The organism is Streptomyces sp. NPDC058326, assembly GCF_042879855.1.
Classification (GTDB): Bacteria; Actinomycetota; Actinomycetes; order Streptomycetales; family Streptomycetaceae; genus Streptomyces.
Map to the genome: position 1 here is coordinate 151,537 of NZ_JBHVZO010000012.1, position 57,671 is coordinate 209,207.

Below are 57,671 nucleotides of genomic sequence, written 5' to 3' on the forward strand. Positions count from 1 at the left end.
AGCGCACAGCTTCGTGCCGGTGCCGGGTCCCGCTCGCCCGGGCGGGCCGGACCGGGCACAGCTTCGTGCCGGTGCCGGGCACCGCGTACCCTCACCTCGGAACGGCCACCGGCGCCGGGCTCCGACGGCGATCGGCTTGTCGATGCCGAGGGGCGGGGCGGGGCCGGGGAGCGGCGTCGGGTCCGGTGGGACGCGGGTCGTGGGAAGCGGATCGAGGGACGCCGGACGTACGGCGAGCGGGGAACGGCAGATGACTCAGACACGCGGCCGGGGAACGAAGCCCGAAGGGGACGACGGCGACCGTGCCTCGACCGTGCGCCTCTTCATCGCCCTCGCCCCGCCCGACGAGGCGAAGGACGAGCTCGCGCGGGCACTGGACACCGCGTACGCCACCTACCCGCGGATGCGGTGGAACCGCATCGAGGACTGGCACATCACGCTGGCGTTCCTCGGCGAGCTCCCCGTCGGGACCGTTCCGCTGCTGCGTCCGCCGCTCGCGGACCTCGCGGCGGCACACCGGCCGGTCGACCTGGCGCTGCGCGGCGGCGGGCACTTCGACGAGCGGGTGCTGTGGAGCGGGATCGACGGAGACCTGGAAGGGCTTCACGCGCTCGCGGCCGACGTCCGGGCCGTGGTCGGGGAGTGCGGTGTCGCCCTGGAGGACCGGCCGCTGCGCCCCCATCTGACGCTGGCCCGCGCCCGCCGCGACGATCCGTCCAGCGTCCTCGACGTCGCCGCGGGCCTGGCCGGCTTCACCGGACGCCGTTGGCCGGCCGAACGCCTCCACCTCGTCGGCAGCGATTTCGGCCGGGGCCCGGGGCCCATCCGGTACCGGGACATCGAGGCCTGGCCCTTCGAAGGACGCCGGACGGGCGAGTGAGCGGGTGGACGGGGACGGGTGAGCGGTGAGCGGGTCAGCCGTAACGGTGAGCGGTGAGCCCGTGAGCAGGTGAGCGGTGTCGCAACCGCCCGGGATCCCGGGGCGTGTTTCCCTGTGCAGTGATCACTCCGGAAAGGGAAACACGTTGTCCGTCTCTGGTCTCACCCCGTCCCGCCGCACCGCACTCGCCCTCGGCGCCGGTGCCGCACTCGCGTCCGCGTTGCCGCTCGGAGGGACCGCGTACGCCTCCTCGCCCGGTGGGGAGAGCATCGTCGCGCGGCTGAGGGAGCTGGAGCAGCGGCACTCCGCCCGGCTGGGCGTGTTCGCCCACGACGTGCGGTCCGGGGCCTCGGTGGCGTACCGAGCCGACGAACGCTTCCCGATGTGCTCGCTCTTCAAGACCCTCGCCGTCGCTGCCGTCCTGCGCGACCTCGATCACGACGGCACGTTCCTGGCCCGTCGCCTCCACTACACCCAGGCGTACGTCGATCGGTCGGGCTACTCCCCCAAGACCGGGCTGCCCGAGAACGTCGCCCACGGGATGACCGTCGCCGAGCTCTGTGACGCCACCCTGCGCCACAGCGACAACACCGCCGCGAACCTGCTGCTCCGCGAGCTGGGCGGCCCGACGGCGGTCACGCGGTTCGCCCGGTCGATCGGCGACGGCAGGACGCGGCTCGACCGCTGGGAGCCCGAGCTGAACTCCGGGGAGCCCTGGCGGAAGACCGACACCAGCACGCCCCGAGCCATCGGCCGGACCTACGGGCGGCTCGTGCTCGGCGACGCGCTGCCGCACCAGGACCGGGAACGGCTCACCGACTGGATGCTCGCCAACACCACCAGCGGCGAGCGGTTCCGCAAGGGCCTGCCGGCCGACTGGATCCTCGCCGACAAGACGGGCGGCGGCCGGTACGGCGGCAACAACGACGCCGGTGTCGCGTGGCCGCCGGGCGGCGGCCCGATCCTGCTGGCCGTGATGACGACGCGCTTCGAGGAGGACGCGGCACCCGTCGACGCGCTGGTGGCCGACGCGGCCGCCCTGGTGGCGGCGGAACTCGGCTGACGCCCCGGAGAAACAGCCCGAATAAATGGGTTGAGCGCCGTCCCCGGCTTTCCTAGGCTGTGGGCACACGCTGAAAGGAGGTGATCCGAGAAATGGTTTCTTTTCGGATTCGTGAGGTGACTGCGGGCTAACGGCCTGCCGTCGCACTCTGTGCACCTCGGCAGGCCACCTGCCGAAAACCACGCAGTCACCCGACCCGTGGGCCGCCGGTTATCCGGCCGGCTCCCGTCCGAACTCGAGCGGACGGGACCAGGCCCACGGGTCGTCCGCGTTCCCGGGCCGAGGAAGGTCCGCACCCCCCCTCTCGTCTTGCGTTGACCTCCCCGGCATGGTCGGATGACCTGTCTTTCTCAAGATCATTACGTTGGGGGCAGAGTTGACCAGAGGTATGGACCGCCGTTCCGTCATCAGAGGCCTGGCCACCGCCGGAGCCGGCGCCACGGCGGGGGCCCTGGTGACGGGGAGCGGGCCGGCGTACGCGGCGGGTTCCGGGGACGACCCGTACAGCGTCGACGTCATCAGCAAGGGTGCCGACCCGACCGGTGCCACCGCCAGCGACGCCGCGTTCCGGGCGGCCGCCGCCGAGGTGCTCGCCTCGTTCCAGCCCGGCCCGATCTCCGGCGCGATTCCCAGGAAGGTCCTGGTCATCCCGCCCGGCACCTACCTCCTGACCCAGCCGGACTCACTGCTGCCGAACATCGACGGCGAGGGCAACGGCGGCATCGTCGACGGCGTGTCCATCACCGGCTACGGCAAGCGGCTGTCCCGGATCGTGTACGCGCCGACGGCGGACGACACCACGCTCTGGACCAACTACCAGCGCTACAAGAACATCCGGATCTCCGGGCTCACCTTCACCAGCACCAACGCCACGTCGAGCTTCAACTACGCGTACTCCTCGGCCGAGTACGGCGTCCAGGACACCTGGTACACCGACGTCGAGTGGCGCGGCAGCTGGAAGCGGGGCATCGGCCTGGACGGCCCGGCCACCACGTCCAACCTGAACAGCGAGATGGGCTGGGACCACTGCCAGGTCGGCGGCTCCTACTCCGACGCCTTCCTCGTCATGGGAATGACCCCGGCGGCGACGCAGCAGGACCAGTTCCTCAACTACTGGTTCCGCGACTGCAAGGTGGAGTACCAGTCCGGGGTGTTCGTGAAGAACAACCGGGGCGGCTCCATGAACTTCACCGGCGGCTCCTACATCCTCACCGACCCCGCGTCGACCGGCACGTTCTTCCAGCTCACCGCCGACGCGACCACCCGTGCCGACTCCGTCACGCGTCTGTACGCGCAGGGCATCCGGTTCGAGCTGCGCGGCGTCGGCCACAAGGTGATCGACTCCCGCTGGTACAAGGGAAGCATCACCTTCGTGTCGTGCGACGACACCGCCCTGAGCTTCAAGTCCTGGGCTCCGAACGCCGTCACGCACGTGTACGACTTCCAGGCGAACGGTTCCCGGGGCCCGATGGTCCGTTACGAGGACTGCGGCCTGATGGGCTCGCACCAGGTGACGACCGGGGCCACCGCGACCACGGCCGGCAAGGTGCTGTACGACGGGTGCCGGTTCATCGACATGCCGGCCGCGACCGGATCGACCGGGTTCCTGCGCTGGACCGGGGCCGTCGCGCCCCGCTACGAGATGCGCGACTGCCTCGGGGGCGCCACCTACCTGGCGGACGTGAAGAACCCCGCCTGACCGCCGACGGGCACACTGTGCGGTCCGCGACACGCGACGCGGACCGCACGGTGGTTCATCACACCTCCCGCGACACGCGACCCGGACCGCGCCGTAGTTCCTCACACCCCGCGACATGCGACGCGGACCGCACGGTGGTTCATCACACGTACACCTGGGCCCGGGGTTGCCGGCCGTCCGGCGGCCGCCGGACGGACACCGAGGGGGACCACGCTCACGCAGGACCAACCACCCCCTGCAGAGGAGAGTCGTGTGAATCGCTCCACCACCGCCCGGCCGCTCGTACTGGCCGTGGCCACGGCGCTCGCGGCAGCGGCCCTCGCCGTTCCGGCCCGGGCCGACCACCGTGCCTCCGGCACCTCGCTGCCGGCCGTGACGCCCCGCGCGGAGACACCCGTGCTCCACGACGACGACGCGGGCGGCAACGCCGACGCGGACGACCCCGCCATCTGGCGCAACGCCGCCGCCCCCGGCCGCAGCCTCGTCATCGCGACCGCCAAGGAGGGCGGTCTGCGCGTCTACGACCTGGACGCGCGGCCGGTGCAGTCGATAGCCGCGCCCCCCGCCGCGGGCGAGGACGACGCCCCTGGCCGCTTCAACAACGTGGACCTCGTGCAGGGGCTGCGGCTCTCCTCCGGCCGGGCCGACCTGGCCGTCACCAGCGACCGCGGCCACGACCGGCTGCGGTTCTACCGCATCGACCGCGACCGCCCCGGCGGCCCGCTGACCGACGTCACCGACCCGGCCGCGCCGCCCGTGTTCTCCCGGGACCAGGCCGAGATCAACGACCAGCGCACCGCCTACGGCCTCGCGACCTGGACGGACCGGGCAACCGGCAAGAGCTTCGCCCTGGTCAGCCGCCGTGAGCGGACCAGTATCGCGCTGCTCGAACTGCTCCCGGCCGCCGGTGGCAAGGTCACCTACCGCACGGTCCGCACCCTGGACCTGCCCTCCACGTTCCGGCTGCCCGACGGCACGTCGTGGTCGCCCTGCGGCGAGCCCGGCGAGCTGCCCCAGGTCGAGGGCATGGTCGTCGACCCCGCCGACGGCACCCTCTACGCCGGCCAGGAGGACATCGGCATCTGGCGTCTGCGCGCCGACCTCACCGGCACCCCGAAGCTGGTCGACACCGTCCGTGAGTACGGCGTTCCCGGGGTCTACGACGAGGAGACCGAGGAGTGCACGCCGGGCGCCGACCCCGGCTACGGCGGCACGAAGCTCTCCGCCGACGTCGAGGGCCTGACGCTGGTCACCGAGCCCGACGGCGACGGGTACCTCCTCGCCTCCAGCCAGGGCGACAACACCTTCGCCGGCTACGACCGGGAGCTCGCGGACGACAACGAGTACGAGGGCGGCTTCCGGGTCGCGCCCGCGAGCGGCGCCCTCGACGGCTCCGAGGAGTGCGACGGCGCCGCCGCGCTGAACGCCCCGCTCGGCTCCGCCTACCCGAACGGCCTCCTCGTCGTGCAGGACGGCCACGACGCCCCGGGCGACGGCGACCGGCCCGCGACCAACTTCAAGTTCGTCGACCTCGGGACCGTCCTGGACGCCCTGGACGACTGATCCTCGTCCCGGCCCCCTGCCCACACCGGCCGCCGACGTCTTCACGACGCGGCGGCCGGTGCGCGTCACGGGCTCGTGAGGAGCGCCGCGACCGCGTGGGCGGTGGCGGGGTGGCGGGCCGTCAGGCCCGGGGAGCCGGCTGCCGACGCGGCCGGCTCCCATGGATCGCCGATCCCCAGGAGGTCCGCCGCCGCGTCACAGGCCGCCGGGTGGGTGAAGAGCAGCGCCGCACCCGTCGGATCGGTGTCCCGCCCGTCCGACGGGTCCCAAGGGTCCGTGACGCCCAGGAGTCCGGCCAGCGCGTCGCACGTCTCCGGGTGCGCCGGGAGCAGGGCCGCACCGCGCGGTGCGGCGGCCCGCGGGAGCAGCTCGTCCTCGGGGGGTACGCGCCACGGCGGGATCCAGGCGTCCAGGGCCGCGAGGCGCGCAGGGAAGACGCGGCCCGCTTCCCGGATGAGCAGGGGGGCCAGCTCCGCCGCGTTCGACCGGAGGGTGGTGATGAGCGTCGGCAGCCACGGCAGCAGCACGTCGTCCGGCAGCCGCCCGAAGGCGTTCGACACGGCTTCCACCACGACGTCCGCGAGGCCCGGCACGGGCTCGAGCGCGTGCACGAACCCGCTGAGGTAACGCGGGTAGGACGGCACCACGAGGGGGTGGGCGAGGAGTTCGTCGCAGCGGGCGCGCAGCTCGCCGCGGGAGAGGGTGCCGAGCTGGACCTGCGCGGCCCAGAGCAGTGCCGTCTTCGCCTGGTCCCCCGGGTGCGACTGCGCCACCGCGAGCTCCAGCTGCGTCCTGTCGCAGCCCAGGGACAGGGCCAGGCTCTCCATGCTGAACAGGAAGCCCAGCATCGCCGCCACCTGCCCCACGGTCGCGTCCTCGTCGCGGAACGCCGTCGGGAGCAGCGTGCAGTAGTGGGCGTACCCGGTCCTGACGAAGGACTCGATCCACGGCGGCAGCACCGGTTCGCCGGTGCGGTAGTACGCCAGCAGGCCGCGCACCCGGCGCAGTACCTCGGGAGCCCCGTCCACGGTGCGCTCGGACGCCAGGACCTCGAGGGCGCGGGTGCCGAGCTCGTCGGCGAGGCGTCTGCCGCCGAGGTGGAGGGTCGCGTCCTCGACGGCCGCGAGGACCTCCGCCGTCGTGGCCCGGGGCCCGTAGGCGGTGCGGCGCAGGCGCTGCTCGAGGACCTGCTCCAGGCTGACGCCCTCGTAGCCGAGTTCGATGAGCGCCCGCTGGTGGGTGCCGAGCGACAGGTCCCACGACTCCTGGATCGACCGCTCGCCGAGCCGGCGCTCTCCCATCACCGTGCGTGCCGCGCCCGGTGGAAGGAGGCGGCGCAGCATCCACAGGACGTCGGAGCAGGCCCGCAGCTCCGGGCGTGAGGCCATGTCGAGCAGGGCTCGGCGTACGCCGCGCTGCTGGAGGTTCAGTGCCAGCGGCGCCAGCCGGTCGTGGACGTCACGGGCGAGCGGCGGCAGGGCGTCGTAGCCGACCTGGCCGATCCGGTCGCCGCCCATCATGATCTCGACGAGCCGGCGCACGTCCCGCCGGCCGGGGACGGTGTCCTTCTCGATGCAGGTGACCGCCGCGTCCTGGAAGTCGTACGGCGTGGGCTTGGCCCGGTCACGCATGGCTGCGAGCAGGATCGACGTCTCGAAGACGGCGATCGCGTCGGCGGTGGAGGCGAGATAGCCGCTGCGGCGGGCGGCGCGGACGATGTCCACGGACCAGCCGAGCAGTTCGGCCTCGTCCAGGGTGTGCAGGGCAGGGGGCTGCCGGAGGAAGCCGGAGAGCCGGTCCTCCGTGAGCGCGGGGCCGGGTGTGGACGTGGGGCCGGGCGCGGACGTGGGCGCGGCGGTCTTCGCCGCCTTCTTCGCCGGGCGTGTCTTCCTGGCGCCGGCCTGCCCCTCCAGTCGGTACGGCTCGACCCTGGTGCGCGTGAGGTTCTTGGCCCACTCCGTGGCGGCGATCGACACGGAGCCGGGGGCCAGGCCGAACTGCGCCTCGATCGCCGCGTGGCTGGACGGGATCAGCCCGTACTGCCAGGTCGTCGCGGTACGCGGGGAGATGACGAAGTCTCCGGCGCCGTGCACGCCGAACTCCTCGACGCGACTGGCCGCGTGGAAGGCGCCGCACACGTAGAGGCAGTCCGCGGGGTCGGTGCCGGTCTCGGCGAGGTGCTCGCGCATCCGGGTCCACATGTGGCGCTCGCGGTCCTCGTCGACCCGGACGCGCTCCCCCCTGCCGGGGGCGAGGCGCCGGAACAGGCTGCCGATGAGGAACATGACCTGGCGGTAGGTGTCGTGGTCGCTGTCGCCGAGCGGGACCTCGACGTACTGGTGCCACCACTCCGACCAGTGCCGCACCTTGCCGTGGCGCAGCAGGTGCTCCTCCAGTTCGGCGAAGCGTGGCCGCAGGTCGCCGATCTCGACGCCGACGGCCTCGCCGTGCAGGGCGGCCTCGGGTTCGGTGGACGGGTCCACGGGCTCGGCGGACGGGTCCGCCGGTTCGGTGGACGGCTCCTCCGGCTGTTCGTGCCGGACGTCCCACTGGAAGACGTGGTCGGAGGAGCGGTCGACGAGGACCAGTTCCACGCCGGGCGTGTCGAGGGCGTAGGCGATGGCCTGGTACTCGGCGGACGCCTCGGTGACGGGGGCGACGACGGACAGCGGGGCCCAGTCGGGCGGGAAGCCGTCGATCTCGCTCGCGAAGGCCTGCACCGCGACCGGCAGGCGGCAGTTGCGCAGTTCGGTGAGGAGCGGCGCCATGTCCTCGCACAGTTCGAGGTACACGACCTTGGGCCGCTTCTCGCGCAGCCGTCGGGCCATGGCGAGGGCGGAGGCGGGCGAGTGGTGACAGACGGGGAAGATCTCCAGCGGTTCGCCGGCGGCGCGGTCGACGTCGTCGACCATGCCCAGGAGGATTTCCTCCAGGGCGTCCTGGCCACCGGCGAACTGGGCTGCCGCGTCATGGAGTTGCCCGCGCAGCGCGGCGAACCCGGCCCCCGCCGCGCGGGATCCAGCCTCGGGGGCGGTCTCGGTCCTGGGGTTGGTCTCGGTCCCGGGGTTGGTCTCGGTCTCGGGGGTTCCGGTCATGACAGCTTGGCGATCGCGTCGCGGCCGCCCTCCAGGAACTCGGGCCAGGAGCCGCCCTCCTGCTTGCCGCGCGGTTCGACGACTCCGTGCAGGTACTTGTTGAGGATGGCGAGGTCCTCGGGCTCGCGCCGGGCGAGCGTCCCGACGAGCGAGGCAGCGAGGGCGCGGGCCGTCAGGGTGCGTTCGCCGAAGAAGTCGCTGTGCAGGACCGCGTCCTCCAGGACGCCGATCTGCTCGGCTGTGGAGAGGGCGGACTCCAGCTTCTCGTCGTCGCTGCCCGCCGCGGCGGCGGAGGCACGCAGATCGGCGAAGCTCTGGAGGAGGACGTCGAGGAGGGTCGGCGGCACGTCCAGCTCGATCGCGTGCCGGCGCAGCAGTTCCTCGGTGCGGAAGCGGACGATCTCCGCCTCGCTCTTCTTGTTCGTGACGACGGGGATGCGGACGAAGTTGAACCGGCGCTTGAGCGCGGAGGACAGGTCGTTGACGCCGCGGTCGCGGCTGTTGGCGGTGGCGATGACCGAGAAGCCGGGCTTCGCGAAGACGATGTTCTCACCGCCGGCGCTGTCGAGTTCGGGGACCGAGATGTACTTCTCGGAGAGGATCGAGATGAGCGCGTCCTGGACGTCGCTGGTGGAGCGGGTGAGCTCCTCGAAGCGACCGATGGTGCCGGTCTCCATGGCGGTCATGATCGGCGAGGGGATCATCGACTCCCGGGACTGGCCCTTGGCGATGACCATGGACACGTTCCAGGAGTACTTGATGTGGTCCTCGGTGGTGCCCGCGGTTCCCTGGACGACCTGCGTGGAGTTGCGGCTGATCGCGGCCGAGAGGAGCTCGGCGAGCCAGCTCTTGCCGGTGCCGGGGTCGCCGATGAGGAGCAGACCGCGGTCGGAGGCGAGGGTGACGATGGAGCGCTCGACGAAGCTGCGGTCGCCGAACCACTTCTGCGTCACCTGCCGGTCCAGGCCGTCGGCGCGCTCGGAGCCGAGGATGAACAGGCGGACCATCTTCGGGGAGAGGCGCCAGGAGAACGGCTTGGGGTTGTCGTCGATCGACTCGAGCCAGTCGAGTTCCTCGGCGTACTTGATCTCGGCGGGGGCGCGGAGCAGGTCGGACATGGGGAGGGCCTTTCTGGGCTTCTCAGGTGAGGAAGGTCTTGAGTTCGTGCACGAGCTTGTTGATGTGGCCGGAGACCACCGGGGTGCCGAGGGCCTTGAACCGCTCCCGGAACCAGGGGTTGACCTCCTGCCGTCCCGAGCTGGTCACCGAGCCGACGGGGATGAACCGCACGCCGGAGCGGTGGACCGCCTCGATGCCCTCGAACAGCGGCTGGGAGCGGTCGAACTCGTAGAAGTCGGAGATCCACACCATGACGGTGTTCCTGGGTTCGGTGATCTTCGGCCGGGCCATCGCCATGGCCACCGGTCCGTCGTTGCCGCCGCCGAGGTTGGTGCGCAGGAGGACGTCGAACGGGTCGTGCACCCAGGGGGTGAGGTCGATGGCCCTCGTGTCGTATGCGATGAGGTGGACGTCGACCTTCGGCAGTCCGGCGAAGATCGAGGCGAGGATGGTGCAGTTGACCATGGAGTCGACCATGGAGCCCGACTGGTCCACGACGACGATCAGCCGCTGGGGCGTGGTGCGGCGGACGGTCTGCCGGTAGTAGAGGCGGTCGACGTAGAGCCGCTCCTCCTCCGGGCTCCAGTTGGTGAGGTTCTTCCAGATGGTGCGGTCGAGGTCCAGGTTGCGGAAGACGCGCTTGGGCGGGACCGAGCGGTCGAGCTCTCCGACGGTGGCCTTCTCGACCTGGGTGCGGAGCACCTGGGCGACCTCGTCGACGTAACGCCGGATGAGCGACTTCGCGTTGGCGAGGGCGATGCCGGACAGGTTGCCCTTGTCGCGGAGCAGTTGTTCGATCAGCGACATGCTGGGGGTGAGCCTGGCGGCGAGCGCGGGGTCGGCCAGTACCTCGCGCAGGTGCATACGGCGGACGAGGTCGGCCTCGACGGTGCCGAGTTCGGAGCCGAGGCCGCCGGCCTCGACGGCCGCTCCGGCGCCCTGGCCACCGCGCAGGCCGCCGGGCGGGCAGCCGAACGCCCGCTCGAGCCAGCCGGCGTCCGACTGCCAGCGGGCCAGCTGACCGGCGGAGACCGTTCCCGATCCGGTGGAGAAGACGTTGAGCAGCAGTTTCGACGCGAGCGCGGCGCGCCGTACCTCCGCAGCCCGGTCGCGCGCGCCCTCGGGCCCGGGCTCCGGTGTCATCAGGCCGTCGAACTCGTCGGCCAGCTCCGGATGGCGCTGCACGACGGACTCGACGGAGGCGCCGGGGTCGAGCAGGGCCGACGGGAGACCGATGTCCTCGACGACGGCGAGGCTCGCCGACTCCAGGGCGGCCTGCTCCTCGGGGTCGAAGAGGCGGGCGAGAAGCCGCCAGTAGAGGACCTGGCGCCGGTTGTCGTCGGCGTCCGGGCCGCTCGTGGCCGGGGCGGTCGGGCCGCTGACGGCCGGGGCCGTCGGCGCGCCTGCGGGCAGGGCTGTCGGGGCCGGGCCGTTCGTGGCCGGGGCCGTCGGGGCACCTGCGGGCAGGCCGGTCGGGCCGCCTGTGGCCGGGGCGGTCGGGCCGGGAGGCGGCACGGGAGCGGCTGACAGGGCCCGGTCGGCCGGGGGCGTCGTGTCGGTCATGCGCGCAGCAGCTTTCCGGCACGTTCCCGCAGGACGGTGACGGCGTCCGTGGCGGCCTTCTCCGCCCGTACGCCGAGCTTGTCGGTGGTGCCTCCGGCCCACTCGCCCGCGTGGACGGCGACGGTCTTCTTCCGGACGGTCGTCTCGACGGCGAGCGGCTGCAGGACGAACTCCCCCGCGTCCCAGCGGAGCAGTCCCAGGCAGGCGCTGGAGGCGGCGACCGCCTCGGGGGTGAGCGGGCTCGCGGCCGGGACGCGGTCCGTGTCGACGGCGAGCCGGTGCCCGGCCACGGTGAACGTCAGCGTCCCGTCGTCCTGCCGGTCCGCCGCGTAGCCCTCGACGAGCACGGGGACGGCGATCCCGGCGGGATGGCGGTCCAGCGGTGCGGTCACCGGGTCGGTGGCCGTGGACAGGATCACCCGGGCGGTGGCGAAGGGGTCGGCCGGCTGCCCGGTGCGGGCCCGCTCGTCGTCCCAGTCGAGGTCGCCTTCGGCGGTGACGGGCATGGCGTCGAGCTCCACGGCGCGGCCCTCCCCCGCCGCGCCGAGCAGGGACATCCGGGGCCGGAGGAGCTGCCACAGGCCCGCGCCGACGACGGTGTCGGGCTTGGGTGCGGACACCGCCGCCCGGACCAGGCGCGGCGCCGTCCCGTCGGCGGGTTCGAGCACCGCGTGGACCTGCGCCTGCACGGCGGTGGCGTGCTCCTGTACGTCCACGCCCAGGGGGAGCAGGCGGCCGGTCGCGGTGGACAGTGCGGGGGCGGGGGCGGCACCCGGCAGGGTCAGGAGCAGCGCGCGCGTCCAGAGGTCGGCCCAGCGGCGCACCGGGACCCGGTCCAGGGCAGCCCCCGGGCAGGAGGCCGCGAGTTCGGCCGCGAAGCCGTCGAGGAGGGTCGCCTGGCGGCGCAGCCGGGGGTCCGGCAGCATCGCTGAGATCACGGGTGCGGCGCCGGCGATCAGGTCGTGGTCGATGCCCTGCCAGCCCGTGCGGGCGAGGTCGCACAGCCAGGCGCGGGCGGCGGCCAGCACGTTCGCTCCGGGGGCGTCCGCGTCGCCGCCGTCGCGGTCGGGGGTGGTCCGCTCGGCGCGCGGCCTGCCGGTGACGTCCGCGACGCGGTCCGTCAGCGCGTCGTGCGCGGCGCCCATGAGCGCGGTGCGGGCGGCCGCGAGGGCGATGAGGTGCTCCTCGCCGGCGGCGCCCGCCGCGGCCTTGTCGGCGGCCTCGGCGACCCGCGAGGCGAGCGGTGTCCCGGCGACGGAGTGCGCGAGCGCCGTGAGGCCGGCGGCCTGGGCGGGCTGCGGCCGGAGCAGTCCGGTGACGAGCGTCTGGTCGAAGGCGTCGACGGCGGACAGCGCCTCGTCGAGCCCGTCGACGGGGTCGGTGAGCAGGTCGGTGCGCATCAGGCGGCCGTCCTCGTGGGCGGGAACCACTGCATCTCGGGCAGGGGCGCGGTGGTCGGTTCCAGTTCGAGGTAGGCGAGGTGCCGGAGGAACCTGCTGAACACCGGGGCGGCCGCCGAGGTGTCTCCCTGCTCGGGGCGCGTGGCGGTCATCGCCGTGACCAGCCGGGGGGCGTCCGGGGCCCCGTCCGGGGTGTCGGCCTTCAGGTAGCGGGCGACGCGCTCGGCCCCGTACTGCAGGACCGCTTCCCCGACGAGGGCGCGGATGTGGTTGCAGAACGTGCCGCGCGCTCCGCCGCAGGGGCGGTTGTTGTTGGTGCTGCACGCGAACGCGTACGTACCCGTCGCGATCGAGGACACGTACACGCGTCCTGCGTCGGACCCACTGGACACGACGCCCTGCAGCCGTCCGTCGGCCAGCTCGACGAAGGGCACCTTGGCGAGTTTCCGCGGTCGCGCGGGTGGGACCACCCGCGCCGTACTCGACCTCTCCCAGACCGGCAACGTACCTCTCCCATGCACGTCGAAGGGATGCTCTCGCCGTCGCGGCGGAACAAGATCGAACCTATCCCCGCCCACTGACAACGGCTCCGGCCACCGGGCCAGGGCCGGCGTGACGGCGAGGCCGGCCCCGGCCGGGCGGTGGGGGAAGGCTCGGGCCGGTCCCGCCGGCGGCCGCCTCCGGCGTGCCTCGTCGCGGGGTCCGGCGCATGCTGGCAGAAGAGCGGGAATCCACCTGGCGACAAGGGGACCGCGTGGGACCGAGCGACGACAGGGAGCAGCGCCCCGACGCCCCTCCTCGGGTCTTGTCCGCCCTGGAGAGCGTCGCGACCGCGATGCTCGACGAGCACGGCCGCGTCACGTGGTGGTCGCGGACCGCGCAGCGGCTGCTCGGATGGACCGGCGAGGAGATGGCGGGGCAGCAGGCGTCGCGGCTTCTGGTGGAGCCCGGGAATTCGGGGTACCGCAGTGCCAGTACCGTCCCGCGCCGCGCGCGGCTTCTGCACCGTTCGGGGCGGCCTGTGGAGGCGGACCTGCTGGTCGCGGAAGCGGACGGCGCGGCGGAACGGCTGGTCCTGGTGCTGCCGCCCGGCGGGCCCGGCAGGGCGGACCAGGACGCGGACGTGGCGCGGGCGCTCCTGGCCCAGGACGGCATCGGTGTCGCCCAGTTCGACATGGATCTGCGGCTCGTGCGGACGAACACGACCCTGGAGGCGCTCCGCCCGGAAGGCGTCGGGGACGACTGGCTGTGCGGGCTCAGGGCCCGCGACGGCAGCGGTGACGCCCGGGCGGCATTCGAGCTGGTCGCGGCCACGGGAACGTCCGTCGCCTCACGCGTGTACGACCTGGACCGGTCCGGCGGTGGGGCGGCTCTGGCGCTGTCGTGCTTCCGTATCGACGACGCCCTCGGCATGCCGGTGGGCGTCATGGTGGAGGCGGCCAGGGTCGCGGACGCGGGATCGCCGCGCCGCCACGCCGACGCGTACCGCCAGGCCTTCGAGGTCGGGGAGTCGCTCGACGTGGTCCAGGTGGCCGAGGACCTCACGTCGATCCTGGTGCCGGCCCTCGGTGACCACGCGATGGTCGACTATCCCGACGCCGTCCTGCAGGGCCGCGATCCGTCGCCCGGACAGCCCGGACAGTCCGTACAGGAGGCCTCCGCCACACGCCGGGTGGCGGTGAGGTCGGCGGACGGCGACTGGCCGGCGCCCCTGATCCAGGTGGGCGAGCCCGTCCCGCCCGTCGCGGAGACGCCGGAGATCGCCGCCAGGCACGTCGGCGGGGTGCTGGTCGCCGACGGGGAGCTCTCCCGGCGGATCCTCGGCCATGATCCCGCGCTGATCCGCAGGTTCCTGCCCGAGGGCACCCACGCCTCACTCGGCTGCCCGCTCCATCGCGGGGGCCGGTTCTTCGGGTACGCCTCGGTCTGCCGCACGGGTACCGCCGCGTCCTTCGACGAGGCCGACATCAAGCTGATGCGGGACCTGTGCGCCCGCACCGCGACGGCCATCGACAACGCCTTCCGCTTCGCCCGGGAGCACCAGACGGCCGTGGTGCTGCAGCGGAGCCTGCTTCCCCCGGCGGCGACGAGCAGCACGGCGGCGGAGACCGCAGGCGTGTACCTGCCCGCGGGCGGCGCGGTCAGTGTCGGGGGCGACTGGTTCGACGCGTTCGACCTGTCCTCGCTGCGGGTCGGGCTGGTCGTCGGTGATGTCGTGGGGCACGGGCTTGAGGCGGCCGCCACCATGGCACGTCTGCGTACGGCCGTGCAGACGCTCGCCGACCTGGACCTGCCTCCCGACGAACTGCTGACCCGGCTCGACGATCTGGTGCGGCGGATGCAGCGGGAGGCGAACGAGCCCGACAGTGTGGGCGGCTCCTGCCTTTTCGCCGTCTACGACCCTGTCAGCCGTACGTGCCACATGGCCTCCGCGGGCCACCCGCCGCCGGCTCTGGTGACGCCCGAGGGTGACGTCGGCTTCGTACCCGTCACTCCCGGTCCGCTCCTCGGGGTCGGCGACAATCCCTTCGAGGTCACGAGTGTGACACTGCCGCCGGGGAGCACCCTCGTGCTCTACACGGACGGTCTGCTCGGGCGTGACGTCCTCCACGGGCCGGAACAGTTGAAGGCGGTCCTGGCCGGTCTGTCACCGGCCGAGGGCACCCTGGAGGCCCTGGGCAGCGCCCTGCTGGCGCGGACACCGCACGCGGAGCACCCGACCGACGACATCACGGTCCTGCTCGCCCGTACCCATGCCGTGTCGGAGGAGTCCACGGCGAGGTGGGAGTACCCGGCGGATCCCGCCGCCGTTCAGGACGCGCGCGCCCATGTCAACGCCCAGTTGGTGGCGTGGGGGCTGGACGAGCTGCTGTTCAGCACCGAGCTCATCGTGAGCGAGCTCATCACCAACTCCATCCGGTACGCCGGCGGCCCGGTCGTCCTGCGGCTGATCCGCGACCGGGTGCTCGTGTGCGAGGTCTCGGACCCGAGCAGCACGCAGCCCCGGCTGCGCCGCGCCCTCACCACGGACGAGGGCGGCAGGGGTCTCTTCCTCGTCGCGCAGCTGACCACTCGCTGGGGCAGTCGCTACACGGAGCGTGGGAAGACGATCTGGACGGAACAGCAGCTCATGGGCTGAGACCACGAGCCCGACCGGCACCGTCCGGCCGGACTCGGTCATCGGCACCGCCCTCAGGAGGGGTCACCCGCGGAATGACGCTCCCCCGACGACTCGTTCAGATCGCGGATGTACCAGTCGAACCGGGTTCCGTCCGCATCCGGAATCCGCGCGGTGCGGGTGAAGCCCGACCGGTGGGCAACCGCAGCCGACGCGGGGTTCTCCGGATCCACTTGGATCACCGCTTGAGTCGCTCCTTGTGCTGTCGCGTACTGGCATACGAGGTGTACCGCGCGTGTGGCCAAGCCCTGGCCGCGCCAGGCCGGGTAGAGCCCGTACGCGATGTTGACCTGCCCGGGGGCGAGGCCCGGCATCTCGAATCTGAGGTCGATCGTGCCGGCCAGCGCGGCCTGATCACCGACGCGTACTCCGAAGGCACGCAGCGGACCGCCAGTGGCCCACTGCTCCATGCACTGACGGAAGTACGCCTCTGTGCCGGCTCGGGTCCCCGGCCCTCCGTTGAGCCGGCGCACCAGCAGTTCGTCCTCGCCCGCCAGGTGCGCGTCAGTGTCGTCCACGTGCAGCGGGGACAGAGTGACGACGCCGTCAGAGACGTTCGTCGAGGCCCCCGCCGGACCCGGCGCCGGGCGCAGGTCCAGCATCATGTCGAGCGACCGGGAACCGTCCGCCTCGGTGAAGAAGCCGACCGGTCGGAAGCCGTTCTTCTCGTAGTAGCGGATGGCGCGAGGGTTGTCGGCGCGGACGCCGCCCCACAGGATGATTCTCGTCCTGCCGAGCAGTCGTGCGACCTCCGTGACGAGCGGGAAGGCGAGCGTCCCGACGCCTCGGCCCTGGTAGTCGTCGGCCAGAGTGGGGCCGAAGCGGCAGTCGGTCGTCCCGGTGAGGCGGATGCCCGCGTCCTGGTAGCGCGCGATGTCCGCGGGAGTCAGAGCGAGGCTGAATTCGAGAAGGCCGACGATCCTCCCGGACGGGACGTCCTCGAGCACCAGCCTGAGCTTGTCGTAGCGCGCGATCGCGTCACACAGCTCCTGGGCGGTCGCGAGGTCGTACCCGCCGAACGTACTGAAGCGCCTCGATTCGGACGACAGGGCGTCGAGGAACTCGGCCAATCGCCCCGTGTCGGCGTGCGTCAGGGGGCGGAGGACGACATCCGAACCGCCATGAGGTTTCAGACGGGTCGTCAGGCGATGGGGATTTTCAGCGATCTCCGTCAGCGTGAGCACCCCAACAGCCCTCTCTCCGCACCGGCTTCGAGGAGGCAACCTACCGGCCCCCGACATTCCGTTCCGTAAGAACGATCGATCCTTGCCGGACGGCACTGTGATCCACAACTCCTGACATTTGCTCGTCAGCGCGTGCGTGGCGTGCACTGAACCAGGCCAGTCGCCGCCGGAGGCGGCCGAAGCGTTGCAGCCCATACCGCGACGTACTCCACCCCTCTCAGCCGGGCGCGTTCCAACTGCTGCGCGACGTCGGCCACGCGGTGTGGCCAGCATCCTCGTCGGCCCCACGGGACGCAACGCCGTTTCTCATCCACGATCCCGGCCGGCCGCTGCTGCGCATCACCGAAGACCGCGCCCTCGGTCCCCCCGTCCTCGGCCGAACCGCCGCCGTCCAGCTTCGCGCGTGGCGACGCGGCCACGCAGCGTGACATCTCACCGAGGTGACCCGCTCCCGACCGAGGCGCGCACTCCGCGCTTGCACTTATAGCGCGTCTGCAATTATTGTGAGAGCACGTAAACAGCCCACTCAAGCAATTACGGAAGGCTGGAGCCATGCCGCTCGCACTCCTCGCCCTGGCAGTCGGGGCCTTCGGGGTAGGAACAACCGAATTCGTCGTCATGGGGCTGCTGCCCGACATCGCCGCCGACTACGGCGTCTCCATCCCCACCGCGGGCCTGCTGGTCACCGGCTACGCGCTCGGTGTCGTCGTCGGCGCGCCGCTGCTGACCGTCCTCGGCAACAAGGTGAGCCGCAAGCACATGCTCATGCTGCTGATGGGCCTGTTCGTGGCCGGCAACGTGTTCTCCGCGCTCGCCCCGAGCTTCGGGATGATGCTGACCGGTCGCGTGATCGCCTCGCTCGCCCACGGCTCCTTCTTCGGCATCGGATCCGTCGTCGCCGCCGGCCTCGTCGCCCCGGACAAGAAGGCCGGCGCCATCGCCACCATGTTCACCGGGCTGACCGTCGCCAACATCGTCGGCGTGCCGCTCGGCACCTTCATCGGGCAGGCGGTCGGCTGGCGCACGACCTTCGCGGTCGTCGCCGCGCTCGGTGTGGTCGGCCTTCTCGGCATCGCCAGGCTCGTGCCCGCCATGCCCCGCCCCGAAGGGACTCACCTGCGCCGGGAGCTGAAGGCGTTCCGCAACCCGCAGGTGCTGCTCGCCATGGCGATGACCGTGCTCGGCTTCGGCGGAGTCTTCGCCGCGATCACCTACATCGCACCGATGATGACCGAGGCAGCGGGCTACTCCGAGGGCGCGGTCACCTGGCTGCTCGTCCTCTTCGGCGTCGGCATGTTCCTCGGCAACCTGCTCGGCGGCCGGTACGCCGACCGTGCCCTGATGCCCCTGCTGTACGCGACCCTCGGCGGGCTCGCGGTCGTCCTCGCGCTGTTCACCGTGGTCGCCCACCACAAGATCCTCGCCGCGATCGCCATCCTCCTCGTCGGGGCGCTCGGCTTCGCCACGGTGCCGCCGCTGCAGAAGCGCGTCCTCGACCAGGCGCACGGCGCGCCGACCCTGGCCTCCGCCGTCAACATCGGCGCGTTCAACCTCGGCAACGCGCTCGCGGCCTGGCTCGGCGGCCTCGTCATCGCCGCCGGCTTCGGCTACACCGCCCCCAACTGGGTCGGCGCCGTCCTCGCCGCCGCCGCTCTCGGCCTCGCCTTCTGGTCCGCGGCGCTGGAGCGCCGGGCCCCCGCGGCCGAAGCCGCGGACGCCGAGGCCCGTACCCCCGTCCACGCCTGACCCCACCACCCCACATCACCCTGAGGAGCAGCACCATGAACACCACCACCGTCACCCCGCTGACGACCGCCGAGGCCGAGGCCCTGGTCGCCACCGCCCGCCGCGCCGCCGAACTGGCGGGGGCGACCGTCAGCGTCACCGTGCTCGACGCCGGCGGGCACCTGCTCGCCTTCCGTCGCGACGACCGGGCGGTGCTGATCTCCGGAGAGACCAGCACCCGCAAGGCGTACACCGCCCTCCAGCTCAACGCCCCCACGGCCGATCTGGTCGACCTGGTCAAGCCCGACGGCCCGTTCCACTCGCTCCCCACCGCCCTCGACCGGCCGCTGCTCTTCATCGCCGGCGGTCTGCCGGTCCACCGCTCCGGCCGGCTCATCGGTGCCATCGGCGTCGGCGGCGGCGCCCCGGAGCAGGACCACTCCTTCGCCGCCGCCGCGGTCGAGGAGCTGGCCCGATGAGCCGGGCCGGGGCCGTTCCTCAGACCCGCAGACGGCGCGGGGCGCCGTCGGCCCGGAGGTCGGCGAGGGCCGAGTAGCCGTCGACGGCCATGATCAGGTCGGCCGCGGCGAGGATCGAACGCAGGACGTGGACGACGCCGTCCGTACCGCCGAGGGCGAGCCCGTACGCGTACGGCCGGCCGACGCCCACCGCCGTGGCCCCGAGGGCGAGGGCCTTGACGGCATCGGCGCCGGTGCGGACGCCGGAGTCGAAGAAGGGGGAGGGTCGTCCCCTCCGGTTCCTGTCGGCTTCCTCGGCGCGCGCTCGTCGCCCCATCGTGCCCGCCGCGCGCGCGTGACCATGCCGTCGGCACGGCGGGCCGGCGGCCGTCAGGAACGTGTCGCGGTGCTGCACCCGCCGTCGGCGGTCCCCGTTCCCCCGGCGATCGGCGTACTGCGGTCGTACGGGTCGACGGTGGCGCCGTCGGTCGTGCCGGTGCCCGACCGGTCGGTGCCGAACTGCGGGGCGAAGTAGCCGGTGTGGTTGTCGCAGCCGCCGTTGGTCATGTCGACCTTGTACGAGACGAGGGAGAAGGTGCCGGGCTCGGTGATGATCTTCGAGGGGTCGTCCCAGTTCAGCACCACCTCGCGCCGTACGATCGTGCGCACGATCTCGTCGCCGCCGCCCGCCGCGGCCGCCCGCGCGACCGGGTACACGTAGGTGACGTCGGTGGAGACCTGGAGGGCGCCGCGCTCGCCTTCCCGGTAGGTGATCCGGCCCCGGGTCTTGACGACGTCGCCGACCAGGCGCGTGCGGGACGTCTCGAAGCGGCTGAAGAGCAGCAGCGGGTCGTTCTCCTCGCTGGGCGCGCGGAACGCGGCGGCCAGATAGTCCTTGACATCCCGCTGGTGCGGATTGATCAGGGCGATCGCCTTCGTGGGGCGCTCACCGCCCAGCACGGCCGGGTCCAGGCTGGACGCGGCGAGGAAGTCCCGGGTCTGCCGGAGGGCCTTCTCCACCTGTGCGGTGCTCATCCAGCCGGTCGCCCGGGCGGCCGGGACCGTGATCCCGGCCGTTCCGTCCGCCCAGCGGGCCGCGGGCGAGCCCTTGAACGGCTCGTCGAGCGTGGGCTGTCGGGCCGGCTCCACGGGCGGTGCCTGGGTCGGGCGCTCCGCCTCCTGGGCGAGCGGCGGCTGCTGCCGTCCCTCATCGTCGGAGGAGCCGATGAGCTGCCACGGGTCGAGCGCCACCACGAGCAGGCCCGCCGCGGCGAGGAGCCCGACCACGTACCAGCCCTTCCCGCGCCGGGGCCGGGGCGGCGTGTACGTACGCCATCCCTCGGTCCCGGCGGGGGCGTCGCGCAGCCGGTCCGCCACGACGCGGGCGCGCGCCGACGGCTCCTTGGGCGCGTCCGCCACGCCCTCGACCGAGTCGCGCAGGAACTGCTCCCACACGTCGTCCGGCACGGACGAACCGTCCCGTTCCCCACCCGCGTTCACACCGCACCCCTCGCATCACACGTCGATCCGGCCCCTCTCCCCCAGGGCCCCCGCATGATCGCACAGCGGTCCGTGGGCGGTCCCGCCCAGGTCGGGTCCCGGGCGCCACCGTCAGCCCGTGGCCGGGGTCCAGCCGTCGAGCCAGTGCGCGGTGTCCTGCGTGGCGGCCTGAGCGGCCGTCAGGTGGGGGCGGTCCGGGCCGGCCGGGCCGGAGCCGGGGCCGGTGTTGCGGTATTCGGCGAAGCGGTCGGCCTTCCAGGAGAAGCCGCCCATGTCCGTCCAGGGGGTGGGCCGGACTGCGCCGCTGAGGACGCTGTCGCGGACGGTGGTCTGCGGGTCGAGGGTGGCGTCGCCGCCGGCGTGCCAGGGCCTGCCGAGGTGGAACGTTCCCGCTGCGACGTCGCCGTTCACGGTGGAGCGTGTGATGAGGAAGCCCTTGCGGCCGGCCGGGGTGCTCGGTGCCGTCACATAGCCGGCGGACGTGCCGTCCCAGCGCTTCTTGAGGGTGAGGACGGACTTGTCGATCACGGCCGTGGCGCGGCCGAAGACGAAGTCGACGTTGCCGATCACATAGGAGCCGGTGACGTACACCCGGCCGATCCTGTCCTTGGCGGCGGTGTCGAGGAGGAGGGTGTCCTGGTCTCCGGTGACGATGATGCCGTCGAGGACGATCCGGTCGGCGGCGGTGCGCAGGGCGACGGCCTGGTGGCCGTTCAGGTTCCGGTTCGCGGCCTCGTCGAAGTCGTTGGAGATCGTGAGGTTGCGCGCCCGGAAGTCGTCGGCCTCGACGGCGACGGTGGCGCTGCCGCCCGTTCCGTAGGTTCCCGAGCCGTCCGGCTTGGTCATGCCGGAGGCGTGTCCCTCGACGAGGACCGTGTCCTTGCGGCTGCCGCCGGTGCCCTCGATCGTGATGTGGGGCTTGTTCGAGGGGATCTTGACCGTCTCTCGGTAGACGCCCGGGGCGACCCTGATCACGACGCGGGAGGTGTTGCCCGCGGGCACGGCGTCGACGGCCTTCTGCACGCTGGTGAACCGGCCGCTGCCGTCCTTCGCCACGGTCAGGGTGGTGGTGGCGGCAGCGGCAGCGGCCGGAGTGGTGCCGAGGGAGGAGCGGGGGCCCGCGCCGGACTTGAGCAGCGCGGGCACGGCGGCCGTGGGGTCGAGGGTGTACGGGTAGTACGCCTTCGGGTCGAAGGCCGTGCCCCCGCTCTCGTTGCGGCCGGTGGTACCGGAGAAAACGTTGCCCCGCTGGACGAGGGCGGCGGTGGCGTCCTTGATCACCGGGTTGTTCATGCCCTGGAAGACGCTGTTCTCCAGGACCATCCGCGTCCTGCCGCGCGCGTAGTTGCCGTAGGACGAGGTGATGGCCGTGCCCGCGTCGTCCTGGAGCAGGTTGTTGTACAGGTGGGCGTGGGCGACGTTGTCGGTGGACGGGTTGCGCTGTTCGGTCTCGCGGAACCAGTTGTGGTGGATGGTGAGGTCGGCGGTGACGTTGTCGGTCCAGCCGATGCCGAAGGTCTTGTTGTTGTTGCCCAGCCTGTTCCAGGACACGGTGACGTACGTCGTGTCCTTGCGGCTGTCGATGAGGCCGTCGGCCATGTGCCGCAGGTCGTTGTGGTCGATCCACACGTGGTGCGCGCCGTCCATCTGCACGGCGTCGAAGTCGTGTTCCTTGTCGTTCCAGACGCCCTGGTACGCGTCACGGATCGTCAGGTTCCGGATGATCACGTTGTGGACGCCCTGGCCGAGGAAGAAGCCTCCGCCGACGATGTGGCCCGAGGTGCCGGATCCGATGATGGTCTTGTCGGAGGCGACCTTGATCTCCTTGCCCGTGGGGTTCACGGTGATCGTCCCGGCGACGACGATGACGTACGGCTCGGGTGCGGTCGCGTACTTCTCCAGGTCGGCGAGGGTCCTGACGGTGACCGTCCTGCCGTCCCGCCCGCCGTACGTCCCCTTCTGCCCGAGCGCGTCGACCGAGGCGAAGCCGTCGGCGGCGGCACGGGCCCACGCGGGCGCGGGGGTGCCCGCGGCCTTCGCCTCGGGCCGGGTGTCCGCGCCGAACACGCCGAACGCCGTGCCGTACGCCAGGACCCCCGCCGCGGCGAGCGCGGCGGGGACACCGATCACCAGGGCCTTTCCGCGCCTGCGGTGTCTCGCCCTGCCTCGGGTCTCGGTCATGTCGTGGGTCCTTCCGTCCGTGGGGGTGCCCGCCCCGGAAGGGGGCGGGCGGACGGTAGTCGCCGCGGCGGCGGAAAAGGTTGCCGCCGTCCGTGAGGTGTCAGGCGTACGGGTCGAAGGGGATGCCGGCCGGTTTGGCCTTGGCCAGGTGGGCGGCGAAGTTGCCGTCCTTCAGACCGAAGACGGCACTGCCGAAGTCTGCCTGGCTGAGCCTGTCGCGCAGGCCCGCCGGGTAGCCGTTCCAGCCGACCAGGCTCGGGAACTGCCAGGTGCGCTGGTGGTTCTCCGGCGGTTCGTCGTTGGTGTTCGCCGGGCGGAAGCAGTGCGTGCCGATGCCGTCCTTGTGGTAGACGATCTTGGGGTGGGTGCCGTCCCAGCGGATTCGGTCCCGGGCGTTGACGGCGAAGGAGCCGTGGGCGGATGTGGAGACGTACTGCGCCTGGTTGTTCTGCACCCACACGACGACGTGTTCCCAGTCGTGGCGGTGTCCTCCGAGGCCGCTGCCGGCCACCGCCTGGTCCTTCTCGAAGTAGAGGGCATAGAGGATCGCGCACCAGCCGTTGTTGCACGTGGCGCGGGAGTAGCCGTTGGTCTGGGTGAGATCCCAGGAGTCACGGCACTGGCCGTTGAGCGCTCCGGAGGGGTTGAGGCCGCCGTTGACCGTGCCGTCGGGCCCGATCGCGGGCGTGGGGTAGCAGCCGTCGGTGTCGTAGTCGTAGGCCGGCTGGAACGTCTGCTCCAGGCCGTCGGCGTTGGCGGGCAGCGCGGGCGGCGGCGCGGCGTGGGCGCCGGCCGGCAGGGCGATGATCAACGTGAGGGCGCCGGCGAGGGCGAGCGCGCCCCGGCCGGCGTACGCCTGTGTCTTCACTGTGTCCCCTGGGTCGGGCGGCATGATGCGACAGGCGTCATTTTGGCATGCACAGTTCATCTTTGGGGGAACCGTGCGTGAACTCAGCGCATCGCCGCCGCCACCAGCTGCCCGACCTCCTCGGCCGAGACGGCCCCGCCGTTCACCAGGCGGTCGAAGACCAGTCCGTCCACGCAGGTCAGCAGGGTGACGGTACGTTCGCCCGCGTCGGAGAGGCCGCGCGCCGCCAGGAACTCCCGCACGACTCCTCGCGCCGCGTTCTCGCGCGGCACGAGGATCTCCCGCAACTCCGGGTGGTGCACGCTTTCCAGGGCGCACGCGTAGCGCGCGAGGGAGCGGCGGCGCCCGCCCCCGGTCAGCCGCCGCGCGATGAAATCGGCAAGCCCGGCGGCCAGTTCATCGGCGCTCGCGGGCACCGGGGTCCGCTCCCCCTCCTCCCGGAGCTCTCGCTGGTCGCGTTCCACCAGGCGCTGGACGAGCGCGGCGAGCAACGCCTGTCGCGTGCGGTAGTACGCGGACGTCGTACCGGGCGGCAGGCTGGCCGCCCGGTCCACCGCGCGGTGGGTGAGCCCGCGCATGCCGTGGTCGGCGAGGACGTCGATGGCCGTGTCGGCGAGGAGGGTGCGTCGAGTGGCGGACATCCCCCCTTTCTACACCTGTAGAGAGCGGGTGTAGATTCCTCCCCGGGCTTCTACAGATGTAGAAGCCCGGGGCCGGCTACTCCAGCTGCGGAAGAGGCGCCGGACGCGACCGCAGGACGATCGACGGAAGGGGACGGGCATGGGCGGGAACGCCGTGGTGGTCGGGGGCGGGATCGGAGGACTCGCCGCCGCGATCGGACTGCGGGCCGTCGGATGGAAGGTGACGGTCCTGGAACGCGCCGCCGCCCTCGACGATGTCGGCGCCGGGATCTCCCTCCACGCCAACGGGATGCGCGCGCTCGACGTCCTCGGGGTCGGCGAGGCGGTGCGCGCGGAGGCCCGGCCCCAGTACACCGGGGGCACCCGCGTCCCGAGCGGCGGCCGGCTGGCCCGGATGGACGGCGCCGCCCTCGAACGGGCCCTCGGCACGCCGATCGTCGGCATCCCCCGCTCCGCGCTGCACCGCGCCCTGCGGGCGGCCCTGCCCGCCGGGAGCCTCGCCGTCGGGGCCGAGGTCACGTCCGTGGACGTGTCCGATCCGCGCGGGGTGCGGGTCTCCGCCACGAACGGAGGCGAGGAGCGCGTACGGGAAGCGGATCTGGTCGTGGCGGCCGACGGGGTGAACAGCCGGCTCCGCGCCCAGCTGTTCCCCGATCACCCGGGCCCCGTCCACAGCGGCTCCACCGTCGTGCGCGCGATCACGGAGGCCCCCGTCCCCCTGGAGTCCGACTTCGAGCTGACCTGGGGCAGGGGTGCCGAGTTCGGCCACATCGTGTTCCCCGACGGACGCGCCGAGTGGCACGCCGTGTTCAACTCGCCCGCCGGCGTACGCCACGCCGACACGCTCGCCGTGATACGTCGCCGCTTCGAGGGCTGGCACGACCCGATCCCCGCGCTGCTCGACGCGACGGACCCCCGCGCCGTGCTGCACCACGACATCCATGAACTGGTCACTCCCCTGCCGTCCTTCACGGTGGGCCGGGTCGCCCTGCTCGGCGACGCGGCCCACGCCATGACGCCGAACCTCGGCCAGGGCGCCTGTCAGGCGCTGGAGGACGCGGTGACGCTGGCCGCCGCGCTCGCGCCCGCCGCCACCTCCGCCGATTCCGCCGCCGGGGTTCGTACAGCGTCCGGGATCGACGCGGCGCTCGCGCGGTACGACGCCGAGCGGCGGCCCCGCAGCCAGGCCGTCGCCCGCGCCGCCCGCCGGGCCGGCCGGATGGGCCAGCAGCTCTCCCACCCGGTCGCCGTCTTCGTACGCGACACCCTGCTCCGGGCGGCCCCGTCGGGGGCCGCGCTGCGCGCGATCCTGCGGCACGCCGACTGGACTCCCCCGCGCTTGGGCTGACCCGTACGAGCGGACAGCAGGCCATGGGAACGGCACCGACCGGCGAAATAGATAGACGATACGTTTCGTCTCGCTTAGAGTTGCCGTCATGACCACCACCGCGTCCCCCGCGCACATCGCCATGTTCTCCATCGCCGCCCACGGCCACGTGAACCCCAGCCTGGAGGTCATCCGCGAACTCGTCGCCCGTGGCCACCGCGTCAGCTACGCCGTCCCCGCGTCCTTCGCCGACAAGGTCGCGGCGACCGGGGCCACGCCTGTCGTCTACACCTCGACCCTCCCGACCGACGACGATCCCGACGCCTGGGGCACGGAGCTGATCGACAACATCGAACCGTTCCTCGACGACGCCGTGCAGGCCCTGCCCCAGCTCGCCGCGGCCTTCGACGAGGACCGGCCGGACCTCGTGCTCCACGACATCACCGCGTACCCGGCCCCCGTCCTCGCCCACACCTGGGGCGTCCCCGCCCTCTCACTCTGGCCGAACCTCGTGCCGTGGGAGGGGTACGAGGAGGAGGTCGCCGAGCCGATGTTCGCCGAGCTCAAGGCCTCACCGCGCGGCAAGGCGTACTACGCCCGGTTCGAGTCCTGGCTCGCCGAGCACGGCGTCGACACCCACCCCGACCGGCTCATCGCGCGCCCGCGCCGTGCGCTCGTGCTCATCCCGAAGGCACTCCAGCCGCACGCCGACCGGGTCGACGAGTCCGTCTACACCTTCGTCGGCGCCTGCCAGGGCGAGCGCGCCGAGCAGGGCGCGTGGCAGCGGCCGGCGGACGCGGAGAAGGTGGTCCTGGTCTCACTCGGCTCCGCCTTCACCAAGCTGCCCGGCTTCTACCGGGACTGTGTCGAGGCCTTCGCCGGGCTCCCCGGCTGGCACGTCGTCCTGCAGATCGGGAAGTTCGTCGACGCGGCCGAGCTCGGCGTCCTGCCCGCGAACGTCGAAGTGCATTCCTGGGTCCCCCAGTTGGCGATCCTGCGGCAGGCCGACGCGTTCGTGACCCACGCGGGCGCCGGCGGCAGCCAGGAGGGCCTGGCCACCGCCACCCCGATGGTGGCCGTACCGCAGGCCGTCGACCAGTTCGGGAACGCCGACATGCTCCAGTCCCTGGGGGTGGCGCGGCACCTGCCGATGGAGGAGGTCACCCCCGAGCGGCTGCGGGAGGACATGCTGGCCCTGGTCGGCGACCCGGAGGTGGCCCGCCGCGCACGGGAGATCCAGGAGTCGATGGCCCGCGAGGGCGGAACGCACCGGGCCGCCGACCTGATCGAGGCCGAACTCGCCGGATCCTGACCGCCATCGCGGCCCGCCCCCGCTCTCGTGGGCGCAAGGCCGCACGGAGCGGGAGACGGGCAGCGGCAGCGGGCTCGGGCCACGGGCGCTGCCGTACGGAACGGGAGCGGGGTAGCGGCCCCGGACTCCGGCCACGGGCGCTGCCGTACGGAACGGGAGCGGGGCAGCGACCACGGACTCCGGCCACAGACCCTGCCGTACGGAACGGGTGACCGGCCCGTGGGCGCCGTGGTCAGACCACCGCGCCCGATCGGTCCTCCCGGGCGACGGCCGCCCGCCGCCCCGGCCCGGAGCCTCCCCCGGCGGCCGGGGCCCGGGCCGGGCGCCGGGTCTCCAGGGCGACGGCCAGGGGCATCGCGGTGAACACGGTGGACGCCATGCCCAGGACCACCCCCGCGAGCAGCGCCACGGAGAAGTCGGTCAGCGAGTCACCACCGAGGACCGCGAGCGCCGCGAGGACGAAGAGCGCCCCCATCCCGGTGTTGACCGTACGGGGCAGTGTCTGGGCGACGGCCCGGTCGGCGAGGTCGGGAAGCGGGACGCCCCCGCCTCGGCGCCGCAGTTCCCGCAGCCGGTCGAGGACGACCACGGAGTCGTTGACCGAATAGCCGACGACGGTCAGGAGCGCGGCGAGGAAGACGCTGTCCACCGGCTTGCCGAGCCAGGCGAACAGACCGACGACGAGCAGCACGTCCTGGGTCATCGCCGCCACCGTCGCCGTCGCGTACGTCCAGCGGAAGCGGACCGTCAGGTAGAGGAGCTGGGCCGCCACCGCGAGGCCGAGCGCGATCAGCGCGTGGGTGCGCAGCTCCCCGCCCAGGCTGGGGCCGATCAGGTCGTCGCGCTCCACCTCCACCGGGCCCGCGACGCGGGTGAGCGCCTCGCGGATCGCGCGCTGCTCGGCGTCGCCGGTCTCCCGGACGCGTACCGACACGTCGCCGCCGTCGCCGGTCGTCCGTACGACGGCGTCGGGGTAGCCCACGCCGGTGATCGCCGCGCGCGCCTCGTCGGCGTCGACCGGGCGTTCCGCCGTGTACTGGACGACCCGGCCGCCGGTGAACTCGACGCCGAACTCCAGGCCCCGGACGCCGATGCCGGCGAGCGCGGCCAGCAGGAGCCCGGCGCAGGAGATCAGCCAGCGGCGCCGGTGGGTCATCAGACGCGGGGCGCGCCGGGTCAGCCGGGTCCGCAGCCGGCCGAGACCCGCGATGCCGGTGACGGCCGGCCTCCTGCGCACCGCGGGCAGCCGCAGCGCCAGATCGGCGAGCAGCCGGGTGATCACCATGGCGGTGAGGAGCGAGGTCACGACACCGATGGCGAGGGTCACGCCGAAGCCCTTGACGGGGCCCGTCGCGAAGACGAACAGCAGGCAGGCCGCGAGCAGGGTGGTGATGTGGGAGTCCGCGACGGCGCTCCACACCTTCCCGAAGGCCGTCGCCAGCGGACGCCGCGAATCACGCACGGCGGTCCGGCCGAGCGCCGCGTACTCCTCCCTCGCCCGTTCGAAGACGAGGACGTTCGCGTCGACGGCGATGCCGACGGCCAGAACAAAGCCGGCCAGGCCGGGCAGGGTGAGCGTGGCGCCCAGGGCGACGACGGCGGCGTACGAGATCAGCCCGTAGAGGAGGAGGGCGGCCGTGGCGAGGACTCCGAGGAGGCGGTAGATCACCATGACGAGGAGTCCGGTGCAGGCGAGTCCGATCATCGCGGCCAGGACGCTCGCCCGGATCGCCTCGGCGCCGAGCGTCGGTCCCACGGTGCTCTGTTCGACCGTCGTCACCGGGACGGGCAGCGCGCCGCCCTCCACGAGCGCCGCGAGATCGCGGGCCTCCTGTGCGGAGAACCCTCCGGTGATCTGCGCGGAGCCGCCGCCGATGCCGGCGCCGCAGGGGACGCCGGACTGCATGGCGGGCGCGGAGACGACCCGGTCGTCGAGCACGATGGCGACCCTGCGCGCCGGGTCGCCCGGCGCCGCGCAGGCCGCGTCTCCGGTCAGCTCGGCCCAGGTGCCGGCGGCGCGGTCACGGAAGGAGAGGTCGACGGTCCAGCCCCGGCCGTCGGTGGTGTCGAGGACGGCGTCGGCGCTCTCGACGCCGTCGCCGGTGAGCGCGGGCGCGGCGAGGGCGAGGAAGCGTCCCGGTGCGTCGGGGTCGGCGAGGACGCGCGTCCCGTTCGGCGTGGCCGGTCCCGCGGGCCCTCGGGCCTCGCCGGTGACGGCGTGGAAGGTCAGTTGCGCCGTACGGCCGATGACCTCGGCCGCCTGACGGGGGTCGCGGAGGCCGGGGAGTTCGACGACGATGCGCCGTTCGCCCGAGCGGGCGAGCGAGGGTTCGGCGACGCCGAGGCCGTCGACGCGCTTGCGGAGCACTTCGAGGGCGCGGTCGGTGGCGGCGGCGTCGGCGCGGACGGTGGGTCCGTCCTCGGTCTGCAGGACGATACGGGTTCCGCCGCGCAGGTCGAGTCCGAGGCGGGGCGGGGTGGTCAGGGTGATCCAGAGGGAGAGCGCGACGACGGCGAGCGCGAGCAGCGCGCGCCAGAGCGCGGAACGAGAGGACACGGGTACTCCACGGGCAGCGCACGGCGACGGCGCGCGTCCACGCGAAGGGCGGGAGCGCTCGCCGGCCGTGCCGGACGTACGGTCGGACACGCGTCGTGGACCGGTCCGTGGGCATGCCGAGGGCCCGGACGGCGACGCGGGAGAACGTCAGCTGTGCCGGGTGGAGGGTGGGCCGCGGGGGGCGCGCGGGGCGTGCCGGCCGCCGGGCGGCGCGCGTTCGCGGCGGGGGTCGCCCGCCAGGACGCCGTGCGCGGGGAGGGAGAGGTCGGGGGGAACGGTGCCGGTGGCGGCGGGCGTCGCCGGGATCCGTACGGGGTTCTCCACGACGGCCGGGAGGCGCACGACGGCGGTGGGCGCGAAGTGCGGTTCGGGCGACGAGGCCCGAGGCGGGCCGTGGTGGGGAGCGGCGACCGTGGGGGGCGTCGGGCCAGGGGGCTGCGCCGCCGCGGCGGCCGGGAGCACGAGGAGGGACCAGATCGCGCAGAGCACCGCGGGCAGGAAGGTCGCGAGTCGCCGCGCCGCACGTCCCACCGTTCCTCCCCTCCCCTGGTCCGTCGTTCCGCTCGTGGGCCCACCCTAGACCGGCGGGGCAGACGCCGGGTCACCGAGCCCCTTCCCCGGGGCGGTTGGGTACGGCAGCTGAGTACGCGTGCTCATGTGGGGTGCCGCCCGGTCTCGCACGATGTGGGGGTCAGCGCTTCGTCCTCGGACCCAAGGGGCCCGTCCGTGCTCAGCCGTCTCGCCGCCCATGTCGTCCCGTTCTTCGGGCGACTGACCGTCACCACCGACCCCGAGGCCCGGATCGAACCCGGCAGCATTCTGGTCGTGAACCACACGTCGACGGCCGACCCGGCGCTCGTCCTCGCCGCGCTGCGCAAGCGGCTGGCCGTCGAGCCGGTCCTGCTCGCCACGTCCGGGCTCTGGCGGGTCCCGCTGCTCGGCCGGCTCCTGACCCGCGAGGGCCATGTGCCCGTGCACCGCAACTCGGCGCGCGCCGCCGCCGCCCTCGACCACGCCGCTGTCGCGCTCGCCTCGGGGCGGCACGTCATGCTGTACGCGGAGGGCCGCATCCCACCCCGCCCGGACGCCGCGGAGAATCCGCCGGAGGCGTTCCGCACGGGGCTCGCCCGGCTCGCCGGGGCCACGGGGGCGCCGGTCGTGCCGATCGGTCAGGCCGGGGCCCGCCGGATCACCTCCGGTGGCCGGGTGAAGCAGATCGCGGGGGTCCTCACGGCGCCCGTCCGGAGACCGGGCCTGCATGTCCACATCGGGACGCCGCTCCGGCTGCCCGCGGATGTGGCGGCCGCGACGGTCCTCGCCCACGGGGCCGTCACCGAGGCATGGCGTACGGCGGCCGGGGCGCTCGGCGAGCCGGCGGCCCGCGGCTGACCGCGGCGGTCTCAGAAGACGGACAGGCCCGTGATGGTCGTGAAGCGGTCGAGTGCCGTCACGCCCGCCACCGAGTTGCCCCGGCTGTCGAGACCCGGGCTCCAGACGCACAGGGTGCAGCGTCCCGGCACGACGGCCACGACGGCCCCTCCGACGCCGCTCTTGCCCGGCAGGCCGACGCGGTAGGCGAAGTCGCCGGCCGCGTCGTAGGTGCCGCAGGTGAGCATGACGGCGTTGACCTGTTTGGCCTGGCTGCGGGTCAGCAGGCGCGTGCCGTCGGCGCGCAGGCCGTGGCGGGCCAGGAAGCCGGTGGCGAGGGCGAGGTCGGCGCAGGAGGCTTCGAGGGAGCACTGGCGGAAGTACTCGCGCAGCAGGTCGGGGACGGGTCCTGTGATGTTGCCGTAGGAGGCCATGAAGTGGGCGAGGGCCGCGTTGCGGTCGCCGTGGGCGGCTTCCGACGCGGCCACGCCGGTGTCGAAGGCGAGGTCCGGGTTGCCGCTCTCGGCGCGCAGGAAGGCGAGCAGGCTGCCCGAGGCGTCGCCGGTGAGCCGGTGCAGGCGGTCGGTGACGACGAGGGCGCCGGCGTTGATGAACGGGTTGCGCGGGATGCCCTGCTCGTACTCCAGCTGGACGAGGGAGTTGAACGGGTCGCCCGAGGGCTCCCTGCCGACGTGGGCCCAGAGGGCGTCGCCCTCTCCGGCGAGGGCGAGCGCGAGGGTGAAGACCTTGGTGACCGACTGGGTGGAGAAGGGGCGGCGCCAGTCCCCCACGCCGTAGACGGTGCCGTCGAGTTCCGCGACGGCCATGCCGAAGTCGGTGGGGTCGCCGGCGGCGAGGGCCGGGATGTAGTCGGCGGGGGTGCCCCGGTCGGTGAGTGCGGCGATCTCCTCGGCGATGCGGTCGAGGACGGGTCCGAAGGTGGCGGCGTCCGTGGTCACGCGCCGTCCCCGGCTCCCCGGCCCCCGACGGCCTCGCGGGCGGCGGCGAGTCCGAGGTCGCCGCCGGGCGGTGCGGTGAAGAAGCGGGCGACGTCCTCGTCCGTGACCTCGGGGAGGGTGGGCGGCGTCCAGCGGGGGGAGCGGTCCTTGTCGACGACCTGGGCGCGGATGCCCTCGACGAGGTCGGGGGTGGCGAGGGCGGCGCAGGAGACCCGGAACTCCAGGTCGAGGACCTCTTCGAGGGTGGCGAGGGCGCGGGAGCGGCGGAGCGTGGCCAGGGTGGCCTTGAGCGCGGTCGGTGACTTGGCGAGGAGGGTGGTGGCCGCCTCCTTGGCGGCGGGCACGCCGGTGTCGAAGAGCCGCTCGACGACGGCTTCGACGGTCTCGGCCCGGTAGCAGGCGTCGATCCACTCCCGCTGCACGGCGAGGACGCCGGGCGGGGCGGTGGCGGTGTGGCGGGCGACGGCCTCCGCGGCCGGCATGCGGGTCAGGTCGTGGAGCAGGGCGGGGAGTTCGGAGGAGGGGACGAAGTGGTCGGCGAGGCCGGTGAGGATCGCGTCGGCGGCGCCGGCGTGGCCGCCGGTGAGGGCGAGGTGGGTACCGAGTTCACCGGGGGCGCGGCCGAGCAGATGGGTGCCGCCGACGTCGGGGACGAAGCCGATGCCGGTCTCGGGCATGGCGACCCGTGAGCGTTCGGTCACGACGCGGACGGAGCCGTGCGCGGAGACACCGACGCCGCCACCCATGACGATGCCGTCCATGAGGGCGACATAGGGCTTGGGGTAGCGGGCGATACGGGCGTTGAGCCGGTACTCGTCGCGCCAGAAGGCCGCCGAGGCGGTGCCGTCGGCGCGGGCGTCGTCGTGGATGGCGCGGATGTCGCCGCCGGCGCAGAGACCGCGTTCCCCCGCGCCCTCGATGACGACGGTGGCGGTCTCCGGGTCCTGCTCCCACGCGGTGAGGGCCGCGTCGACGGCGAGGACCATGGGGTGGGTGAGCGCGTTGATGGCGCGGGGGCGGTTCAGAGTGATGAATCCGGCCCGGCCCTCCGTCCGGAGGAGTACGTCGGCGGTTCCGGTCGGCACGATCACTCGGTCCCTTCGGGTGGCGCGGCTCGCTGTCCCGGTCACCGTACCGGGCGGGTACGGAGGGCCGGGCGGCGGCCGGTCGCCGGACGAGGAGGGCACCGGTGCCGGGGGCGCGGGGGCGGGAAGGGCCCATCCGCTTCTCGCGGATCCGGATTGCGCGGTGCGCGGTCGGCGACGGCCGCTGCCCCGCGTCCTCACTGTGGGGTCCTTCCCGTCCCTTCCATGGAACCACCCCTCCGACGGGGGCGCGAGCGCCTGCCGGAGGGGTGGGGAAGGGTTCAGGCCGGGAGCAGGTCCTGCGGGACGCGCACCTGGCGGGGGGTGGACATGCGGAGTTCGACGATGTCGCGGACGGCCGGCCACTCCTCGTCGAGGATCGAGTAGAAGGCCGTGTCGCGGACGGCTCCGTCGAGTCCGCGGGAGTGGGCGCGGCGGACGCCCTCGCAACTGGCTCCGAGGCGTTCGATCGCGATTCTGGAGCGGGTGTTGCGGGCGTCGGCGCGCATCGTGACGCGGCGGACGCCCCAGGTCTCGAAGGCGTGCCGGAGCATGAGGTACTTGGCCTCGGTGTTGATGCCCGTGCCCCGGGCGTCGCGCGCGATCCAGGTGTTGCCGATCTCGGCGGCGTCCGGCACGGCGGTCAGCGGATCGCCGTGGGGCATGCCGGGGACGGGCGGCCAGATCAGCGGCCCCCGCCAGTAGTCGAGTTCGAGGAACCGGGTCGAACCGATGACTCGTTCGTCGGCGGTACTGACCAGGGCGAAGGGCAGGGAACGTCCTGCCGCCCGGTCGGTCAGGGCGCGGGCGATGTAGTCGAGGGCCGATTCGAGGCCGTCGGGTACGGGGGTGAAGGCGTAGGCCGATCGGTCCGCCCCGCCGGCCCGGGCGAGGGCTTCGGCGTGCCGCATCGCCAGCGGCTCCAGGCGCACGGTGCGCCCGGTCAGGAGAACAGGTACTGGCACGGATCCTCGGGTCTTTCACGGGCAGGGAGAGCTTCCGCCGAGGGGTGACCGCGGCGGCAGCAAGGGGGAGGTTCTCGCCGGGTGCCGATCGCGTCGTGAAAGCGACAAATGAGCAGGTAAAACGGTTCGTCACCGGTGCGAGGAGGACAGTATGCAGCTCCAGGCGCTCGGAGAACAGAACCCCGGAAGAACCCGGGTACACGCCTGGGTGAAGGCCTGCGCGCGCCCGGGTCGACCGGTCTCAAGCAACGGACGGAGCCGCCCGCCAGTCGGACGGCGGGCGGGTCAGACGCAGGCGGGATGGCCCCAGCCGTCGGGGTTCTTGGCGATGGTCTCGCCCTTGTCGTACGCCTTGCCGCAGCGGCAGCGACCGGAGAACCTCGCCTTGAGCGTGCCGCCGGACGGGCGTGTCCGGCGCGCGGACGAGCCGTCCGCGGAGCCGGATGGCGCGGAGGAGCGCGAGCGGGGCGCGGAGGCGCGCGCCGGGGCTTCCGGCGGGGGCAGCGGGGCGCCGGCGGCGGAGCTCGTGGGCTCCTGCGTACGGGCGGCGTGGCTCGCCGCGCGGTCGGCGGCGTCGTTGAGGGGGTCACCGTCGACCTGGTGCGCGGGCACGTAGACGAAGTCGACGTCCCGGCCGGTGAGGAGCGCGTCGATGCGGACGACCAGTTCCTTGTTGGCGACGGGGCTGCCGGAGGACGTCTTCCAGCCCTTGCGGCGCCATCCGGGCAGCCAGGTCGTGACGGCCTTCATCGCGTACTGCGAGTCCATCCGGACCTCCGCGGGCACGGCGGGGTCGAGCGCTTCGAGGAGGCGTTCCAGGGCCGTCAGTTCGGCCACGTTGTTGGTCGCCCGGCCGAGCGGGCCCGCCTCCCAGCGGTCGATCGCTCCGTCGGCCCGGCCGATGACCCATGCCCAGGCCGCGGGGCCGGGGTTTCCCTTGGACGCGCCGTCGCACGCCGCGATGATCTTTTCCACCATCCCACGATCCTGACACGGCGGCGGGGGTGGGCCGTCCCACCCCCGCGACACCGGTCGTGGCACCGGTGGCCGTGCGGTCAGAATGCGCCGTAGTTGACCTGCCAGGTGGGCAGGCCCATGCGGCGCCAGAGAGCGACGACGCGGTCACGGTCGTCGAGCGAGACGCGGACGGCGTAGCGGTGGCGTACGTGCGCGTCGAAGAGCTCCGCCTTCACGAGGTCGTCGCCGCGGCCGTCGCCGGACGCGCGCATCCACAGTTCGTCGTAGGGCACCTCGTGGCGGGCGAGCCAGCTCTCGGTGAGGGCGCGGTGGTCCTCGCTCCGGCCGGACAGGAGGACGATCCGGTCCCGCTCGGTGTGCCGGAAGGCGCGCAGGGCGTCCCGCACGGAGACGTTGAGCAGGTCGCGGTCGCAGCGCGTGAAGTCGTACGGGCCTCGGTCGACGCGCAGGGCGAGGGTGCCGTCGATGTCGCACATGACGGCGGTGGGGAGGCCCGGGCCGGCGACGTACGGCTCGACGGGCACGCGGTCGTTGAGCCAGTCCTCGGTGAGCCGCCAGCCGCCCCGGGTGGCCTTGGCGTGCTTGTCGGCGAGGATGCGGATGATCTCCTCGCCGACGGGCCGCTCGCGGGCGGCGTCGCGGCGGACGCATTCGTCGACGGGCACGGAGGTGAAGTCGTGGACGGCGAAGGTGGCGAGGCCTCCGACGGCGGCCTTCAGCCGCTTCGGGATGTGCGGGGTGAGATGGGTGTTGTCGACGACGACGTCGAAGCCGTCGTCGACGGCAGCGCGGACGGCGGCGTCCTGGATGCCGAGGACGGTCCGCTCGTGGGTACGGGAGTGACCCCGGTCGCCCGTGTCGGCCGCGGGGAGGTCGAGCATGGCGCGGAGGTCGTCGAGGTTGACGCGGCGTACGCGTCCCTCGGCGGCGGCCTGGAGGGCGCGGGCGGCCGTCGTCTTCCCGGAGGCCGGGAGGCCGGTCATGACGTGAACGACAGGCACGGTCAGTTCTCCTGGTCGGTGGCGAAGGGGTCGGTGCGCTCGGGGCGCACCTGGCGCCACACGAGGAGGTCGGTGGGGCGGCCGTCGAGGCGCAGGAAGAGGGCGGCGCGCAGGCCTCGGTCGGAGACGCCCGCGGCGGCGCGTGCGAAGGCGCCGCGGTCGCCGGCGAGGTGGGCCAGGCGGGCGTACGCCTCGTCGACGGCCCGCTCGCGGTCGGCCGCGGCCGTTTCGAGACGGCTGATCACCTGGCGTACCCAGGCGTCGAACTCGTCCGGCACCTGTTCCAGAAGGGCGTCGAGCGGCTTCCCGCCGGAGGCCTCGACCTCGGTGACGGCGCATCCGAGGCCCTTGGCCAGCTCAGCGGCGGGCAGGGCGGCGAAGCGCTGGATGCCGTGGCCGCGCCAGATGTCGCGTTCGGTGACGCCGGTGAGCACCTTGTGGAGGCGTACGTACTCGGCGAGCTTGGCCTTGGCGCGCAGGCCGGAGGAGAAGCGGAGGACGAAGCCCTCGGCGTCGGTGCCGGTGGCCCGCCGGCCGCCGGGCAGGGTGTTGGACTCGGTCAGCGCGAGGAGCTCGGCGACGCTCGCGACCGCCCAGGTGCGGACGACCGAGCCGACGGGGTGCCAGCCCCCGGCGGCCTCGGCGAGCGGGGTCTCGGTGCCGTCCCCGCCGAAGGCGGCGAGCAGGACGAGGTCGCGGCGGTCGCCGTAGTTCACGACGATGCGGTTGCCCGGGTAGACGATCTCGGCGAGGTACGTGACGCCGGGCGTCAGGCCGGTAGTGTCGGCGGCGTCCAGGCGGCGCTGTGCCCAGGTCGCCTGGACGCTGGTGAAGGAGCCCTTGGAGGCGACGTGCCAGCGGCCGTCGTAGTGGAAGACCACGGCGAGGCTGCCGTCGACCTTGTCGTACACCTCGAAGGGCTCGTCCTCGGGCAGCGGGGGCGCGTAGGGGCGGCCGGAGGCGTGTTCGGAGACGTTGAAGAACTTGGGGAGGGGAAGTCCGACGATCCGCCCGGTGGTGTCGTCGGCGACGAGTCCGCGGCAGCGTGTGGTCGCCCGGTTCCAGTGCTGGGCGTACGTACACGCGCGCGTGTACGTGTAGATCGACAGCGGCAGCTCGGGGTGCCGTTTGCGTGTGACGTGCCCGTCCGCGAGCGCGGCGGCCAGTTCCTCGGACGGCATCAGGTCGTGCAGAGTCAGGGTCGCCTGGCTCATGGGGTCCCTCCCGGGTGTTCGGTGATCCATTCTCGGCCGGATGGGCCCGCGACGACAGCGAATATCCGGGAGTGGGGGCCGGTGCGGTGGGCTCCCGATCCGGGCGTGTCGGTGGTGCCCCGTAGACTCGCCGTCTCCCCGTCGGTGAAGTGACCGGCGCAGACGAAGGAAGCGAGCCCCATGAACCACGCGGACGGCACGGCACCGATCTACGCCGAGCTCATACGGGAGCGGGGGGATGTTCCGGGTGACGTCCGCCAGGTCGCCGAGGAGGTTCTGCGGGACCTGAGCCGGGTCATCCAGGTGCCGCCGCAGGGTGTCGCCGCACCGCAGGGCGCCGTCGCGCACCCCGGTGTCGGCGCGCACCCGGGTGCCGGCGGTCCCTCCGGGGTCGGCGGGCAGATGGGCGTGGGCGGTCCGATGGGCGTCGTGGGTCAGGCGGGTGCCGTCATGCCGCACCGGCCGCTGCGGTAGTCGCCGCGACACCCCCGCGACAGTGACCGCGCCGGTCGTCGCCGCGGTCCCGTGCCCGGCCCGGTCCGCCGGGTTCCGGGCGTTGTCAGTGCCATGGGCCATGCTGCTGCCCGGACGGCCCGCACCGCGGAGGGGGCGGGCCGCGCACGGTGATCAGGGGATGACGACATGGCCGAGGTTCTGCTGTTCCACCACTCGCTCGGACTGACGGAGGGCATCGGCACCTTCGCCGAGACCCTGCGGCGGGCCGGGCACACGGTGCACGTGCCCGACCTGTACGACGGTCGGACGTTCGACGACCTTGAGGCCGGCATGGGGTACGCCCAGGAGATCGGTTTCGACACGCTCGTGGCGCGCGGCGAGCGGGCCGCCGAGGGGCTGCCGGAGGAGATCGTCCTCGCCGGGTTCTCGCTGGGTGTGCTCCCCGCGCAGAAGCTGGCGCAGACGAGGGCGGGGGCGCTCGGCGCCCTGCTGTTCAGCGCCTGCGTGCCGGTGGCGGAGTTCGGCGGCGCCTGGCCGGAGGGCCTGCCCGTGCAGGTGCACGGGATGGACGCCGATCCGTACTTCGTCGACGAGGGTGATCTGGCGGCGGCCCGCGCGCTCGTCGCGGACGCGGCGGACCGGGAGCTGTTCCTGTACCCGGGGAGCGCGCACCTGTTCGCGGAGTCCGGCGGGCCGTCCCATGTGCCGGAGGCGGCGGCGCTGTGCGTCGAGCGGGTGCGGTGCTTCCTGGACGGCGTGCACGGCTGAGCTTCCCCGGGAGGCCGGACGGCGCGCCACGGGCCGCCCTCGGGTCAACCGTTCGGCTGACCCCGGTGTCGTCCGTCCCGCCGGGCACGGGGGGGGCCGGCCGTCGGACCGGGCGGGCCCGGGTGCGGGCGGAGGATCGGAGCAGGGTGCGGGGCCGTCTTCGGACGGCGCCGGCCGTGTCCGCCGTACCGAGGAGTCCGACATGACGAAGTTCCGCCGTGCGTCCCGTTCCACCCGGGTGCTCGTGCCCGCGGCGGTGGCCGTCGCCGTGCTGGCCGGGTGCGCGCAGGAGCCCTCCGGAGGGTCCCCGGCGGGGGCGACACCGCCCGCCGGGGCGTCCCCCACGGCCGGTTCCGCCGTCACCGTCCCGCCCGCACCGACCGGAAAGCCCGCGCCGGGCACGCTCCTGGTCGGCGACTTCGGCTCCGACACGGTCACCTTCGTCGACCCCGCGCGCGGTGCCACGGGCTCCGTGGAGGTCGGCACCGCGCCGTACGGTCTGGTCCTCGGCGCCGACGGACGGGCCTGGGTGGCGACCGCCGAGGGCGTGGCGGTCGTGGACACGACGACCCGGCAGCGGATCGCGCTCGTTCCGTACGAGACGGACAGCGGGCCCGTGACCACCGGTGAGTACCGGGGCGGCGGCATGGGCATCGCGCTGGCGCCCGACGGACGGCGGGTGTACGTGGGGGTCAACGTGCCCGGCGGGAACGGCACCCTGGAGGTGATCGACACGGCGACGCTGCGGGTCACGGACACGGTGCCGGTGGGCCGGCGCCCGTTCGACGTGGACGTGTCGCGGGACGGCTCGGAGGTGTACGCGACGAACCACGACTCCTTCGACGTCACCGTCGTCCCGGCGGGGACGCTGGAGCCGCGCCGGGTGGAGGTCGCCCCGTACGGCACGGAGGGCGGGCTCGGGTCCTGGCTCAAGCCGCACTACACGGCCGTGCGGCCCTCGGACGGAAAGCTGCTGCTGCCCTTCGAGGGCGAGCGGCTCGCGGTCGTCGACCCCCGGACGGGCCGGACCACGATCGAGCCGATGACCGCGAACACCCATCAGCACGGGACCACGGTGACCGACGACGGGACGCTCCTGACGGTGGGCACCGGTCCGATCGACCCGGACGTGGACCGCGGTCCCTCGCTGACGGTCCGGACTCCCGGCGGCGAGGAGCGGGTGTACCCCCTGGAGGGGCCGCACGAGAGCGTGGCCGTGTCGGAGGACGGCCGTACCGCCTATGTGACCGGCGGATTCACCCGGGACGGCTACTGGGACGGTCTGAGCGTCGTCGACCTCGACTCGGGCGACACCCGCCGACTGGCCGCGGGCTCGCGCCCCCTGGGGATCGTCGTCCTCTGAGCGGTCCCGCCCGGGGCAGGGTGGTGGAACGGCCGCGAGGGGGTAGCCGAACGTCGTGCCGGTCCCCGCGCGGCCGTCCCTGAGACAGGGCGGGCCTCGCCGAAGGGCGATCCGGACGCAATGACGATAAAAAGGGTGAAATAACGATAGTCAGCCACAGACTGCCCCATGGCTGGCGCGCTCCAACGGAAGGGCGGACAGCGTGACGCGACCGAGGATTCTCGTGGTGGGCGCCGGATTCGCCGGAGTGGCTTGCGTACGGAGGCTCGAACGACGCCTCGCGGAGCGGGAGGCGCAGCTCGCGCTCCTTTCGCCGTTCTCGTACCAGCTGTACTTGCCGCTGCTCCCCCAGGTGGCGGCGGGGGTGCTGACCCCGCAGTCCGTGGCGCTGTCGCTGCGCCGCAGCGAGCGGCACCGCACCCGGATCGTGCCGGGTGGTGTGGTCGGGGTGGACACGGCGGCGAAGGTCTGTGTGGTGCGGACGATCGCCGGAGAGTACGTGACCGAGCCGTACGACCATCTCGTGCTGGCGCCCGGCAGCGTGACCCGCAGCTTCGACATCCCGGGGCTCGCCGAGTACGCGCGCGGGATGAAGACGCTCGCGGAGGCCGTGTACATCCGTGACCACGTCATCGCCCAGCTGGACCTGGCGGACGCGAGCAACGACGAGGAGGAACGGGCGGCGCGGCTGCGGTTCGTGGTGGTCGGCGGCGGTTACGCGGGCACCGAGACGGTGGCCTGCCTCCAGCAGCTCACCTGTAACGCGGTCAAGCGGTATCCCCGGATCGACCCGAAGCTGATCAAGTGGCATCTGGTGGACATCGCGCCGAAGCTGATGCCGGAGCTGGGCGACAAGCTGGGCGCCGCCGCGATGGACATCCTGACCAAGCGCGGCATCGAGGTGTCGCTCGGCGTGTCGGTGGGCTCGGTGGACGAGAAGACGGTGACGCTCACGGACGGGCGGGTGCTGCCGAGCCGGACGCTGATCTGGACGGCCGGGGTGGTGGCGAGTCCGCTGATCGGCACGCTCGGAGTGGAGACCTTGCGGGGCCGGGCGGTCGTCTCGGCGGAGATGGCGGTGCCGGGGCTCGACGGGGTGTGGGCGCTGGGTGACGCGGCGGCCGTGCCGGACCTCGCCAAGGGCGAGGAGGGTGCGATCTGCCCGCCCACCGCCCAGCACGCCATGCGGCAGGGAAAGGCGGTCGCGGACAACCTGGTCGCGACACTGCGCGGGGAGCGGACCTACCCGTACAGGCACAAGGATCTGGGGCTCGTGGTGGACCTCGGCGGGATGCAAGGGGTCTCGAAGCCCCTCGGTGTGGAGCTGCACGGGTTGCCCGGACAGGCCGTGGCCCGCGCCTACCACTGGGCGGCGCTGCGGACCAATGTGGCGAAGACCCGGGTGATGACGAACTGGCTGCTGAACGCCGTGGCCGGCGACGATTTCGTACGGACCGGGTTCCTGGCGTCGAAGTCGGGCACGCTGCGGGACTTCGAGTACACCGACGCGTATCTGACGCCGGAGCAGGTCCGCGGCCACACGGCCTCGTTCCGCGGGGCCGTCGGGACCGGCGGGGGGAGCTGAGCTCCCGCCCCGCGGGTCCGGTCGCTCAGCGGGCGAGTGCGGGTGCCGGGCCCATGACCACGACGGGTTCCCGGGCCGGGTCGAGGGCGCGGAGGAGGGTGCGCAGTGCCTCGCGGTCGAGGGCGACGCAGGCCTGGGTGGGTCCGCCGTGGTCGACGTGGATCCACACCCCACCGCCCTTCCCGGCCCCGAGCGGGCGTTCCTTGTCGAGCGGGGTCCGTCCGGGTACGCGGTTGTAGTCGATGGCGATCACATGGTCGAAGGAGCCTTCGAGGGGTTCGCCGGAGAAGCCGGTGCCGCTGATGGCGAACTCCTTGTCCTGGTCGTACGGGAGCCGGGAGCCGGGGTCGGGCAGCCGTCCGCCGGCGTCGCCGAGCCGGAAGACCCCGATCGGGGTGCGCAGGTCACCGGCGCGGTGATCGACGGTCCAGCCCTGGAGCGCGTTGTGTGCGGGCCACGGTCCGGCCGCCTCGGTCCAGCGGCCGCCGGGGTCCCGTTCGTAGAGGGTCGCGGTGGCCGTGTTGTCGTCGGCGGTGCTGCCGGTGACGACGAGCGCCTGGGTGGTGCCGTCGGGGACGAGGGCGTGGGTGACGGGGCCGACGCCGGGGATACGGGGGACGGGTGCGGGGGCGGGAGCGGAGGAGAGGCTGCCGGCCGGCCCGTCCGCCGCGCGGGGTGGCGCACCCTTGGGACGGGAGTCGCCGGCGGGCGGCGCCGTGCTGGCCGGACCGGCGGGTGCGGGGGCGGGCGATGTGCTCGCGCAGCCGGTGAGCAGCAGGGCCGCGCACAGTGTGCCGGCGCTCAGCAGCGCGGGGGCGCCCTTGTGGACGGACATGGACGGATCCTCCTGGCCGGGGGCAGTGCTGCGATCCGTACCCGTTCGACGGGCACCGCCGCGGCGGCGCGGCAGGCCTCACCCGTACGGCGGCGTCCACCGGGGCCGCCGCCCCGCACGCCACCGTCCCGCGGCGCCCTCCCGCACCCGAACGCGGTTGACCGGCCGGGGGCGGACGGTTTCCTGCTCGCATGCCACACGGTGCCGTTCGTGACGCTGCGTCCGGTGGTCCGACCTCTTTGATCTGACGATCCGTCAGATCGCCTTGTCGCGGGTCTGGGAACCTTCGGGGCGCGGCGCTACCCTCCGCGCATGATTCGGACGGTGGTGTGGGGTACCGGAAACGTCGGGCGTGCGGCGATCCGCGCCGTGGACGCCCATCCTGGTCTGGAGCTCGCGGGCGTGCTCGTCTCCGATCCGGCGAAGGTCGGACGGGACGCGGGGCGGCTCGCGGGGCTCGGCCGCGACCTCGGGGTGGTGGCCCGCGACGACGTGGGCGCGGTACTCGACGGGCGGCCCGGGGCGGTGGTCTACGCGGCTTCCGGCGACACCCGGCCCGACGGGGCGCTCGACGACGTCGCGCGGGCGGTACGGGCGGGCGCGGTGGTGGTCACGCCCGCGCTGTACCCGCTGTACGACCAGCGCAACGCACCGCCCGAGTTCCGGGACCCGGTGCTCGCGGCCGTCGCCGAGGGCGGCGGTTCGCTGTTCGTGTCGGGGGTCGACCCGGGCTGGGGCAACGACGTGCTGCCGCTGCTCGTGAGCGGGCTCGGCAGCACGGTGGACGTGATCCGCTGTCAGGAGATCTTCGACTACTCGACGTACGAGCAGGAGGACTCGGTCCGGGACCTGATCGGCATGGGGCGGCCCCTGGAGTACGAGCCGCCGATGCTGCTGCCGTCGGTGCCGACGATGGTGTGGGGCGGGCAGGTGCGGCTGATGGCCCGCGCGCTCGGCGCCGAACTCGACGCGATCCGCGAGACGGTGGCCCGGCGGCCGCTGGAGTCCACCGTGCGGACCCGGACGATGGGCGTCTTCGAGGCGGGCACCCAGGGGGCGATCCGCTTCGAGGTGCAGGGGATCGTCGGTGGTGAGCCCCGGATCGTGATCGAGCACGTGACCCGGATCCACCCCTCATGCGCGCCGGACTGGCCGGTGCCGCCGGACGGTGCGGGGGCGCACCGGGTGATCGTCGAGGGAAGTCCCCGGATCGAGGTGACGGTGGCCGCGACCGCCGAGGGCGAGAACCGGTCGGCGGGCGGGAACGCCACGGCGGTGGGCCGGCTCGTGGGGGCGATCGACTGGCTGGTGGCCGCGGAGCCGGGACTGTACGACGCGCTGGACGTGCCGTTGCGGCCGGCGGTCGGGAAGCTGGGAAGGAGACCACGGTGATCATCGACATTCCCGAGGGCCAGGAGCCGATCGGATACGTGTGGGGCGACATGGTCCCGGAGATCGGGACGGCTGCGGCGAACTTCTCGCTCTCGGTGTACGCCCATACGACGCTGGGCCTGCGCGAGTTCGAGGCGGCGCGGCTGCGGATCGCCCAGATCAACGGCTGCGGCTTCTGTCTGGACTGGCGTACGGACCGGGACGGCGTGAAGGTCGAGGAGGGTTTCGACGAGGCCGTCGCGGCCTGGCGGGAGACGGAGGTCTCGGAGGCCTTCGACGAGCGGACACGGCTCGCGGCGGAGTACGCGGAGCGGTACGCGCTCGACCATCACGGTCTGGACGAGGAGTTCTGGGGCCGGATGACGGCCCGGTACAGCCAGGCGGAGATCGTGGAGCTGACGATGAGCCTGGGCTCCTGGCTGGCGTTCGGGAGGCTCAACCGGGTGCTGGGACTCGACACGGTGTGCGTGCTGCCGACGCACTGAGGGCGTGGCGCGCGGAAGGGCCGGCCGGGTGAACCCGGCCGGCCCGCCCGCGTCGCACGTCGTCGATCGTCGTCGATCGTTCAGAAGTCCTCGGCGACGATCCGTTCTATGTTGCGTTCGGCGAGGGCCGTGATGGTGACGAACGGATTGACGCTGGCGTTGCCGGGGATCAGGGCGCCGTCGATGACGTACAGGCCGGTGTAGCCGTGGAGCCGGCCGTGGTTGTCGGTCGCGCGGCCGAGGACCGCGCCGCCGAGCGGGTGGTACGTGAGGTGGTCGCCCCAGATCTTGTACGCGCCGAAGAGGTCGGTGCGGTAGATCGTGCCTTCCTTGGCGTTGATCTTGTCGAAGATGGTCTTCGCGGCGTCGATGGAGGTCTGCTTCCAGGCCCGGTCCCAGCTCAGGTCGACCGTTCCGGTGGCCGCGTTCCAGGTGAACTCGGCCCGGTGGGGGGTCTTGGTGATGGAGAGGTAGAAGGAGGCGTAGGTCTCGATTCCGGTGGGCAGCGGGGCGACCTCGGCGAAGGCGCCGCCCGCGTCCCAGTTGTCGATGCCGGCGGTCGGCATGGCCGACTGGAGCTTGCCGGTGGGATCCCACATGTGGTTGGCGCGGCCGCACATGACGTTGCCGTTGTCGCCCCAGCCCTTGCCGATCTGGTCGTTGAGGGCGGGGAGGGCTCCGGTGGCCTTGAGACGGGTGAGGAGCTTGCTCGTCCCGACGCTTCCGGCGGCGAAGAAGACGGTGTCGGCGGTGACGGTCTTGCGCGCGAGGGTGGCGCCGGTGGTGTCGATCTGGTCGATGGCGACCGTGTAGCCGCCGCCGGCCGCCGGGGTGACGGAGGTGACCTTGTGGAGCGCGGAGACGGTGACACGGCCGGTGGCCGCCGCCTGGGCGAGATAGGTCTTCCGGAGGGTCTTCTTGCCGTGGTTGTTGCCGTAGATGACCTCGCCGTCGAGGGCCGACCTCGGTACGGCTCCGGCGGCCTCCTGCTTCATGTACTCCCAGTCGTAGACGTTGGGGACGAAGACGAAGGGGAAGCCGGAGCGCTGGGCGTGCTTGCGGCCGACGCGGGCGTACTGGTAGCAGGAGGCGCTCTCCCACCAGGCGGGGTCGACGGCGGTGACGCCGAGCCCGGCGTTGGCGCGGGGGTAGTACGTGGAGTACATCTCCGCCGCGTCGACGGTGGGGAGGATGGCGGCGAAGTTCTCGCGGCGCGGGGTGACGGCCATGCCGCCGTTGACGAGGGAGCCGCCGCCGACACCGCGGCCCTGGTAGACGGTGATGCCGGCGAAGTCCTCGGCGTCGAGGATGCCGGTGTGGCGGGGGACGTCCTTGTCGAGGGGGAAGCCGAGGAAGTTGCTCAGGGGCTGCTTGGTGCGGGTCCGCAGCCAGAAGGAGCGGTAGTCGGGCCGGGTGGTGTTGGCGAAGACCTTGCCGTCGGGCCCGGGGGTGTCCCAGGCCATGCCCATCTCGACCATGTGGACGTCGACGCCCGCGCGGGCGAGACGGAGGGCGGCGACGGAGCCGCCGTACCCGGTGCCGATGACGAGGGAGCGGAGGCGGGCGCCGGTCGGGACGGGCGTGTCGGGGAGGGCCGTGAGGCCGGTACCGGCGTGCGCGGGGACGGCGTGACCGACGACCGCCGCGGCGCCGAGAAGAGAACCTGTTCCCGCGAGGAACCGGCGACGGCTGACGCCGCCGGTTCCCTTTGCGGGCAAGGAATGTTCACTCATGTGATGTTCCTCACTCGTGAGCGAATGGGAACATGTTCTACTGTCGCCCGTCGGGGAAGTCACGAGAAACCGACGGGTAACTTCCTCAGCCCACGGACGGCCCCGGAGCACCGGTGAGGCGCTCGGGGGTGAGCAGCTCCGCGAGCCGGTGGGCGGGCAGCAGGCCCTTCTCCAGGGTGAGTTCGACGACCCCGCGCCCGGTGGCGAGCGCCTCCTGCGCGATGGCCGTGGCGGCGGTGTAGCCGAGGTGCGGGTTGAGCGCGGTGGCGAGGCCGATGGAGTTCTCGACGGCCGCCCGGAGCGCCTCGGTGTTGGCGGTGATGCCGCTGACGCACCGCTCGGCGAGGGTGAGACAGGCGGCGCGCAGGGAGAGGAGGCTCTTCGACAGGGCGTGGAAGATGACCGGTTCGAAGGCGTTGAGCTGGAGCTGCCCCGCCTCGGCCGCCATGGTGATGGTGATGTCGTTGCCGATCACCTCGAAGGCGACCTGGTTGACGACCTCGGGAATCACCGGGTTGACCTTGCCGGGCATGATGCTGGAACCGGCCTGGACCGGCGGCAGGTTGATCTCGTTGAGACCCGCACGCGGCCCGGACGACAGGAGCCGCAGGTCGTTGCAGGTCTTGGAGAGCTTCACCGCGATGCGCTTGAGGACGCCGGAGAGCTGCACGAAGGCGCCGCAGTCCTGGGTGGCCTCGATCAGGTTGACGGAGGTCACCAGCGGCAGGCCGGTGAGATCGGCGAGGTTGCGGCGGGCGGTCTCGGCGTAGCCGGGGGCGGCGTTGAGGCCGGTGCCGATGGCGGTGGCCCCGAGGTTGATCTCGTGGATGAGCTCGACCGCCTCGGCGAGCCGGCTGCGGTCCTCCTCCAGCATCACGGCGTACGTGGAGAACTCCTGGCCCAGCGTCATGGGCACCGCGTCCTGGAGCTGGGTGCGGCCCATCTTCACGACCTCGCGGAACTCCAGGGCCTTCGCGGCGAAGGCGTCCTGGAGCACGGCCATCGCCTTCAGGAGTTCGCGCGCCGCGCCGATCGCCGCGATGCGGATCGCGGTCGGGTAGACGTCGTTCGTCGACTGGCCGAGGTTGACGTCCTCGTTGGGGTGGAGGCGGTCGTACTCGCCCCTTGCGTGGCCGAGGAGTTCGAGGGCGCGGTTGGCGACGACCTCGTTGGCGTTCATGTTGGTGGAGGTCCCGGCGCCGCCCTGGACGACGTCGACGACGAACTGGTCGTGGAGGTGTCCCGTACGGATCTCCCGGCAGGCGCCCGCGATGGCGTCGGCCTTGTCGGCGGGGAGCAGCCCGAGCTCCTCGTTGGCGCGGGCCGCGGCCTCCTTGACGGCGGCGAGCGCGTCGATGAGCAGCGGGTACACGGAGATCGGGGTGCCGGTGACGGTGAAGTTCTCGGTGGCGCGCAGGGTGTGGACACCCCAGTAGGCGTCGGCCGGGACGTCCCGGTCACCGAGCAGATCGTGCTCGCGGCGGACGGGAGCGGGGTGCGGGGCCGGGGCGGGAAGCATGGAATGCGGTCCTTGGGGAGGGGAGGGGAGGGGAGGGTGTGGTTCGTACGAGGGAGGTCCCTGCCGTGGGCAGGGCGAGACGACCGGGCGGCGGACCGTGGACAGGGCGGGACGACCGGGCGGGGTGCCGTGGACAGGGCGAGGCGGCCGGGCGGCGGGCCGTACGGCTGGTGAGCTGACGTGTGAGAAGGGGGCCCGGCTCCGGAGCTGACGTGACGGTAGGAGAGGGGGCCTGCGGGTGGCCGTCGGAGGGAGTTGGCTCCGGCTCGCGGGCGGGCGGGGGGGTGCTCCGCCCACGAGCCGGGGTTCTGGGGTGCGCCGGGTCAGGGCCTGTCCGGCCCTGGTGGGACCGTCCGGCCTTGGTGGGACCGTCCGGCCCTGGTGGGACCGTCCTACGCGCGGGCGGCGACCGCCGAGGCCGAGCGGGAGCCGCCGGTGGCGAGGGCCGGCTCCACCCGGACCGGTCCTTCGAGGAGGCGGCGCAGGAGAGCCGTGCTGCGCGCGGGGTCGCCGGAGCCCGACCCGCCCTCGGCGAGGAGCGTGGCGAGGACCGCGATCCGGGCCTGGGCCGCGCGGAGCGTGCCGGTGAGCAGCGCTCCGGCGGCGACGAGGTCGACCGCGCCTCCGCCGGTGTAGATCTCCGCGAGCGGACCCGCGGGGACCCTGGTGGTCACGGCGACGAGGACGCCCTGGGCGACCGCGTCGGCCACGGCGGCGGCGATCTCGGGGGTGGCGTTGCCCGCGCCGGTGGCGACGAGGACGATGCCGCGGGCGCCGGCGGCGACGGCCGCGTTCATGAGGAAGGGGTCGCCGTCGGAGTGGTGCGTGACGATGGCGACTCGGGGCAGCTGGACGGCGTCGGGGAGGTCGGGGTTCGCCCGGTACGCGGCGGACGGCAGCGGCAGGGGCGCCGGGCGCTCCGGCTGCCGCTCGATGTCGACGCGGGAGAACCCGACGCGGCCGAGGCGCTCGGCCGACGGGTCGGAGAAGGCGTCGGCGGCGAGCGTCTGGCTCTTGACGGTGCCGCGGGCGGCGTGGACACGGCCGTCGAAGACGACGAGGACGCCGAGGTCGCTGACGGTGGAGGCGACCTGGAGCGCGTCGTAGAGGTTGCCGGGGCCGTCCCCGTCGCCGGTGCCGAAGGGGCGCTGCGCGCCGGTGAGGACGACCGGGCGGACGTCCGTGTGGTGGAGGTCCAGGAAGAAGGCGGTCTCCTCCAGGGTGTCGGTGCCGTGGGTGATCACGATGCCGTCGACACCGGGGTCCGCGAAGGTCTCGTGGACGGTGCGCAGGAGGGCCAGCTGGTGGGCCGCGGTCATGCGCGAGCTGTTGACGTTGAACAGGTCGACGACCTCGACGGTCACGCCCTCGGGGAGGGGGGCGGTGGCGAGGACGTCGTCGCCGGAGGCGTCGGCGGCGTAGCCGGTGCCCTGCCAGCGGCTCGCGATCGTGCCGCCGGTGCTGATGACGACGATCCGGCGCGCTCCCCCGTCGTTCGTCCGCTTCATGCCTGCCGTCCTTACTCCGTACCGAAATCGCCGTGCGCCGCAACGATAGGGCAGGAGGCGCGCAAGGCGATTGCGAAATCCGCTGCAGAAATGTTTCGTTGTGGTAGACAATTGCGCCATGGACCGAATTGATCTCCATATCTTGCGCGAGCTTCAGAACGACGGCCGACTGAGCAACCAGGAGCTGGCCCAGCGGGTGGGCCTCAGCCCGTCCCCCTGTCTGCGCCGGGTGCGCCAGCTGGAGCAGGACGGGGTGATCCAGGGCTATCGGGCGATCATCGACCCGGACGCGGTGGGGCGGGGCTTCGAGGTCCTCGTCTCGGTGGAGGTGAGGCGGGACCGGGAGACCGTGGAGGCCTTCGAGGCGGCGCTCCAGGACGTGCCGGACGTCATCGAGGCGTACCGGCTCTTCGGCAGCCCCGGGTGCCTGCTCCGGATCGCGGTGGCCGACCTCGCGGCGTACGAGCGGCTGTGGATCGAGCGCCTGACGACACTGGCCGGGGTCACCGAGGTCAACTCGCAGATCATCATGAAGCGCATCAAGGAACCGAAGGGGATGCCGGTGGACGTTCTGGGTGTATGACCCGCCCGATGGGGCCCGGCGGCCGCCCGTGACACGGGCGGCGCGCCCGTATGCGAGAACGTCACAGAAAATCCTCCTCCCGGTTACACGGCCGGTCCCCCCGCCGTGTCACGCTCCCGGCTGACAAGAAGTCAACACGCGTAGAACGCGAAGCCTTTGAGCGGGCCCGCGTTCCCTCGCGTGACGTCCCCGGGAAAGGGCACCCCCCATGTCCGTTGCACAGACAGGCCGCTGGAAGGCGTGGGTGGCATCCATAGCCGCCGTCCTCGTCACCCTCACCCTTCCGACGGTCACCGCGACTCCCGCGAGCGCCACGACCACCGCGTACGACAGCACGTACTACAAGAACGCGATCGGCAAGACCGGTCCGAGCCTGAAGTCCTCGCTGCACACGATCATCAGCAGCCAGAGCAAGATCTCGTACGACGCCGTCTGGAACGCCCTGAAGGTCACCGACCAGGACCCCAACAACAGCGGCAACGTGACCCTGCTGTACAGCGGCGTCTCGCGCAGCAAGTCCCTCAACGGCGGTGACGTGGGCGACTGGAACCGCGAGCACGTGTGGGCGCAGTCCCACGGAAGCTTCGGCACCTCGGCCGGCCCCGGCACCGACCTGCACCACCTGCGCGCCTGTGACGTCCAGGTCAACAGCATCCGCGGCAACAAGGACTGGGACATGGGCGGCAGCCCGGTCAGCGGCGCCACCGGCAGCTACACGGACAGCAACTCGTTCGAGCCGCGGAACGCGGACAAGGGCGACGTGGCCCGGATGATCCTCTACATGGCCGTGCGGTACGAGGGCGACGACGCCTGGGCCGACCTGGAGCCCAACGACTCGACCACCAACGGCAGCGTCCCCTGGCACGGCCGCCTCTCGGTCCTGAAGCAGTGGAACACGCAGGACCCGCCGAGCGCCTTCGAGGAGCGCCGCAACGACATCATCTTCAACACCTACCAGGGCAACCGGAACCCGTTCATCGACCACCCGGAGTGGGTCGAGGCGATCTGGTAGCCCGACCGCGACCGCGGTGAACGGAGCCGGGCCGGGCTCGCCACACCCCGGCCCGGCTTCCGCCTTTCCTGTGCGGCCCCACCGCCCCGCCTTTCGGTGGGGCCCACTCCCCCACCGCCCCGGCCCGGCTTCCGCCTTTCCGGGAGTGCCCACTCCCCCGCCGCCCCCGCACCGCCCCCGACGGTCCATGTCGACCCGTACGCCTGACCGCTCCCGGCGTCCTCAAACGCGAAATCCCGGACGTTCTCACGTTTCTGAGGAACCGCATCTCAGGCCACGGAGGCGTTACACAGCCGTTATAAACGGTGGATTTGCCCGGTTTCATCCCGATTTTCCGTGCAGTGGACAGCGGATTTCCTCCCCAGCGGCCCTCGGTGCACCTATCACGGTCTCCCCGCGTCGAACAAGGCCCTGGCCCCAGGAAGTTCCGGGATCACCTCGGTAACTTCGGCGCCCATGACCACTGCCCCTTTGACCCCCATGACCTCCCCGGTCGACGGCGTCTCCGTCGGCCCTGCCCGGCTCGCCGACGGCGCCGAGCTCTGGCGGATCGCGCGCGGCTCGGGGGAACTGGACCTCAACTCGCCCTACAGCTATCTGCTGTGGTGCCGCGACTTCGCCGACACGACCGCTGTCGCCCGTGACCGCTCCGGGCGCCCGGTCGGCTTCGTCACCGGCTATCTGCGGCCCGACGCGCCGGAGACGCTCTTCGTCTGGCAGGTCGCCGTCGAGGGTTCGCACCGCGGAAGCGGGGTAGCCGGGACCCTGCTCGACGCCCTGTCCGCACGTGTGGCCGCAGAGCACGGAGTCAGCCGCGTCGAGGCCACCGTCACCCCGGGGAACCTCGCGTCCGACCGGCTGTTCCGGTCCTACGCGCGCCGGCACGGCGCGGACCTGACGCAGGAGGTGCTGTTCCCTTCGGCCGCCTTCCCCGCGGCGGGACACGAGTCCGAGGTGCTGTACCGCATCGGCCCCCTCGGCCTTCCGGCGTCCTGACCCCGTCCGCACCCGCACCACCTTCCCGAACCACACCTGGAGAAGAGACTCCGTGACCCTGATCGACATCGCCGCCCCCTCCGTCTTCGAGAGCCTCGAATCCGAGGTCCGCAGCTACTGCCGTGCCTGGCCCGTCGTCTTCGAACGCGCCAGCGGCAGCCGGCTGTACGACGAGCACGGGCGTCCGTACCTCGACTTCTTCGCGGGCGCGGGCTCACTCAACTACGGGCACAACAACCCCGCTCTCAAGCGGGCGCTGCTCGACTACCTCGGCAGCGACGGCATCACCCACGGCCTCGACATGTCGACGACCGCCAAACGCGACTTCCTGGAGACCTTCCACGAGACGGTCCTCGAACCCCGTGCGCTGCCCTACAAGGTGATGTTCCCCGGCCCCACCGGCACCAACGCCGTGGAGGCCGCCCTGAAGCTCGCCCGCAAGGTGACCGGGCGCCAGACCGTCGTCTCCTTCACCAACGCCTTCCACGGGATGTCGCTCGGTTCGCTCGCCGTCACCGGCAACGCCGCCAAGCGCGCCGGCGCGGGCGTCCCGCTGAACCACGCCATCCGGATGCCCTTCGACGACTACCTCGACGGGCGGCTCCCCGACTTCCTCTGGTTCGAACGGCTCCTGGACGACGCCGGCTCCGGCCTCGACCACCCGGCCGCCGTGATCGTCGAGACCGTCCAGGGTGAGGGCGGCATCAACGTGGCACGGGCCGAGTGGCTGCGGGGGCTCGCGGAGCTCTGCCGCCGGCACGACATGCTCCTCATCGTCGACGACGTCCAGATGGGCTGCGGACGCACCGGCGACTTCTTCTCCTTCGAGGAGGCGGGCATCACGCCCGACATCGTCACCCTGTCCAAGTCCATCAGCGGATACGGCCTCCCCATGGCCCTCTGCCTGTTCCGGCCGGAGCTCGACGTGTGGCAGCCCGGTGAGCACAACGGGACCTTCCGCGGCAACAACCCGGCCTTCGTCACCGCCACGGCCGCCCTCGACGCGTACTGGCGCGACGGCGCCCTGCGCGAGCGCACCCTGAGCCGGGCCGACCGGGTGGAGAGCGCTCTCCTCGACCTGTGCGGGGGCGACGGCCGCTCGGGGCTCTCGGTCCGGGGCCGTGGCCTCGTGTGGGGCCTGGAGTTCGCCGACGGGGAGCGCGCCGAGGCCGTGTGCCGGCGCGCCTTCGAGACGGGTCTGCTCCTGGAGACGTCGGGTCCGTCCGGTGAGGTGGTCAAACTCCTGCCGCCGCTGACCGCGACGGACGACGAACTCGACGAGGGCCTCGGCATCCTGGCCCGTTCCGTCCGCCACACCGCCTGAACCCGCCCCACCCGGATCCGAGAGGCACCACCCATGATCGTCCGTTCCTTCGACGAGCTCGAGAACACCGAGCGGCACGTAAGGGCCGCGTCGGGCACCTGGGAGAGCAAGCGCATCGTCCTGGCCCGCGAACGGGTCGGTTTCTCCCTCCACGAGACGGTGCTGTACGCCGGCACCGAGACGTCCATGTGGTACGCGCACCACGTCGAGGCGGTCGTCTGCACGGCGGGCGAGGCCGAGCTCACCGACCACGAGACGGGCCGCACGTACACGATCGTGCCCGGAACGATGTACCTGCTCGACGGGCACGAGCGCCACACCCTCAGGGTCAAGCGGGACTTCCGCTGCCTGTGCGTCTTCAACCCGCCCGTCACGGGGCGCGAGGACCACGACGAGAACGGCGTCTATCCGCTGCTCACCGAACCCGAGGACACCGTCCGGGACGACGCCTGAGCCCACGGCTCGCGACCGGACCCACCCGTACGAGAAAGGAAGGCACGCTCCCTCATGACCTCAGCACCCACCCGCCCCGTCGACCTCTACCCCACCCGTGGCCCCCGGGAGGAGCTGATCGGCCGCAAGGACCCGGTCGTGTGGTCCGAGCCCGGTACTGCGGGTCCCTTCTGGGCCCGTGAACTGGAGGAGTACGACCGCGACGGGTTCGTCACGGTCGACGAGATCGTCACCCCGCACGAGGTCGAGGAGCTCCGGGCGGAGCTGGACCGGCTCGTCTCCGACCCCGCGGTACGGGCGGACGAACGGGCGGTCGTCGAGCCCCGCTCCCAGGAGATACGTTCCGTCTTCGAGGTCCACCGGATCAGCGAGGTCTTCGGCCGGCTGGCCGAGGATCCGCGGGTCGTCGGGCGCGCCCGCCAGATCCTCGGCTCCGACGTCTACGTCCACCAGTCGCGGGTCAACGTCAAGCCCGGCTTCGGCGCGAGCGGTTTCTACTGGCACTCGGACTTCGAGACCTGGCACGCCGAGGACGGCCTGCCGCAGATGCGGACCGTGTCGGTGTCGATCGCGCTCACCCCGAACCACACCACCAACGGCAGTCTGATGATCATGCCGGGTTCGCACCGCACCTTCCTGAGCTGCGCGGGTGCCACACCCCAGGACAACTACAAGAAGTCGCTCCAGATGCAGGACGCCGGCACGCCGTCCGACGAGGCGCTCACGACGTTCGCCGAGGCCTGCGGCATCCGCCATTTCACCGGTCCCGCGGGCTCGGCGACCTGGTTCGACTGCAACGCCCTGCACGGGTCGGGCGACAACATCACCCCGTACCCCCGGAGCAATGTGTTCCTCGTCTTCAACAGCGTCGAGAACCAGCCCGAGGCGCCCTTCGCCGCCCCGGTCCGGCGGCCCTCCTTCATCGCCGCGCGCCCGTGGGACCGCGCGTGACCGGTCCCGCGTCCCCGGCCCGGCGCCGCTTCCTCGGCAGAGCGGCACTCCTGGGCGGACTCGCCCTCACGGCGGGTCCGCTGGCCGCCTGCACCCGCACCCAGGTCGGGTCGGGAGCGCCCGTGAGCGACGGCGGACTCCTGGCGAGACTGCGCGAGCAGGGGTTCGTACGGGTCGGCTTCGCCGGTGAGGCGCCGTACGGCTTCCAGGACGGCGCCGAGCTCGCCGGCGAGGCCCCGACGCTGCACCGCGAGATCTTCACGGCGCTCGGCGTGCGCGAACTGCGCCCGACGCTGACCGAGTTCGGCGCGCTGATCCCCGGCCTTCTCGCGGACCGGTTCGACGTCGTGAGCGCGGGCATGTCGATCACCCCCGAGCGCTGCGCCAAGGTCCTCTTCTCGGAGCCGGAGTTCGTCTCCCCCACCGCGCTGATGGTCCGCGCCGGCAATCCGAAGGGGCTCAGCGACCTGAAGTCCTGTGCGGCGAAGGGCGCCACCGTCGGTGTGCTGACCGCCGCGGTGGAGGCGTCCTACGCCAAGGCGGTGGGCGTGCCGGAAAGGTCGGTGAAGGCGCTGGCGAAGCAGCAGGACGGTCTCGACGCCCTCCTGGCCGGCCGGATCGACGCCTTCGCCCTGACGGCCATCTCACTGCGCTGGCTGGCGCGGACCAACCGGGGCGCCGGGGTGGAGGTGGCCGAGCCGTTCGTTCCGGTGGTCGACGGCGTACGGCAGCTCGGCGCGGGCGGAGCCGTGTTCCGGCCGGGGGCGACCGCGCTGCGGGACGCCTTCAACGGGGAGCTCCGGAAGATCACCGGCTCCCCCGACCGGTTCGTGGAGCTCGTCGGGCGCTACGGCTTCACCGCGAGCGAGGTGCCGCCCCGCTCGCTGCGGACCGCCGACCTGTGCGGTGGCTGAGGGGTGGCCGGCGTGGCTGACGTGATGTCCGTCGGGGCCGGCTCGCAGTCCGTCGGGTCTGGCTCCGTGCCCGTCGGGTCCGGCTCCCTGCCCGTCGCGGCTGACTTCCTCCCCGAGCTCCGCCGCGCGCTGCCGAGGCTCGCCGAGGGGCTCCTGGTCACGGTGGAGGCGACGGTGCTCGGCGCCGCGCTCGCCCTGGTCCTCGCGTACGTGCTGGGGCTCTCGTCCCGGTCGGCGCGGCTGCCGGTGCGGGGGGCGGCACGGCTCGTCGTGGAGTTCTTCCGGGGGACCTCGCTGTACGTGCAGCTCTTCTGGCTGTTCTTCGCGCTGCCGATGATCGGCTTCCGGCTTGAGCCGCTCGCCTGCGCCGTCCTCGCGCTCGGACTCAACTTCGGGGCGTACGGCGCCGAAGTGGTGCGGGGCGCGGTGGCCTCGGTGCCCCGTGCCCAGACCGAGGCGGCGATCGCCCTGTCCATGGGGCCCGCGCTGCGGCTGCGACGGGTGGTGCTGCCGCAGGCGCACGCCGTGATGGTCGCGCCGTTCAAGAACCTGCTGATCCAGCTGCTGAAGGCGACGCCGCTGCTCTCCCTGGTCACCGTCCCCGATCTGACGTTCCAGATCGACCAGTTGCGCTCGGCGACGGGCTCGACGGCGGCCTCGTACCTGCTGCTCCTGGGGCTCTACTTCGGCATGGCCGTCGTCCTGAGTGTCCTCATGAACGCCCTGGAGCGGGCCGCGAAGGCCCGCCTCGGGCAGGAAGGAACCGCGTGATGTGGGACGGGGAGGCGGCACGGGCCGCTCTGCCGGTCGTCCTCGAAGGGTTCGTCGTGACCCTGGTCGCGACCGTGCTCGCCTTCGCCGTCGCGGCGGTCCTGGGGCTCGTGCTCGCTCTCGTCCAGCGCGGGGGGCCGCCGTGGCTGGCGCTTCCGGTGCGCGGGGCGGCCGGGTTCGTCCGGTCGACGCCGCTCCTTGTGCAGCTGTTCGCGGCCTGGGTGCTGATCCCTGGCCTCGACGCGCCGACGCTGGGCGTGCTCGTCCTCGGCGTGCACTACGCCACGTATCTCTCCGAGGTCTACCGGACGGGCATCGACGCCGTGCCGAAGGGGCAGTGGGAGGCGTGCACGGCGCTGTCGCTGCCGCGCCGGCGGGTGTGGCGGGCGGTGGTCCTTCCGCAGGCCGTCCGCAAGGTGCTGCCGCCGCTCGGCAACTACGCGGTCTCGATGTTCAAGGAGACGCCCCTGCTCTCGGTGATCACGGTGCACGAGATGGTCCACGAGGCGAACACCTTCGGCAGTACCCACTTCGCCTATCTGGAGAGCTTCACCCTGGCCGCCGCGGTGTTCCTGCTCGCGAGCTGGCCGACGTCCGTGCTCGTACGACGACTGGAGGCACGCCTTGCCCACTGAGGAGCTGGCGGTCCGCCCGCCCGCCGAGAACCCGGCGGTCCGCTTCGACCGGGTCACGAAGCGGTACGGGGACCACACCGTGCTCGACGGCCTCGACCTGGAGGTCGCGCGCGGGGAGCGCGTGACGCTGATCGGCCCGAGCGGCTCCGGGAAGACGACGATCCTGCGGCTGCTCATGACGCTGGAGCGGGTGACCGGAGGGGTCATCCACGTGGACGGGCAGCCCTTCTCCCACATGCCGGGCCGGGCGCCCGGGAAGCTGGTGCCGGCGAACGAACGCCATCTGGCCGCCCGGCGGCGCCGGATCGGCATGGTCTTCCAGCAGTTCAACCTCTTCCCCCATATGAGCGTCCTGGACAACGTCGTGGAGGCACCGGTCCATGTGCTCGGCGAGAGCCGGGAGAAGGCGGTCCATGAAGCCCGGGAGCTGCTCGACCTGGTCGGGCTCTCCGACAAGGTCGACGCCCGGCCGATCCGGCTCTCCGGCGGCCAGCAGCAGCGGGTGGCCATCGCCCGCGCGCTCGCGATGCGTCCCGAGATCCTGCTCCTGGACGAGGTGACGTCCGCGCTCGACCCGGAGCTGGTGGCGGAGGTGCTCGACGTGCTGCGGGACGTGGCCCGGAGGACCGACATCACCCTGCTCTGTGTGACGCACGAGATGGGCTTCGCGCGGGACGTCTCCGACCGGATCCTGATGTTCGACCGGGGCCGGATCATCGAGTCCGGCCCGGCCGGGGAGCTCCTGGACTCACCCGGCCATGAACGGACGCGCGCGTTCCTAGGGGCGGTCCGCTGAAGTCTCGCTCCGTCGAGGATTCGGTCCGTGTGAAGTCCGGTCCGCCGGGGAGCGGTGTGCGGTGGGGCATGTGCGGCCCGGCGGACAGCCGGGCCGCACATGCCCCACCGCCGTCCGCTCAGGTCTCGGTCCCCTGCTCGATCATGCCTTCCCGCAGCCTGTTCAGGCTGCGGGCCAGGAGGCGTGAGATGTGCATCTGGGAGACGCCGAGCCGCTCGCCGATCTGGGTCTGGGTCAGCTCCTCGACGAAGCGGAGGTGCAGGATCAGCCGGTCCCGCTCGTCGAGGGCCTCCACCAGCGGGGCGAGCGTGTGGAAGTCCTCGAACAGTTCGAGCGCCGGGTCCTCCTCGCCGATGAGGTCGGCCAGGGCGGCGTCGTCGTCCTCGCTGTCGCCGTTGCCGACCGTGGCGTCCAGGGACGTGGTGTTGTAGCCGTTGGCGGCCACCTGGGCCTCCACGACCTCCTCCTCGGTCAGGTCCATGACCGGTGCCAGCTCCGCGACCCTGGGGGTCCTGCCGAGCCTCGAGCTCAGCTCGTCGGTGGCCTTCGCCAGCTCGACGCGGGCCTCCTGGAGCCGGCGCGGCACGTGGACCGCCCAGGTGGCGTCGCGGAAGAACCGCTTGATCTCGCCCACGATGTACGGCACGGCGAAGGTGGTGAACTCCACCTCGCGCGACAGGTCGAAGCGGTCGATCGCCTTGATCAGGCC

49 protein-coding genes and 1 pseudogene (1 of these 50 running past the window's edge) are annotated in these 57,671 nt (G+C 72.7%); 26 read left to right on the forward strand and 24 right to left on the reverse strand.

Annotation, left to right across the window (positions count from 1 at the left end):
• Positions 1-250: 250 nt before the first annotated feature.
• From thpR to ACFVYX_RS22555, 4 genes are all read left to right on the forward strand, one after another.
• On the forward strand, positions 251-880 hold the full coding sequence (gene thpR, locus ACFVYX_RS22540; protein WP_389683205.1) for an RNA 2',3'-cyclic phosphodiesterase: 630 nt from the start codon (positions 251-253) through the stop codon (positions 878-880).
• A gap of 145 nt (positions 881-1,025) precedes the next feature.
• Positions 1,026-1,943, forward strand: a complete 918-nt coding sequence (bla, locus tag ACFVYX_RS22545; RefSeq protein ID WP_389683206.1) for a class A beta-lactamase — start codon at positions 1,026-1,028, stop codon at positions 1,941-1,943.
• 388 nt (positions 1,944-2,331) lie between these two features.
• Positions 2,332-3,642 carry a hypothetical protein gene (locus ACFVYX_RS22550; RefSeq protein WP_389683207.1) on the forward strand — a complete coding sequence of 437 codons (1,311 nt, stop codon included), beginning with the start codon at positions 2,332-2,334 and terminating at the stop codon, positions 3,640-3,642.
• A gap of 252 nt (positions 3,643-3,894) precedes the next feature.
• Positions 3,895-5,205, forward strand: coding sequence for a phytase (locus ACFVYX_RS22555; protein WP_389683208.1), 1,311 nt, complete (start codon positions 3,895-3,897; stop codon positions 5,203-5,205).
• A 65-nt stretch (positions 5,206-5,270) separates the two neighbouring features.
• On the opposite strand, the gene ACFVYX_RS22560 is transcribed toward ACFVYX_RS22555, so the two are convergent.
• The 5 genes from ACFVYX_RS22560 to ACFVYX_RS22580 are packed head-to-tail and all read right to left on the reverse strand — an operon-like array spanning position 5,271 to position 12,885.
• Positions 5,271-8,300, reverse strand: a complete 3,030-nt coding sequence (locus ACFVYX_RS22560; protein ID WP_389683209.1) for a hypothetical protein — start codon at positions 8,298-8,300, stop codon at positions 5,271-5,273.
• Positions 8,297-9,418: an AAA family ATPase gene (locus ACFVYX_RS22565; protein WP_389683210.1), complete on the reverse strand. Its 1,122-nt coding sequence runs from the start codon at positions 9,416-9,418 to the stop codon at positions 8,297-8,299. The genes ACFVYX_RS22560 and ACFVYX_RS22565 overlap by 4 nt, the downstream gene beginning before the upstream one ends.
• Positions 9,419-9,440: 22 nt before the next feature.
• A complete protein-coding gene (locus tag ACFVYX_RS22570; RefSeq protein WP_389683211.1) occupies positions 9,441-10,982 on the reverse strand; it encodes a VWA domain-containing protein in 1,542 nt (513 codons plus the stop codon).
• Positions 10,979-12,382: a hypothetical protein gene (locus ACFVYX_RS22575; protein ID WP_389683212.1), complete on the reverse strand. Its 1,404-nt coding sequence runs from the start codon at positions 12,380-12,382 to the stop codon at positions 10,979-10,981. The genes ACFVYX_RS22570 and ACFVYX_RS22575 overlap by 4 nt, the downstream gene beginning before the upstream one ends.
• Entirely contained in the window at positions 12,382-12,885 is a 504-nt protein-coding gene (locus ACFVYX_RS22580; RefSeq protein WP_389683213.1) for a hypothetical protein, read from the reverse strand. Before ACFVYX_RS22580 ends, ACFVYX_RS22575 begins: the two co-directional genes overlap by 1 nt.
• 251 nt (positions 12,886-13,136) lie before the next feature.
• Here ACFVYX_RS22580 and ACFVYX_RS22585 point away from each other — a divergent pair, with 251 nt between their 5' ends.
• Positions 13,137-15,521 (forward strand): SpoIIE family protein phosphatase, encoded by a 2,385-nt coding sequence (locus ACFVYX_RS22585; RefSeq protein ID WP_389683214.1) that lies wholly within the window; start codon positions 13,137-13,139, stop codon positions 15,519-15,521.
• A gap of 53 nt (positions 15,522-15,574) precedes the next feature.
• Here the strand turns inward: ACFVYX_RS22585 and ACFVYX_RS22590 are convergent, their stop codons facing one another.
• Positions 15,575-16,744, reverse strand: a complete 1,170-nt coding sequence (locus ACFVYX_RS22590) for a GNAT family N-acetyltransferase (protein ID WP_389683215.1) — start codon at positions 16,742-16,744, stop codon at positions 15,575-15,577.
• A 552-nt stretch (positions 16,745-17,296) separates the two neighbouring features.
• Between ACFVYX_RS22590 and ACFVYX_RS22595 the strand changes: the two genes are divergently transcribed.
• Positions 17,297-18,490, forward strand: coding sequence for an MFS transporter (locus tag ACFVYX_RS22595; protein WP_389683216.1), 1,194 nt, complete (start codon positions 17,297-17,299; stop codon positions 18,488-18,490).
• A gap of 35 nt (positions 18,491-18,525) precedes the next feature.
• Positions 18,526-18,948, forward strand: coding sequence for a heme-binding protein (locus tag ACFVYX_RS22600; protein WP_389683217.1), 423 nt, complete (start codon positions 18,526-18,528; stop codon positions 18,946-18,948).
• A gap of 19 nt (positions 18,949-18,967) precedes the next feature.
• Here the strand turns inward: ACFVYX_RS22600 and ACFVYX_RS22605 are convergent.
• From ACFVYX_RS22605 to ACFVYX_RS22625, 5 genes and pseudogenes are all read right to left on the reverse strand, one after another.
• Positions 18,968-19,207 (reverse strand): annotated as a pseudogene (locus ACFVYX_RS22605) (alpha-hydroxy-acid oxidizing protein); the annotation flags it as partial.
• Between the two features lie 110 nt (positions 19,208-19,317).
• Entirely contained in the window at positions 19,318-20,427 is a 1,110-nt protein-coding gene (locus ACFVYX_RS22610) for a hypothetical protein (protein ID WP_389683218.1), read from the reverse strand.
• 111 nt (positions 20,428-20,538) lie between these two features.
• Positions 20,539-22,608, reverse strand: a complete 2,070-nt coding sequence (locus ACFVYX_RS22615; RefSeq protein WP_389683219.1) for a pectinesterase family protein — start codon at positions 22,606-22,608, stop codon at positions 20,539-20,541.
• 100 nt (positions 22,609-22,708) lie between these two features.
• Entirely contained in the window at positions 22,709-23,500 is a 792-nt protein-coding gene (locus ACFVYX_RS22620) for an NPP1 family protein (RefSeq protein WP_389683220.1), read from the reverse strand.
• A 59-nt stretch (positions 23,501-23,559) separates the two neighbouring features.
• Positions 23,560-24,117, reverse strand: coding sequence for a TetR/AcrR family transcriptional regulator (locus tag ACFVYX_RS22625; RefSeq protein ID WP_389683221.1), 558 nt, complete (start codon positions 24,115-24,117; stop codon positions 23,560-23,562).
• Positions 24,118-24,256: 139 nt separating this feature from the next.
• Here ACFVYX_RS22625 and ACFVYX_RS22630 point away from each other — a divergent pair, with 139 nt between their 5' ends.
• Together ACFVYX_RS22630 and mgt are read left to right on the forward strand one after the other, a co-directional pair.
• Positions 24,257-25,465, forward strand: a complete 1,209-nt coding sequence (locus ACFVYX_RS22630; RefSeq protein ID WP_389683222.1) for an FAD-dependent monooxygenase — start codon at positions 24,257-24,259, stop codon at positions 25,463-25,465.
• An 88-nt stretch (positions 25,466-25,553) separates the two neighbouring features.
• Positions 25,554-26,756 carry a macrolide-inactivating glycosyltransferase gene (mgt, locus tag ACFVYX_RS22635; RefSeq protein ID WP_389683223.1) on the forward strand — a complete coding sequence of 401 codons (1,203 nt, stop codon included), beginning with the start codon at positions 25,554-25,556 and terminating at the stop codon, positions 26,754-26,756.
• A gap of 232 nt (positions 26,757-26,988) precedes the next feature.
• Here the strand turns inward: mgt and secD are convergent, their stop codons facing one another.
• Complete coding sequence (gene secD, locus ACFVYX_RS22640; protein ID WP_389683224.1) at positions 26,989-29,313, reverse strand: protein translocase subunit SecD; 2,325 nt, start codon at positions 29,311-29,313, stop codon at positions 26,989-26,991.
• A 147-nt stretch (positions 29,314-29,460) separates the two neighbouring features.
• Positions 29,461-29,844: a hypothetical protein gene (locus tag ACFVYX_RS22645; protein WP_389683225.1), complete on the reverse strand. Its 384-nt coding sequence runs from the start codon at positions 29,842-29,844 to the stop codon at positions 29,461-29,463.
• A 195-nt stretch (positions 29,845-30,039) separates the two neighbouring features.
• Here ACFVYX_RS22645 and ACFVYX_RS22650 point away from each other — a divergent pair, with 195 nt between their 5' ends.
• Positions 30,040-30,702, forward strand: coding sequence for a lysophospholipid acyltransferase family protein (locus ACFVYX_RS22650; RefSeq protein WP_389683226.1), 663 nt, complete (start codon positions 30,040-30,042; stop codon positions 30,700-30,702).
• Between the two features lie 11 nt (positions 30,703-30,713).
• On the opposite strand, the gene ACFVYX_RS22655 is transcribed toward ACFVYX_RS22650, so the two are convergent.
• The 6 genes from ACFVYX_RS22655 to ACFVYX_RS22680 form a co-directional block, all read right to left on the reverse strand.
• Positions 30,714-31,640, reverse strand: coding sequence for a glutaminase (locus ACFVYX_RS22655; RefSeq protein WP_389683227.1), 927 nt, complete (start codon positions 31,638-31,640; stop codon positions 30,714-30,716).
• Entirely contained in the window at positions 31,637-32,725 is a 1,089-nt protein-coding gene (locus tag ACFVYX_RS22660) for an enoyl-CoA hydratase/isomerase family protein (protein ID WP_389683228.1), read from the reverse strand. Before ACFVYX_RS22660 ends, ACFVYX_RS22655 begins: the two co-directional genes overlap by 4 nt.
• A 281-nt stretch (positions 32,726-33,006) precedes the next feature.
• Positions 33,007-33,690, reverse strand: coding sequence for a GNAT family N-acetyltransferase (locus tag ACFVYX_RS22665; protein WP_389683229.1), 684 nt, complete (start codon positions 33,688-33,690; stop codon positions 33,007-33,009).
• Between the two features lie 285 nt (positions 33,691-33,975).
• Positions 33,976-34,668, reverse strand: coding sequence for a ribonuclease H (locus tag ACFVYX_RS22670; RefSeq protein ID WP_389683231.1), 693 nt, complete (start codon positions 34,666-34,668; stop codon positions 33,976-33,978).
• A gap of 77 nt (positions 34,669-34,745) precedes the next feature.
• Positions 34,746-35,669, reverse strand: coding sequence for an AAA family ATPase (locus ACFVYX_RS22675; protein ID WP_389683232.1), 924 nt, complete (start codon positions 35,667-35,669; stop codon positions 34,746-34,748).
• A 2-nt stretch (positions 35,670-35,671) separates the two neighbouring features.
• Positions 35,672-36,883, reverse strand: a complete 1,212-nt coding sequence (locus ACFVYX_RS22680) for an RNA ligase (protein ID WP_389683233.1) — start codon at positions 36,881-36,883, stop codon at positions 35,672-35,674.
• Between the two features lie 180 nt (positions 36,884-37,063).
• Here ACFVYX_RS22680 and ACFVYX_RS22685 point away from each other — a divergent pair, with 180 nt between their 5' ends.
• The 4 genes from ACFVYX_RS22685 to ACFVYX_RS22700 all read left to right on the forward strand — a co-directional run bounded on the left by ACFVYX_RS22685 (position 37,064) and on the right by ACFVYX_RS22700 (position 41,055).
• A complete protein-coding gene (locus tag ACFVYX_RS22685) occupies positions 37,064-37,357 on the forward strand; it encodes a hypothetical protein (RefSeq protein WP_389683234.1) in 294 nt (97 codons plus the stop codon).
• A 168-nt stretch (positions 37,358-37,525) separates the two neighbouring features.
• Complete coding sequence (locus tag ACFVYX_RS22690) at positions 37,526-38,107, forward strand: dienelactone hydrolase family protein (protein ID WP_389683235.1); 582 nt, start codon at positions 37,526-37,528, stop codon at positions 38,105-38,107.
• A gap of 202 nt (positions 38,108-38,309) precedes the next feature.
• Entirely contained in the window at positions 38,310-39,470 is a 1,161-nt protein-coding gene (locus ACFVYX_RS22695; RefSeq protein ID WP_389683236.1) for a YncE family protein, read from the forward strand.
• A 202-nt stretch (positions 39,471-39,672) separates the two neighbouring features.
• Complete coding sequence (locus ACFVYX_RS22700) at positions 39,673-41,055, forward strand: NAD(P)/FAD-dependent oxidoreductase (protein WP_389683237.1); 1,383 nt, start codon at positions 39,673-39,675, stop codon at positions 41,053-41,055.
• Between the two features lie 25 nt (positions 41,056-41,080).
• Here ACFVYX_RS22700 and ACFVYX_RS22705 read toward each other — a convergent pair whose 3' ends face one another.
• A complete protein-coding gene (locus tag ACFVYX_RS22705; protein WP_389683238.1) occupies positions 41,081-41,890 on the reverse strand; it encodes a hypothetical protein in 810 nt (269 codons plus the stop codon).
• Positions 41,891-42,202: 312 nt separating this feature from the next.
• Here ACFVYX_RS22705 and ACFVYX_RS22710 point away from each other — a divergent pair, with 312 nt between their 5' ends.
• On the forward strand, positions 42,203-43,282 hold the full coding sequence (locus tag ACFVYX_RS22710) for a dihydrodipicolinate reductase (RefSeq protein ID WP_389683239.1): 1,080 nt from the start codon (positions 42,203-42,205) through the stop codon (positions 43,280-43,282).
• A complete protein-coding gene (locus ACFVYX_RS22715; protein WP_389683240.1) occupies positions 43,279-43,767 on the forward strand; it encodes a carboxymuconolactone decarboxylase family protein in 489 nt (162 codons plus the stop codon). Before ACFVYX_RS22710 ends, ACFVYX_RS22715 begins: the two co-directional genes overlap by 4 nt.
• An 80-nt stretch (positions 43,768-43,847) precedes the next feature.
• Here the strand turns inward: ACFVYX_RS22715 and ACFVYX_RS22720 are convergent, their stop codons facing one another.
• From ACFVYX_RS22720 to ACFVYX_RS22730, 3 genes are all read right to left on the reverse strand, one after another.
• Positions 43,848-45,500 (reverse strand): GMC oxidoreductase, encoded by a 1,653-nt coding sequence (locus ACFVYX_RS22720; RefSeq protein ID WP_389683241.1) that lies wholly within the window; start codon positions 45,498-45,500, stop codon positions 43,848-43,850.
• 85 nt (positions 45,501-45,585) lie between these two features.
• Positions 45,586-47,019, reverse strand: coding sequence for an aspartate ammonia-lyase (locus tag ACFVYX_RS22725; RefSeq protein WP_389683242.1), 1,434 nt, complete (start codon positions 47,017-47,019; stop codon positions 45,586-45,588).
• 392 nt (positions 47,020-47,411) lie between these two features.
• Positions 47,412-48,527, reverse strand: a complete 1,116-nt coding sequence (locus tag ACFVYX_RS22730) for an asparaginase (protein ID WP_389683243.1) — start codon at positions 48,525-48,527, stop codon at positions 47,412-47,414.
• Between the two features lie 118 nt (positions 48,528-48,645).
• Here ACFVYX_RS22730 and ACFVYX_RS22735 point away from each other — a divergent pair, with 118 nt between their 5' ends.
• From ACFVYX_RS22735 to ehuA, 10 genes are all read left to right on the forward strand, one after another.
• The gene (locus ACFVYX_RS22735) at positions 48,646-49,110 is read left to right on the forward strand and encodes an Lrp/AsnC family transcriptional regulator (protein ID WP_389683244.1); all 465 of its coding nucleotides are present in this window, start codon (positions 48,646-48,648) and stop codon (positions 49,108-49,110) included.
• A gap of 208 nt (positions 49,111-49,318) precedes the next feature.
• Complete coding sequence (locus tag ACFVYX_RS22740) at positions 49,319-50,122, forward strand: endonuclease I family protein (RefSeq protein WP_389683245.1); 804 nt, start codon at positions 49,319-49,321, stop codon at positions 50,120-50,122.
• 456 nt (positions 50,123-50,578) lie between these two features.
• On the forward strand, positions 50,579-51,118 hold the full coding sequence (ectA, locus tag ACFVYX_RS22745) for a diaminobutyrate acetyltransferase (protein ID WP_389683246.1): 540 nt from the start codon (positions 50,579-50,581) through the stop codon (positions 51,116-51,118).
• A 58-nt stretch (positions 51,119-51,176) separates the two neighbouring features.
• Positions 51,177-52,442, forward strand: a complete 1,266-nt coding sequence (gene ectB, locus ACFVYX_RS22750; protein WP_389683308.1) for a diaminobutyrate--2-oxoglutarate transaminase — start codon at positions 51,177-51,179, stop codon at positions 52,440-52,442.
• Between the two features lie 33 nt (positions 52,443-52,475).
• Entirely contained in the window at positions 52,476-52,895 is a 420-nt protein-coding gene (locus ACFVYX_RS22755) for an ectoine synthase (RefSeq protein ID WP_389683247.1), read from the forward strand.
• Positions 52,896-52,949: 54 nt separating this feature from the next.
• Positions 52,950-53,846: an ectoine hydroxylase gene (gene thpD / locus ACFVYX_RS22760; RefSeq protein WP_389683248.1), complete on the forward strand. Its 897-nt coding sequence runs from the start codon at positions 52,950-52,952 to the stop codon at positions 53,844-53,846.
• Positions 53,843-54,760, forward strand: coding sequence for an ectoine/hydroxyectoine ABC transporter substrate-binding protein EhuB (gene ehuB / locus ACFVYX_RS22765; protein ID WP_389683249.1), 918 nt, complete (start codon positions 53,843-53,845; stop codon positions 54,758-54,760). Before thpD ends, ehuB begins: the two co-directional genes overlap by 4 nt.
• A gap of 12 nt (positions 54,761-54,772) precedes the next feature.
• Entirely contained in the window at positions 54,773-55,531 is a 759-nt protein-coding gene (ehuC, locus tag ACFVYX_RS22770; protein ID WP_389683250.1) for an ectoine/hydroxyectoine ABC transporter permease subunit EhuC, read from the forward strand.
• Positions 55,531-56,166, forward strand: coding sequence for an ectoine/hydroxyectoine ABC transporter permease subunit EhuD (ehuD, locus tag ACFVYX_RS22775; RefSeq protein WP_389683309.1), 636 nt, complete (start codon positions 55,531-55,533; stop codon positions 56,164-56,166). Before ehuC ends, ehuD begins: the two co-directional genes overlap by 1 nt.
• Positions 56,156-56,962 (forward strand): ectoine/hydroxyectoine ABC transporter ATP-binding protein EhuA, encoded by an 807-nt coding sequence (ehuA, locus tag ACFVYX_RS22780; protein WP_389683251.1) that lies wholly within the window; start codon positions 56,156-56,158, stop codon positions 56,960-56,962. Before ehuD ends, ehuA begins: the two co-directional genes overlap by 11 nt.
• 118 nt (positions 56,963-57,080) lie before the next feature.
• Here ehuA and ACFVYX_RS22785 read toward each other — a convergent pair whose 3' ends face one another.
• A protein-coding gene (locus tag ACFVYX_RS22785) for an RNA polymerase sigma factor SigF (RefSeq protein WP_389683253.1) crosses the window boundary here: on the reverse strand, positions 57,081-57,671 show its 3' portion. The gene runs 282 nt beyond the window's last position; 591 of the gene's 873 nt are visible here — the last part of the coding sequence; its start codon lies off the right edge, out of view; the stop codon is at positions 57,081-57,083.

Excerpts from the sequence above, each read along its gene's own strand:
- ACFVYX_RS22690 (WP_389683235.1), top strand. The coding sequence starts at position 37,526 with ATGGCCGAGGTTCTGCTGTTCCACCACTCGCTCGGACTGACGGAGGGC.
- ACFVYX_RS22620 (WP_389683220.1), bottom strand. The coding sequence starts at position 23,500 with ATGCCGCCCGACCCAGGGGACACAGTGAAGACACAGGCGTACGCCGGC.
- ACFVYX_RS22685 (WP_389683234.1), top strand. The coding sequence starts at position 37,064 with ATGAACCACGCGGACGGCACGGCACCGATCTACGCCGAGCTCATACGG.
- ACFVYX_RS22740 (WP_389683245.1), top strand. The coding sequence starts at position 49,319 with ATGTCCGTTGCACAGACAGGCCGCTGGAAGGCGTGGGTGGCATCCATA.
- ACFVYX_RS22625 (WP_389683221.1), bottom strand. The coding sequence starts at position 24,117 with ATGTCCGCCACTCGACGCACCCTCCTCGCCGACACGGCCATCGACGTC.
- ACFVYX_RS22710 (WP_389683239.1), top strand. The coding sequence starts at position 42,203 with ATGATTCGGACGGTGGTGTGGGGTACCGGAAACGTCGGGCGTGCGGCG.
- ACFVYX_RS22565 (WP_389683210.1), bottom strand. The coding sequence starts at position 9,418 with ATGTCCGACCTGCTCCGCGCCCCCGCCGAGATCAAGTACGCCGAGGAA.
- ACFVYX_RS22595 (WP_389683216.1), top strand. The coding sequence starts at position 17,297 with ATGCCGCTCGCACTCCTCGCCCTGGCAGTCGGGGCCTTCGGGGTAGGA.
- ACFVYX_RS22720 (WP_389683241.1), bottom strand. The coding sequence starts at position 45,500 with ATGAGTGAACATTCCTTGCCCGCAAAGGGAACCGGCGGCGTCAGCCGT.
- ACFVYX_RS22735 (WP_389683244.1), top strand. The coding sequence starts at position 48,646 with ATGGACCGAATTGATCTCCATATCTTGCGCGAGCTTCAGAACGACGGC.
- ACFVYX_RS22575 (WP_389683212.1), bottom strand. The coding sequence starts at position 12,382 with ATGCGCACCGACCTGCTCACCGACCCCGTCGACGGGCTCGACGAGGCG.
- ACFVYX_RS22560 (WP_389683209.1), bottom strand. The coding sequence starts at position 8,300 with ATGACCGGAACCCCCGAGACCGAGACCAACCCCGGGACCGAGACCAAC.
- ACFVYX_RS22570 (WP_389683211.1), bottom strand. The coding sequence starts at position 10,982 with ATGACCGACACGACGCCCCCGGCCGACCGGGCCCTGTCAGCCGCTCCC.
- thpD (WP_389683248.1), top strand. The coding sequence starts at position 52,950 with ATGACCTCAGCACCCACCCGCCCCGTCGACCTCTACCCCACCCGTGGC.
- ectA (WP_389683246.1), top strand. The coding sequence starts at position 50,579 with ATGACCACTGCCCCTTTGACCCCCATGACCTCCCCGGTCGACGGCGTC.
- ACFVYX_RS22680 (WP_389683233.1), bottom strand. The coding sequence starts at position 36,883 with ATGAGCCAGGCGACCCTGACTCTGCACGACCTGATGCCGTCCGAGGAA.
- ehuD (WP_389683309.1), top strand. The coding sequence starts at position 55,531 with ATGTGGGACGGGGAGGCGGCACGGGCCGCTCTGCCGGTCGTCCTCGAA.
- ACFVYX_RS22550 (WP_389683207.1), top strand. The coding sequence starts at position 2,332 with ATGGACCGCCGTTCCGTCATCAGAGGCCTGGCCACCGCCGGAGCCGGC.
- ACFVYX_RS22730 (WP_389683243.1), bottom strand. The coding sequence starts at position 48,527 with ATGAAGCGGACGAACGACGGGGGAGCGCGCCGGATCGTCGTCATCAGC.
- ACFVYX_RS22705 (WP_389683238.1), bottom strand. The coding sequence starts at position 41,890 with ATGTCCGTCCACAAGGGCGCCCCCGCGCTGCTGAGCGCCGGCACACTG.
- ACFVYX_RS22600 (WP_389683217.1), top strand. The coding sequence starts at position 18,526 with ATGAACACCACCACCGTCACCCCGCTGACGACCGCCGAGGCCGAGGCC.
- mgt (WP_389683223.1), top strand. The coding sequence starts at position 25,554 with ATGACCACCACCGCGTCCCCCGCGCACATCGCCATGTTCTCCATCGCC.
- thpR (WP_389683205.1), top strand. The coding sequence starts at position 251 with ATGACTCAGACACGCGGCCGGGGAACGAAGCCCGAAGGGGACGACGGC.
- ACFVYX_RS22630 (WP_389683222.1), top strand. The coding sequence starts at position 24,257 with ATGGGCGGGAACGCCGTGGTGGTCGGGGGCGGGATCGGAGGACTCGCC.
- ACFVYX_RS22725 (WP_389683242.1), bottom strand. The coding sequence starts at position 47,019 with ATGCTTCCCGCCCCGGCCCCGCACCCCGCTCCCGTCCGCCGCGAGCAC.
- ACFVYX_RS22695 (WP_389683236.1), top strand. The coding sequence starts at position 38,310 with ATGACGAAGTTCCGCCGTGCGTCCCGTTCCACCCGGGTGCTCGTGCCC.
- ACFVYX_RS22615 (WP_389683219.1), bottom strand. The coding sequence starts at position 22,608 with ATGACCGAGACCCGAGGCAGGGCGAGACACCGCAGGCGCGGAAAGGCC.
- ACFVYX_RS22755 (WP_389683247.1), top strand. The coding sequence starts at position 52,476 with ATGATCGTCCGTTCCTTCGACGAGCTCGAGAACACCGAGCGGCACGTA.
- ACFVYX_RS22670 (WP_389683231.1), bottom strand. The coding sequence starts at position 34,668 with ATGGTGGAAAAGATCATCGCGGCGTGCGACGGCGCGTCCAAGGGAAAC.